Source organism: Serratia sp. 201 (assembly GCF_037027545.1).
Lineage (GTDB): Bacteria > Pseudomonadota > Gammaproteobacteria > Enterobacterales > Enterobacteriaceae > Serratia > Serratia bockelmannii.
On record NZ_JAXCHC010000001.1, the window covers coordinates 1 to 53989 of the forward strand.

Below are 53989 nucleotides of genomic sequence, written 5' to 3' on the forward strand. Positions count from 1 at the left end.
TAAGGCCCCTGAAGGAACGTTTAAGACTAAGACGTTGATAGGCTGGGTGTGTAAGTGCAGCGATGCATTGAGCTAACCAGTACTAATGATCCGTGAGGCTTAACCTTACAACACCGAAGGTGTTTTTAGAGAGATTTTCAGCGAAGTTCCGAGATTGGTTCTGATGGCTTCATGGAAGTGAGGCGGTTGGAATGAAACAGAATTTGCCTGGCGGCAATAGCGCGGTGGTCCCACCTGACCCCATGCCGAACTCAGAAGTGAAACGCCGTAGCGCCGATGGTAGTGTGGGGTCTCCCCATGCGAGAGTAGGACACTGCCAGGCATCAAATAAACGTTATCAGTGTGACGACTGATAATGCGCAAATCGCAAAGCGCGAATTTGCCGGCATCGAGAGATGCAACGTAAAAGAATCGGTGGAGCGGTAGTTCAGTTGGTTAGAATACCTGCCTGTCACGCAGGGGGTCGCGGGTTCGAGCCCCGTCCGTTCCGCCACTTAATTGATAAGCCCTGAGTCTCTGACTCAGGGCTTTTTCATATCTATATTTTGCGATTTTCAGGCCGGAATTGTCCTTCCTTACCGCCTTACTCCCCATATTGTTGCCTTTAGATCAAAAGTCTTATGCCGAACCAGGCGTTTTTGATCAATAAAAAAGTTGCCATAATCTTCCTCATACCACATCTACCCATTAATGAGAGAAAACATTATGAGCATCCCTGCATTTGGTTTAGGTACTTTCCGCCTTCAGGATCAGGTTGTTATCGATTCTGTCAGCACTGCACTTGAGCTGGGCTATCGCACTATTGATACTGCACAGATCTATGAAAACGAAGCGGCTGTTGGCCAGGCTATCGCTGCCAGCGGCGTGAAACGTGAAGACCTGTTCATCACCACCAAGATTTGGATCGCGAACCTGGCGAAAGGCGCGCTGATCCCAAGCCTGCAAGAAAGCCTGAAAAAACTGCAAACGTCCTACGTTGATCTGACGCTGATCCACTGGCCGTCACCCAACGACGAAGTGCCGGTTGCCGAATTTATGGCTGAGCTGCTGGAAGCGAAAAAGCTGGGGCTGACCCGCCAAATCGGCGTATCTAACTTCACCATCGACTTGATGCAGCAAGCGATTGACGCGATTGGCGCCGATGAAATCGCCACCAACCAAATCGAGCTGTCACCGTTCTTGCAGAACCGCAAAGTGGTAGAATTTGCGCAGCAGCACGGCATCGCCATCACCTCTTACATGACGTTGGCCTACGGCAAAGCGCTGCAGGACGAAACGATCAAAAGCATTGCTGCTCGTCACAATGCGACCCCAGCACAGGTTGTCCTGGCTTGGGCATTGAAGCTGGGTTATGCGGTTATTCCTTCTTCGACCAAGCGTGAAAACCTGGCGAGCAACCTGTTGGCGCAGCAACTGACGCTGACCGACGAAGATATGGCGCAGATTGCCGCACTGGAGTGCAACGGCCGTCTGGTTAGCCCAGAAGGTCTGGCGCCAAACTGGGATTAATCATTCCTCGCAGTAGTCAGCATAAGGCGTCCATCGGGGCGCCTTTTTTATCGTTTCAGGTATTCACTCACAAAATCAATAAAGCTGCGCAGACGGTTGCTGACGGCGCTGTCGCTGTAATAAACCGCGTTGATCGGCATGGCGACCGGCAGTGTCGCTTCCACCAGAATCGGGACCAAATCTCCACGTTTGATATCTTCGTCGCTCATAAAGTCCGACAGGCAGGCGATACCGTTGCCATGCAGACAGAGATGGCGCTGGGTTTCTCCGCTATTGGTCGTCAAGCCTGGGGTGATTTCCAACTGGCTGCCATCTGAGCAAGCCAGTGGCCAGCGGTTCAAGCTGGGAAGGTCGTTGAAGCCGATGCAGCAGTGATGTTCAAGATCTTCTACCGTTAGCGGCGTGCCGTGTTGAGCCAGATAGGCGGGAGAGGCGAGCACATGCCGGTAGCTGGTCATCAGTTTGCGCGCTTTCAGTGTGGAATCGGTCAGTTCGCCTACGCGGATTGCGATATCCACTTTTCGCTCGATCAAGTTGATAAAGTTTTCCGAAGACACCAACGATAACGACATTTCAGGATAACGTTCGCGGAACTCCGCCACTAAAGGCGTCAGCATGTGCAGCACCACCGGCGTTGCCGCGTCGACGCGCAGCAGACCTTGCGGACGCTGGCGGCTTTCCATCAGCGCATTTTCCGCCGCGGCCATGTCGTTCAGTACCTTCTGCACCTGGCGAAAGTAATTCTCTCCTTCCTGAGTCAGGCTGATTTGGCGCGTGGTGCGGTTAAGCAACGTCACGCCCAGTTTGCTTTCCAGTTTTTTTACCGTTCGGCTGACTACGGAGTTCGCTTGTTCCAGGCGTTCGGCCGCCCGGCTGAAACTGCCGCTTTCCACTACGGTGACAAAGGTGATCAGCTCGTCTGAGTTTGCTTTCATTTTTGCTCCGATAGCAAAGTTAATTTGAAATTTTGAGCATTTTTATCATTTAAGCATAGGCAGATAATAGCCGTCATCAACTTGAATGCTATTTCGGAGTAAAAAATGCCACTCGCATTACTTGCCTTAACCATCAGCGCTTTTGCTATCGGCACGACCGAGTTCGTGATTGTTGGGTTGATCCCGACTATCGCGGAGCAGATTGGGGTGACCGTACCGTCCGCTGGATTGCTGGTGACTATCTATGCCCTCGGCGTGGCCATTGGCGCGCCGGTGCTGACGGCCCTGACCAGCCGTATACCGCGCAAGCTGCTGCTGGTTGGCCTGATGGTGCTGTTCACTCTCGGTAACCTGCTGGCCTGGCAATCACCCAGCTATGAATCGCTGGTGATTGCCCGGTTGTTGACCGGCCTGGCGCACGGCGTGTTCTTCTCTATCGGCTCCACTATCGCGACGAGCCTGGTGGCGAAAGAGAAGGCGGCTTCCGCCATCGCCATCATGTTTGGCGGCCTGACGGTGGCGCTGGTGACCGGCGTACCGTTAGGGACGTTCATCGGCCAGCAGTTTGGCTGGCGTGAAACCTTCCTGGCCGTTTCTCTGATTGGCGCGGTCGCTACGGTGGCCAGCATTATTCTGGTGCCGAACAATATCAAGAACCAGGGCAGCGCCGGCGTGCGGGAACAGATGAAAGTACTGACCCATCCTCGTCTGCTGCTGATTTACGCAATTACCGCATTGGGATACGGCGGGGTCTTCACGACCTTTACCTTCCTTGCGCCAATGATGCAGGAACTGGCGGGCTTCTCTGCTCCGACCGTGAGCTGGATACTGTTGGCTTATGGTGTCGCGGTGGCGGTGGGTAACATCTGGGGGGGCAAGCTGGCCGATCGCCATGGGGCGGTGCGTGCGTTGAGCTTTATCTTTGCCGCGCTGGCTGTTTTGTTACTGGTGTTTCAGTTTACCGCCAGCCACAGTATTGCCGCTTTGCTGACGGTGATTGCGATGGGCGTGTTCGCTTTCGGTAACGTGCCGGGGCTGCAGGTCTATGTGGTGCAGAAAGCCGCGCAATACACGCCAAATGCGGTGGATGTGGCGTCCGGTCTCAATATCGCGGCGTTCAACATCGGTATTGCGCTCGGTTCGGTGATTGGCGGTCAGACCGTCGCCTCACTGGGGCTGGCGCAGACCCCCTGGATTGGCGCGCTGATCGTGGTAGTTGCACTGTTGCTGGTTAGCCTCAGCGGCCGCCTGGATAAAAAGTCTCAGCTGCAAACGGCTTGATGCACAAAATCATTGTTGTCTGGCCCGCATTTTGCGGGCCTTTTCGCATTTTTCACCTATTACTCCCTGTCTTTACACAGCTATACCGTCAGAAGATTGAAATCGCTGCAGGTGGCCCCTATAACTGAAAAGGTGATGCCCGCAAAAGCCATGCCCTCTATGCGGGGTAGGCGTATAATCAATTCATCGTTGGCGAGTGTTCATCGCCAGTTTTCATGTTAATGGGTAATAGGCGAATCGCGTGCCGAAACGAACTTATGCAATGAGGTATGTTGCAGGTCAGCCAGTTGAGCGAATCTTTCCTGGCGCCGTTAACCAGCCGTTGCCGCCAGGGGCGGCGCTGCCGACGACCGGCGCCTTGCGCGTTATGGTGTGGAATATTTTCAAACAGCAGCGAGCCGACTGGCTTTCGGTGCTGAAAAACCATGGCAAAGACGCGCAGCTGGTGTTGTTGCAAGAGGCGCAAACCACGCCGGAACTGGTGAGCTACGCTACTGCCAACTACCTGGCGGCCGATCAGGTACCGGCCTTTGTGCTGCCGCAGCATCCTTCCGGCGTGATGACGCTGGCGGCCGCTCATCCTGTTTACTGCTGCCCGCTGCGCGAGCGAGAGCCCCTGCTGCGGCTTTCTAAGTCGGCCCTGATCACCGTTTATCCGCTGTACAACGGTGAACTGTTGATGGTGGTGAACATCCATGCGGTGAACTTTAGCCTGGGCGTCGACGTCTACAGCAAGCAGTTGGGGCCGATAGGCGAACAGATCGCCAGTCACCGGGGGCCGGTGATTATGGCGGGGGATTTCAACGCCTGGAGCCGCAAGCGCATCAATGCGCTGTATGACTTCGCCGGCGAAATGGCGCTGCGCGAAGTGAGCTTCACCGACGATCACCGCCGCAAGGCTTTTGGCCGTCCGCTGGACTTCGTGTTTTACCGCAATCTTGGGGTCATAGAGGCGTCGGTGCTGGTGACCAGCGCGTCGGATCACAATCCGTTGTTGGTGGAGTTTCATCCGGAGAAAGACTCGCCGGTATGGTGAACCGCAGGTAATAAAAAAGCACCCCGAGGGGTAATGCTGGTCACTTAAGGGTGGCCAGCAACTTTTTTATCGGGGTATTTCCTGCTTCTGGCTCTGAGCTCTCTCGGATAACTTCGCTCTCTGCGACCGGGTAACACCAGCCATTTTGCCTGTTCATACAACGTTCTGAGTTCTCCAGGCATCTTGCCCGGAGAGCACCAGGGTAATGTGATTAACAGCCGCGTGATTTCGCTTAGCGCACCACTAAAGCTCAGTTGGTAAGGCAGGTAATCTCCTTTCAGATGGCTCGCCATGTTGACCATCTGATACCTCACCAGGTTGTATGTCAGTAGGATACCCCACAGTTCTTGTCTCACCAGTTCCGGTAACCGACTTCTCAGCGTCCAGCGACTGTCCAGCATCCCTTGTTTCACTTCCCGGTAACCCAACTCTATTTCCCATCGGTTTCTATATAACTCACTGATATCGTTGCCAGGGTAGAGGAAGGGATCCACCAGCGATGTCAACACCTGGCGCTCTCTCCCATCCACTCTCCGGGTCAGCAGCCTTGCAGTCAGCGTTGTCGGAAGTTCCGGCCACTGTTTTCGTGCCTGCGGACTGGTTTTCAGCATCACCAGCTCATCACCACGCCCCAGGCGATGGAGGACCTCATACTGGGTGTTCTTTTTCAGCGGCAGCAGCCAGTGCCGAGCCTTACCGGTCTGCTGCCAGTGGTGAAGCAGCCCCAGAGAGTAGAACCCTTTGTCGAACAGGGTGATACTGTTGTCCGGCGCTTTGTCTGCCAACCGGGCTGCCAGGACCATTTCATTGACCTGTTCACTGTCAAAGGCGCCGGCATTGATAAGATGGCTGCTCAGCTCCATCAGACACACCATTCGCACCTGCGGATAGTTCGCTTCGCCGTTTTGGTTACGGGTTCTGCTGAAAGCCGCATTGTTCTCCGGTGTATCTGCCGTTCGCCAGACCACGCCATCCACCGCGAAGAGGTTCAGCCCATGCCAGCGTGGGTGTGCAGCCTGCTGATTCCAGTGCCGCTGGGTAATATCAAACAGTTCACGCACGGCCTCTTCCCCAACGTTTTACGGCGCTGGATAACCGAACTGCGGGCAGTGAACGGGCATCCGTTTCGGTCCACGATATCCATCAAGCCAACGATCTCAGTTATTGGACGGTTGCAGAAAACCGCCATGCCAACAACGAGCCAAATCATCGATTCAAGAGGGAGTTTTCGCTTACGCAGAGTGACTGTGTCGGTAAGCGTCAGAGCTTGCTGGATAAATTCAGCGGGGATAAGGTCGGAAAGAGAGCGAGCACGCTCGGGTGTGGTGAAATTAATAATGCCAAGAGCCTGGGAAAGTTCCATTTTAAAGGGTCCATGACGATGCCATGGACCCTTTTTACAGCAACTGCCGGATCGGTCAATTGATCCTTAAACGATCGGCATTACCCCGAGGGGTGCTTTTTTTGTGCCGAACATTTAAGTATCCGGCGTCATCTTGTTGCCGACAAACAGGGTCAGCTTCAGACCTGGCTGTAGGTTGCCTTTGGCGAGCGTTGAATTCCAACGCATCACGTCGTTAATATCGACGCCGTGACGACGTGCGATACTGGCGAGCGAATCACCTTTACGAACCTGGTAGGTGATACTGCTGTTACTGCCAGTATTGCTGGCCACTTGCAGGGTTTGCCCAACTTTTATGGCGCTCTTGGCGCGTAAGTTGTTCCAACTCTGCAAATCGCTGGTCTTAACGTTCAGCCGCTTGGCAATGCCCGATAAGGTGTCGCCGGAGCGCACTTTATACGAACTGCCACCGGACAAACCGCTGTTCTTCGCCAACTGCGTCGTTGGTTGAGTCACGGCGATCTGGCCATCGGCCAGCGAGTCTTTCAGTTGATCGGCATGCCCTTTGGGAACCATGATGTAATGGGGCCCGTTGGGTGCCGTAACGCCTTTTTTGTAGCCTGGGTTATACGCTTTCATCTTGGTGACTGAAAGCCCTGCCATCTCAGCCGCCTGAGTTAGCTGGATCTGCTGCCCGACATCGATACGAGCCAGCGCACGGGTTTCATCCGTTTTCGGGAGTTTCACGCCGTATTTCTTGCTGTTCTTGATGATGTCGCTCAGTGCCAGCATTTTCGGGACATAGATTGACGTTTCACGCGGAAGCGACAATGCCCAGAAATTGGTTGGCTTACCCTGGCGTTTGTTTGCCTTCACCGCTTGCATCACGCGGCCTTCACCACTGTTATAGGCGGCTACGGTCAGTAACCAGTCGCCGTTAAACATGCGGTTCAAGCGCTGCATCATGTTAAGCGCAGCGGTTGTCGAGGCGACGACATCGCGTCGACCGTCATACCACTGATTGTTTTTCAAACCATAATTGCGACCCGTTTGCGGCACGATTTGCCATAGCCCTGCGGCGTTGGCACTTGACGTGGCGTGTGGGTCAAAAGCGCTCTCCACTATGGGTAGCAGTACCAGTTCCATCGGCATATTACGTTTCTTAATCTGCCCGACTATCCAGTACATGTACGGCTCTGCCCGTAATGTTACATCGTGGAGATAGCTCTTACTTTTTAAGTACTTTCTTTTCTGATCACGGATCCGGGAATTTTCCGGAACCTCCATCTTCAGCTCGTCGCTAATGAAGTTCCACAGGTCCTGTTGCGCGGCGGGACTGTTGTTATCCAACCACCGCGCCGAGCTCGCTCGGCCATTTGCTGTGTACTCTCCTGCTTCACCATCTTGACCAGCCGAAGACAAACTCTGTGCATGCTGTTCTGGCGCCGGTGCGTCCTGCCTGGACGACTGGCAACCCACTAGCAAGACTGAGGCGAGAAATATCGCTTTAGCCTTCATGTGTGTGTCAATGTAGTTGCTTAAAAGACGAGCAATAATACTTTGCTTCGCCAAATAACACAACTAAAAGCTTAGAAGTTATCTTTCCGCAGGCGTAATTCGGAAAAAACTGAATGAAGGCTTTCCGGTGGTGAATTAAAGCCTAATTTCTTTTGTAAATCAGCGTCATGGCAACGTAAAAACAGGTTAATTTTGCGCTCTAATTGCAACGTGGTCGGCACACTGGCTTGGCCTTTTGCCCTTAACGCTTCAACATGTTGTTGATATGTTTCAATCTCTCGATCTTCCGGCAAAATAGCCCGCGCAAACTTAAGATTAGAAAGAGTATATTCATGCGCGCAGCAAATTAAGGTGTTATCGGGAAGTTGCGCGAGTTGTTGAAATGAGTCGTACATTTGTTTGGCGGTGCCTTCAAACAGCCTGCCGCAGCCGGCGGAGAAAATGGTGTCGCCGCAGAACAGATAAGGGGCACTATAGAATGCCACATGGCCCAACGTATGGCCGGGAACGGCGATAGTCCTGTATTGGCGGCCATCGATGTCAAAGGTGTCGCCGTCGCGGACGATGTGGTTGGCGCCTTTGTCCGCGGTTTCTTGCGGCCCATAGACGACCAGCCCGGGATACTTCGCTACGATTTGCGCCACGCCGCCGACGTGATCGTGATGATGGTGGGTCAGCAGGATCGCCGCCGGCGCCAGCTGCAGGCGCTGCAACGCTTCGAGTACCGGCTGCGCTTCACCCGGATCGACGATAATGCAGCGCCCCTGTCGGTCATCCAATAACCAAATGTAATTGTCCTGGAAGGCGGGAATGCTGATAAGATTCATGGTGTACCTCTCGTTGGCAACGGCTTGAAAGAAGATAATAAATCATGAAACCAGCCCATACTCTACAAAAGCTCACCGGCCCGCAGTCCTGGGCTGAGCTGCCGTGGGGGGAGTACTATCGTGAAGCGCTCGAGCGGCAGTTGCAACCCTGGTGGCCCAAGCTGTTCGGTTTCCATCTGCTGAAGATGGGCATGCTCAGCGCCGAGCTGGCCACGGACAAATGTGCGATTTCCCATCAGGTCAACGTAGGGCTGGAGGGGGACGGGCTGCAGGTGATCGCCGATGCCTATCAACTGCCGTTCGCCGCCAAGTCGGTGGATGCCTGCCTGTTGGCGCATACGCTGTCCTATGCGGACGATCCGCACCGCATGCTGCGTGAGGTGGACAGGATATTGATCGACGACGGCTGGTTGGTTATCAGCAGCTTCAATCCGTTCAGCCTGCTGGGATTGGGCAAGCTGGTGCCCGGGTTGCGTCATCGCCAGCCCTATGTCAGCCGCATGTTTACCCAGATGCGGCTGTTGGATTGGCTCAGCCTGCTGAATTATGAGGTGCTGCATCAGTCGCGTTTTCACGTGCTGCCGTGGCACCGCAAGGGCGGCAAGTTTTTATGTACCCATTTGCCAGCGCTGGGCTGCATGAGCGTGATTGTGGCGCGCAAACGCACCTTGCCGCTAACGCCTACGCCGATGAAACTGGGGGCGAGAAAGCCGTCTCTTAGCCGCGCGGTGGGCGCGACCAAGAGCTATCGCAAGCTGCCTTAGGCTTCCGGTTGGTAACCGACGTCTTCCTGCGTCGGCTTACCGGCCGCTTCGCGCGCCAGCACGTCACAACGTTCGTTCTCCGGGTGGCCGGCGTGGCCTTTGACCCATTCCCATTTCACCTCGTGGCGCTGAATGGCCAGATCCAACCGCTGCCACAGATCGACATTCTTGACCGGCTTTTTGTCGGCGGTTTTCCAGCCGCGCTTCTTCCAGTTATGGATCCAACTGGTGATGCCCTGGCGCACATACTGGCTGTCGGTGCTGAGCGTCACGGCGCAGGGCACGGTCAGCGCTTCCAGCGCCACGATCGCCGCCATCATTTCCATGCGGTTATTGGTGGTCAGACGAAAACCCTCGCTGAAGGTTTTTTCCGTTTGCTTATAGCGTAATATCGCGCCGTAGCCACCGGGGCCGGGGTTGCCAAGGCAGGAGCCGTCGGTGAAAATTTCTACCTGTTTGAGCATCTCTGGTAGACTCTTCCTATCAGTTTTATAAAAGCCAAGTCTGACATAAACGAGCGCTGTGAGCACTGCAATATGATCTCTACAACCACCAGACAGATTGTCCTCGATACCGAAACCACCGGTATGAACAAGCTTGGGGTGCACTACGAAGGGCACCGCATCATTGAAATCGGTGCGGTGGAGGTGATTAACCGCCGCCTGACCGGGCGCAACTTCCACGTTTACATCAAGCCGGATCGGCTGGTGGATCCGGAAGCGTACGGCGTACACGGCATCAGCGACGACTTCCTGGCCGACAAGCCGACCTTCGATCAGGTTGCCGACGAATTCCTCGACTTTATCCGCGGCGGCGAGCTGGTGATCCATAACGCGGCGTTCGACATCGGCTTTATGGATCACGAATTCCGCATGTTGCAGCAGGGCATCCCGAAGACCGAGACCTTCTGCACCATCACCGACAGCCTGCTGATGGCGCGCCGCCTGTTCCCGGGCAAGCGCAACAACCTCGATGCCTTGTGCAGCCGTTATGAGATAGACAACAGCAAGCGTACGCTGCACGGCGCATTGCTCGATGCCGAGATCCTGGCGGAAGTCTATCTGGCGATGACCGGCGGTCAGACCTCGATAGCGTTCCAAATGGAAGGCGATACCCAGCAAAACGACGCCACGCAAGAAATTCAGCGCATCGTCCGCCCGGCGACGGCGATGAAAGTGGTCTACGCCAGCGACGAAGAAGTGAAGGCGCACGAGGCGCGTCTGGATCTGGTGGCGAAAAAGGGCGGCAGCTGCCTGTGGCGCGGTGCGCCGGCCGAGTAACGGCATTTTTGCACGAAAAAAACGCACCGGATGAACCTTCGTTGAAAAACTGTGCAAACGGTTCATTTGGTGAGAAAAAGGCGTTGACGGAACCGAGAGGCGTCCGTAATATGCGCCTCGTTCCCCCGCAAGAGGGAATGGCGCGGAGCGGTAGTTCAGTTGGTTAGAATACCTGCCTGTCACGCAGGGGGTCGCGGGTTCGAGCCCCGTCCGTTCCGCCACTATTCAGAAGCCCTGAGTTAGCGATAACTCAGGGCTTCGTCGTTTCTGCTCTCGGCAAAACGGTACGGCCCAATGAACGGGGCCGGCAGACCGGCCCCTGATTCCTCAGAACAACACCGAGTAGTTCAAACCGAAGGTGCGTCCGCGGCCCTTATAGCTGTACAGCTCAGGCGAGCCGTAGGTCGGGCTGTACAGGATCGGCGCGCGTTGGCCCCAAACGGTGGTGTATTCCTTGTCCAGCAGGTTTTCCACGCTGAAGCTGATTTTCCCTACCGGCAGGGTATAGCTGCCGAGAAAATCGAGGGTGTTGTAGCCATCGATTTTGCGGCCTTGGGTGGAGTTGGCCTTGGTGTAATCGCCGTCGTCCGACACATCGAAGGTTTGCTGCGACTGTAAGCGCAGATTCCAGTCGCCCGGCGCCCAGCCGACGTAAGCGGTGACTTTCGATGGGCTGGCGGTATCGACCACCAGCTTCTTCCATTCGCCGTTGACCTTGGTTTCGGAACGGATAACGTTGAAGTTGGTGCCGGCGCTCCAGTCGCTGTCTTCAAAGAAGTAGTCCACCGCGCCTTCCAGCCCATAGATGCGCCGCTTGTCCGCATTGACGTTAATGGTCATGTCGGTTTTGTTGATAGCGATGCTCTTGTCGGACAGCGAGTAGTAGGCGGCGATTTGCGTGCGCAGGTTATCGCCGGTATAGCGCCAGCCCAGCTCGTAGGCATTGACCTTGATGCCTTCCAGCTTGGAATCGCCGACGTTGACGCTCTTCAACAACTGGTAATGGCCGCCGTTCAACGCGTAGGTGCCGTTACCGTAATATTTGCCCGGATCCGGGATCTCGAAGCCCTGAGAGAAGTTGAACCAGGTTTGCTGGCGCTCGGTCAGATGTGCCAACAGGCCGGCGTTGAACAGCGCGTTGTTGTAGTCGGTTTTCCCGCCCGGTATAGCGTCGGCGGATGTCGCGGCGCCGGTGGCGATCGCCTGCTGCTGGTTATAACCGACGAAGTCGTCGATCTTGTTTTCGGTGTACTGGTAACGCACGCCGCCGCTCAGGGTGAAAATGGGATTAATGTCGTAACTGGCCTGCAGGAACGACGCCAGGTTGCTGGTGGTATAGCTCGGGTAGCGGCCGGTGCTGTAAGCGTTCTCCAGCATCATGCCGCCGGACTGCTGAGCCTTCGCCAGGTTAAAGAACTGCTGATTGGCGTTGAAGCTTTCATGCTCGGCGTCAATGCCGTAAGTCAGCGTCAGTGCGTCGACAGGTTTGCTGTTTAACGTCAGCTTGCCGCCGTAGAAATCGGTTTTTTGCTGTGAAGCACCAATGCTGTTGACGTAATAGTTCGGCGCTTTGCCCGCCAGCGTCGGGAACGGGTAGAAGGTCAACGTTTCGTCGCGGTAGTAGACCTGCGCCACCAAATCCTGGCCGAGGAAATCAGTGTTGGAATACTGCAGGTTGATCAGGTGGCGTTCGGTACCGGGGATGCGGTCGGAATTTAAGTTACCGCTGTTATATGCCTTGGCGTTGCCCGTCACCGCCGCAAAGTTCTCTCCCAGGAACAGGCCGTGATCGCCGTCGGATTGGCTTTTGTAGTATTGGGTGGTCAGCTGCAGCTGTTGATGATCGTCGATGTTGAGGGTGCCGGTGCCCATGACGTCGAGGCGATCGGAATACTGCAGGCCGGTTTGGGTATTGTCGATCAGTACCTCATTGCCTTTGCCGTCATACCAGCCGCCATAGCGCTGGTAAGAAACGGACAGGCGCCCAGAGGCGTTGTCGTTGCCGCCGCTGACCGCCGCCGCCACGTTCTCGTCGTGATCGTTATGGCCGCCAAAGCCGGTTTTACCGCCGACCTGCAACTCGACCTGCTGTTCCTGTTGCCCTTTTTTGGTGACGATATTGATCAGGCCGCCGGTGCTGCCGCCGCCGTACAGAGAGGTCGCGCCGGAAATCACCTCGATATGATCGATATTGAATGGATCGATCGAATCCAACTGGCGGCTGTCGCTGCGCGATGAATTCAGGCGTACGCCGTCAATCATCACCATCATCGAGCGGCCGCGCATATTCATGCCATAGTTGGTACGGCCCTGACCGCTGACGTCCATGCCGGGGATCAACTGCGCCAACATGTCCTTGATCTCTTTACCGCCCTGAACCTGCTGTTCGATCTCCTGGCTTTCAATAATCCAAGTGGTCTGTGCCATTTCCGCCGTGCTGCGGTGCGAACGGCTGGCGGAGACCACCATCTGCTCTTCGGTGCCGGCTTTCTGATCTTCAGCCCAAGCCGCCGGCGCAAGCATTGCCAGCAGACAAGGATTCAATACCCAAAGGTGTTTGCGTTTCATCGTTATTTCCTGGTGATATTGTTATTGTGTTTTTTTGAGAATGCTTCTTTTATCAATAACGTTTCTTGTTATCAATAAAATCGTGATATGATTTTTTGCGATACATTAACGTAATTAATTAGTTTTATTAACATTTTGCCCGCTGCGCGATCGAGCACCCCACGCCGTCAACACGGCAGCCGATCGGCCATACGCACAAGCGACAGCCGTTGCCGGAGAATCGAGAACATGTCCGCCAGCTACAGAATTTTTGATATCACCTTGAAAAGCAAAACGCTGATTTCATCTTCGCTGGTGCGCTGCGTGTTTGAAGGTGCGGATATTCATCGGATGAAGCTCGAAGCGCCGGACCAGCGCATCAAACTGTTGTTCCCGGCGGCGGACGGCAAGATCCCGCAGTTGGTCAACAGCTCTGACTGGTACGGCGATTACATGGCGATCCCCAAAGAACAGCGTCCGGTGATGCGCACCTATACGTTGCGTGCGCTGCGCCGCGAGCAGAATCAGATGGACGTCGAGTTCGTGTTGCATGGCGTGAACGGCCCGGCTTCCGCCTGGGCGACCCATGCCGAACCCGGAGACACGATTCAAACGGTCGCCCCCAACGCTGACTTCGACGGCGACAGCGGCGGTTACGAATGGGCGCCGCCGGCGCAGTTGCAACAGGCGTTGCTGATCGCCGATGAGACGGCGGTGCCGGCGGCGATGGCGATTCTGGAACAGCTGGCGCAGCAGGCCAATCCGCCGCGGGTGCAGGCGTTTTTTGAGGTGCCGGTGGCGGGGGATTGCCTGGATTTGGCGCATTTCCCGTTCGCCGAGGTCTACTGGCTGCCGCGTGACGTCGGCCGCCAGCTGGCACACGGTACGCTGCTGGTGGAAGCGGTGCGCCAGCGGGTGGATATCCCCGCATCGGCGTGCGCACAGGCGCAGTCACTGGCGGAAAGCAGCCTGAGCGATGAGGTGCTGTGGGAGCGGGCGGCCGGCAGCAACGCTTTTTATGCCTGGGTGGCGGCCGAATCTTCTGCGGTGAAAACGCTGCGGCGTTACCTGATTGGCGAACGCGATCTGGATCGCTCCACCGTCAACTTCATGGCCTATTGGTGCTGAACGAGCCGTCCTTTTCCGGCATCGGCGCGGAGTCTTTATCTCTCTGCCGAAGATCGACGCGCTAATCGCCGGCTGGGAGCGTGTTTAATCAGTCGAGACGCAGAAAGCTGTCGGCATCGCGCCAGGCCGGGAAGGCGCTGCGGTAGCTCTGCAGGGTTTCCAGCGACAGCTCGGCGTCCAGGCGCGTGGCCGCGCCGGGTTCCGCATCCGCCAGGATCTCGCCCTGAGGGCTGATGATTAAGCTGTCTCCGCTGTAGCTCAGTCCGTTAGGATCTTCGCCCACCCGGTTGCAGCCCGCCACATACACCTGATTCTCAATCGCCCGCGCCGTCAGCAGCGTTTGCCAATGGTGGCTGCGCGGCGCCGGCCAGTTGGCGACGTACAGCGCCAGATCGTAATCCTGCTGATAGCGCGCCCAGACCGGGAAACGCAGGTCGTAGCAGATCTGCGGCAGGATGCGCCAGCCGCGCCACTCGAAGATTTCACGCCGGTTGCCGGCCTGGTAATGCAGGTGTTCGCCGGCCATGCGGAACAGGTGGCGTTTATCATAGGCATGCACCTGGCCGCCCGGCTCTACCAGCAGGAAGCGGTTGACCGCGCCTTCGGGCGTTTTCAGCGCCACGCTGCCGCCGATTAACGCGTGGCTTTTCACCGCCCAACCGCGCAGCCAGTCGATCACCTGCTGTTCGGGCAGGGCGCTCTCGCCGGCATCCATGGCAAAACCGGTGGTGAACATTTCCGGCAAAACGATGAGATCGCGCCCGGCGATCGGCGCCAGCAACGCGTCGAAGGCGGCCAGGTTAGCGAGGCCGTCGCGCCAGACCAGAGGTTGCTGCAACAGGGTAATTTTTAAAGTCGACATAACCGCTCCGCAGCTGCATCCAGCGTGGCGTCCTGTTTAGCGAAGCACAGCCGGATCAATTTATGGGGGAAAGGATCGGCACAGAAGACCGACAGCGGAATGGCCGCCACGCCCACGTACTCGGTTAACCAATGGCAGAACGCCACATCGTCCAGATCGGAGATGGCGCTGTAGTCCGCCAGCAAGAAGTATGTACCCGCGCAGGATAAAATTTCCAGTCGGCTGCGCGCCAGCGCCTGCACAAAGCGATCGCGCTTGGCGCGATAGAACGCCGCCAACTGCCGCCAGTGCTCCGGCTCGGCACGCAGGCTATCCGCTAGCGCCAGCTGCGCCGGGGTGTTGACCGAAAAGGTCAGGTATTGATGCACCTTGCGCACCTCGGCGCTCAGCGCGGCGGGCGCCACGCAGTAACCCACTTTCCAGCCGGTCATGTGGAAGGTTTTACCGAAGGAGGACACCGCGATCGCCCGTTGGCGCAGCTGCGGGTGGGCCAACACGCTGGCGTGGCCGCCTTTGGCGAAGCAGATGTGTTCGTAGACTTCGTCGCTGAGCACGTAGATTTCGCGTTCTGCAATGGCGTGCCACAGCTGCTGCATATCTTCCGCCTGCCAGGCGGTGGCGGACGGGTTGTGCGGCGTGTTGACGATCACCAGGCGGGTGCGCGGCGACAGCGCGGCGGCGAACCGTTGCCAATCCACGGCAAACGCGGGCGGCTGCAGGGCGAGGCGTTTGAGTACGCCGCCGGCCAGCGTCACCGCCGGCGCATAGCTATCGTAGCTGGGATCGAAGCAGACCACCTCATCGCCGGGGCGCACCAGCGCGCTGATGGCGGCGAACAGCGCTTCGGTGGCGCCGGCGGTGACGGTCACTTCAGCAGCGGCGTCCGGCTGCCAGCCATACAGCTCGGCGGTTTTGTCGGCGATGGCTTCGCGCAGCGGCGCCACCCCGGTCATCGGCGCATATTGGTTGGCGCCCTGGGCGACGTGCCAGGCCAAGCGTTCTTTCAGGTAGTCCGGCCCGTCGAAATCAGGGAAGCCCTGAGACAGGTTGATCGCCTGATGCTGCTGCGCTAGCGCGCTCATTTGGGTAAAGATGGTGGTGCCCAGGGCAGGCAGTTTACTTTCGGGAATCAATGCGGAAGTGCTCATAGCAGGTGAATACTCCAGGCGCTTATATTGCCGTCAATATAACACGATGCTAGTATTTGGCAATCAAGACGCTTAGATGGCTAAATGCGAAAAAGTGCTTAGCCCGCCACGCGGCAGGCAAAGTTTCATCTGCCGGCCGCCTTACCGAACGGGAAATGATAATAATGACGGATAATCCGCAATTTACCGCATTGCTGGCGGCCTGCCACTGGATTGGCGACAAAGGCTGGTGCCCGGCGACCGGCGGCAACATGTCGCTGCGCCTCGACGAACGTCAGTGCCTGGTCACCGAGTCCGGCAAAGACAAGGGCAGCCTGAGCGCCGCCGATTTTCTGCGGGTGGATATCGCCGACAATCATGTGCCGAGCGGCCGCACGCCGTCGGCGGAGACCGGGCTGCATACGCTGCTCTACCGCCTGTCTGCGCACATCGGCGCGGTGCTGCATACCCATTCCGTCAACGCTACCGTACTGTCGCGGGTGGAACGCGGCGATGCGCTGGTGCTGCAGGGATACGAAATGCAGAAGTCGCTGGCCGGCCAGCGCAGCCACCTGGACAGTGTGGCGATCCCCATTTTTGATAACGATCAGGATATCCCCCGGTTGGCGGCGCGCGTGGCGGCCTATGCCGAGGCCACGCCGCTGCAATACGGCTTTCTGGTGCGCGGCCACGGTCTGTATTGCTGGGGAAGCCAGGTGGCGGAAGCCCGCCGCCATCTCGAAGGGCTGGAATTCCTATTCCAGTGTGAACTGCAACGCCGCTTACTGGAGGCGAAATGATCCGCGCCATCGTGACCGATATTGAAGGCACCACCAGCGATATTCGCTTTGTGCATCAGGTACTGTTTCCTTATGCCCGCGAACGGCTGGCGGATTTTGTGCGCCGCCATGCCGCTGAGAGCGAAGTCGCCGCGCCGCTGGCGGCGCTGCGCGCTGAAATTGACCAGCCGCAGGCAGATCTCGATGCGCTGATCGCCGCCCTGTACCGCTTTATGGATGAAGATCGCAAATCCACCGCGCTCAAGGCGTTGCAGGGCATCATCTGGCGCAGCGGTTACCGCGAAGGGGATTTTCGCGGGCATCTGTACCCGGAAGTCGCCGGGCAGTTGGCCGCCTGGCAGCGGCAGGGAGTGAAGCTTTACGTCTATTCCTCCGGTTCGGTGGAAGCGCAGAAGCTGCTGTTCGGCCACAGCGACGCCGGCGATCTGCAGCCGCTGTTCAGCGGCTATTTCGATACGCACGTCGGCGCCAAGCGTGAAACCGCGTCGTACCGCAACATCGCGCAGGCTATCGGCATCGCGCCCGACGAGCTGCTGTTCTTGTCCGACATCCACCAGGAGCTGGATGCGGCGCAGGCCGCCGGCTGGCATACCTGCCAGCTGATCCGCGATGAGGCGGACGAGCAGAGCCGGCATCCGCAGGTTAACCGTTTTGATCGTATCGATTTAGGGGAGTTCGTCTCATGAGTGGATTGACCATTTTCAGCGATAAAGCGCCGCAGCAGCCGCTGTGGCAGAGCCGCGACGCGCAGGAAATCCAGCGCCAACTGGCGCAAATCGGCGTGCGCTTTGAACGTTGGCAGGCGGATCGCGAGCTGGGCGATAATCCGCAGCCGGAGGCGGTGATCGCCGCCTACCAGCATGAGATAGACCGGCTGGTGGCGGAAAAGGGCTACCAGAGCTGGGACGTGATCAGCATGCGGCCGGACCACGAGCAGCGTCAGGCGCTGCGCGAAAAATTCCTGTCCGAACACACGCACGGCGAGGATGAAGTGCGCTTTTTCGTTGAAGGGGCGGGGCTGTTTTGCCTGCATCTGGACGGCAAGATCTTCCAGATCCTGTGCGAAAAGAACGATCTGATCTCGGTGCCGGCCAACACTCGCCACTGGTTCGATATGGGATCGGCGCCGCACTTTACCGCGATCCGGGTGTTCGACAACCCGGAAGGCTGGGTGGCGCACTTCACCGGCGACACGATCGCCGATGCCTATCCGCGTCTGGACTGATCGTCAATCGGCGGGCGTTACCCCAGCGCCCGCTGGAAAATCCCCGCTTCAACCTGCTGCGGCGTGATCACGCCGCTGTCGAACACCCACCCGCTGATAAGCTTCGCCGGCGTGACATCGAACGCCGGATTGTACACCGGTGCCTCGTTCGGCGCCCACTGGCAGGCGCCGAAGCTGCCTGAAACGCCGGTGACTTCGGCCGCCGCGCGTTGCTCGATCGGGATGGCGGCGCCGTCCGGACAGTGCGGATCGTGGGTGGTGTGCGGGGCGGCCACGTAGAACGGGATGCCGTGATAGTGCGCCAGCACCGCCAGGCTGTAGGTGCCAATCTTGTTGGCGACGTCGCCGTTGGCGGCGATGCGATCCGCGCCGACCCACACCGCATCGACCTGGCCCTGCGCCATCAGGCTGGCGGCCATCGAATCGCAGATCAGACGATAGGGAATGCCCAGCTCGCCCAGTTCCCAGGCGGTCAGACGACCGCCCTGCAGCAGCGGCCGGGTTTCATCGACCCACACCTGTTGCACTTTGCCCTGCTGGTGGGCGCGCAGCAGCACCCCGATGGCGGTGCCGACGCCGGCGGTGGCCAACCCGCCGGTATTGCAGTGGGTCAGCAGGCGGCTGCCGGGCTTGACCAGCCCAGCGCCGTGATCGGCGATGCGATCGCACAGCCGGCGATCTTCCTCCACCAGCCGCAGCGCTTCGTTCACCATTGCCGGCGCCCAGTCAGGCTCCGCCAGCGCCAGCTTCATGCGATCCAGATTGTTCATCAGGTTAACCGCCGTCGGGCGCGCGGCGCGCAGCGTGTGCAGCGCCTGTTCCAGCTCGGCGCGCGGCAGACCGCGTTCCGCCAGCAGCGCCAACAGCAGGCTGGCGGACAGCCCGATCAGCGGCGCGCCGCGCACCCGCAGGCTGTGAATGTGCCCGACCAACTCTTCCACGCTGTCGCAGGCCCGCCACCGCTTTTCCTGCGGCAGAGCTTGCTGATCGAGGATCCAAAGGCGGTTATCTCGCAGGGTCAAACTGGTGGTGTTAAGCGCTTGCATCGGCGGTTAATTCCTTGTTGCGTGGTTATTGCATCTGAAACGCTATTCTGCCAACATGACTTCCAGATGTATAGACGTCCAAATGCTTTTACGTCTAAATAATCAGAGTCGCTGGGTCAGTGAGAGAGAACAGAGGGGTTGGGGAATGTCGCTTTATCGTACGTTTACGGCTGCCGATGCCGTTGAATATGCCCGCCAATACGGGCAGGTGGCCGAACCGCAGGCGCTGGTGAGCGCCGACGAGATCGGTGACGGCAACCTGAACCTGGTGTTCAAGATCCGCGATCGCGAAGGCGTGAGTCGGGTGATCGTCAAACAGGCGCTGCCCTACGTGCGCTGCGTGGGCGAATCCTGGCCGCTGACGTTGGATCGGGCGCGCATCGAAGCGGAAACGCTGCTGGTCCACGGCAGTTTCTGCCCAAGGCATACGGTAAAAGTCTTGCATCACGATCCCGAATTGGCGGTGATGGTGCAGGAAGATCTCTCCGATCATCGCATCTGGCGCAGTGAACTGGTGCAGGGGAACTATCACCCGCTGGCGGCTGGGCAACTGGCGGAATACCTGGCGCAGACGCTGTTTCACACCTCCGATTTTTATCAGTCGGCGCAGCAGAAGAAGGCGGAAGTCAGCCGTTTCACCAACCCCGAGCTGTGCCAGATCACCGAAGATCTGTTCTTTACCGACCCCTATACCGACCATGAGCGCAATCAGTTCGAGGCGGCGCTGTTGCCGCAGGTGCAGGCGCTGCGTGAGGATGCGCCGCTGAAGCTGGCGGTCGCCGGCCTGAAACATCGTTTCCTCAGCAAAGCGGAGGCGCTACTGCACGGCGATATTCACAGTGGTTCAATTTTCGTGGCGGAAGGGCGGTTGAAAGCGATCGACGCTGAATTCGGTTTCTACGGCCCGATCGGTTTCGATGTCGGCACTGCGTTAGGCAACTTGCTGCTCAACTATTGTGGCCAGCCGGGGCTGTTCGGGCCGCGCGACGCCGCCGCCGGACGCGAGCAGCGCCTGCAGGATGTGCGCGAGCTGTGGCTGATTTTCGCCGATCGCTTCCTGGCGCTGTGCCATCAGCAAAGCCGCGATGCGGCGCTGGCGACGCCGGGTTACGCCGAGCAGTTCCTGCAGCAGGTCTGGGCTGACGCAGTAGGGTACTGTGGCACCGAACTGATCCGGCGCACCATCGGCCTGGCGCACGTCGCCGATCTGGACAGCATCGCCGACGCCGACATGCGCCTCGACTGTCAGCGTCACGCCCTGGGATTGGGGCGCACGCTGATCGTCAATGCGCCGCAGATCGAGCATATCGATGCGCTGTTGGCGCGTATTCGCCAGCAGGGCTGAAAAGGCGGGTGCTCGTGGATCCTGCCTGACATTATCAGCCAACGGGCGGGGCGAACCCCGCCGTTGGGTTGCCTTACCGTTCGGATTCGTAAGCCAAAGTGGCCGCAACCTCCGAGTCTCCCAACCTGATGCGCAGTTCGCACAGCGAACCGCGGGTTAGCCAGATGAACGCGATCAGCGTCATACAGACGATCACCAGTTTAAGTACGACCCGTTTTTGCTGCATTTTTGACCTCCCTATCCTTGCCTTGCGGCGGGTAAGAGGCTAACCTGATGTTGCTTGGCATCAGAGTGGCCTCGGGTTGATAATATCGACTCGGGGCCTTTCTCTTTCTCTCCTTTGCCAAGGCTCCGGACAGAAAGATCCAGAGCACCCGCTGCGCAGTCTACTCGAACTTCCTTCCCGTGAAATCTGCCGTTGCGCCAACCTGCGGCGCGGTGCGCAGTTTGTGGTGCAAGAAAAGAAAAAGGGGCGATGATGATCGCCCCTTGGATGCGTGGAGTGGGAATTGGCGTTAAGCCGCTTCGGTCTGCTGTTGGCGCTTAGACTGCGCCGCCGGCTTTTCCGGCTTAGCGGCCGCCAGCGCATCCGGTGCAAAGTCGTCCACGTTGATGGAGCGCAGACGGCTCTCTTCGGCTTTCACCAGGATCTTCGCTTCGTCGGCGCTGATCTTGCCTTCTTCCAGCGCGCGTTCCGCCAAACGATCCAGACGGGTGAACGGCAGGTTTTTGCCGGCTGCCTTGCACAGACGTTCGTGAATCGGCTCGGCGGCCATCACGTCGGCCAGCGCCGCTTCCAGCAGGCCGATTGGGTTATGTTCGCTCGGCGTCAGGTACTGACCGCGCCCCAGGCGGCTGCGGGTGGCGGAAGGCACCTGCAGGATCTTGGCCAACTGGTGATCCAGGCGATCGGACGGTGCGGTATGCACGCGGCCGAACGGGAAGACCACGAAGCGCATCGCGCCAGCGATAAAGCGGTTCGGGAAGTTGCGCAGCAGGTCATCCAGCGCCTGTTCGGCTTTATGCAGGCTGTCTTGCACGCCCCAATGCACCAGCGGCAGATCTTCTTTCTGACGGCCTTCGTCGTCAAAGCGTTTCAGCACGGCGGAAGCCAAATACATCTGGCTGAGGATATCCCCCAGGCGAGCGGAGATGCGCTCACGGCGCTTCAGGCTGCCGCCCAGCACGCCCATGGAAACGTCCGACAGCAGCGCCAGGTTGGCGCTCAGGCGGTTCAACTGCTGATAGTAACGACGGGTCGCATCCTTGGTCGGCGTGGCGCTGGTGCGGCCGTTGGTCAGGCCCAGCCAGAAGCTGCGTACCTTGTTGCTGCCGACGTGGCCCAGGTGGCCGAACAGCGATTTATCGAAGGCGTTCAGATCGTTGTTCTGTGCCGCTGCCATTTCATCCAGCACATAAGGATGGCAGCGGATTGCGCCCTGGCCGAAGATCATCATGGTGCGGGTCAGGATGTTCGCGCCTTCCACCGTGATGGCGATCGGTGCGCCCTGATAGGCTCGAGCCAGGAAGTTGGATTCGCCCAGCATGATGCCTTTACCGCCGGCGATGTCCATGGCGTCAACGATCGACTGCTGGCCGCGGTGTGTACAGTGGTATTTGACGATGGCCGACAGCACGGCCGGTTTCTCGCCCTGCACCAGCGCGTAGGTGATCAGCGAAGCGGCGGCGTCCATCACATAGGTGTTGCCGGCGATGCGTGCCAACGGCTCTTCGATCCCCTCCATCTTGCCGATGGAGATCTTGAACTGACGGCGAATGTGCGCGTAGGCGCCGGTCGCCAGGGCGATGGATTTCAGGCTGCCGGTAGAGTTGGACGGCAGGGTGATGCCGCGACCGACCGACAGGCATTCAACCAGCATGCGCCAGCCCTGGCCGGCCATTTTCGGGCCGCCGATGATGTAATCGATCGGCACGAACACGTCGGTGCCGCGGGTTGGGCCGTTCTGGAACGGCACGTTCAGCGGGAAGTGACGGTTGCCGATTTCCACGCCCGGCGTGCTGGTTGGGATCAGCGCACAGGTGATGCCCGGGGATTCGTTGTCGCTCAGCAGGCGATTCGGGTCATGCAGTTTGAACGCTAGGCCCAGTACGGTAGCGACCGGCGCCAGCGTGATGTAGCGCTTGTTCCAGGTCAGGCGCATGCCCAGTACCTGCTTGCCTTGCCATTCGCCCATGCACACGGTGCCGACGTCTGGAATGGCACCGGCATCGGAGCCCGCTTCCGGGCTGGTCAGCGCGAAGCAAGGAATTTCGTCGCCGCGCGCCAGGCCCGGCAGATAGTGGTTTTTCTGTTCTTCGGTACCGTAGTGCTGCAGCAGTTCGCCCGGGCCGAGGGAGTTTGGCACGCCGACGGTGATCGCCAGGATGCCGGAAACGCCGGCCAGTTTTTGCAGCACCATCGCCTGAGCGTAAGGTGAGAATTCCAGACCGCCGTACTCTTTCTTGATGATCATCGCGAAGAAACGGTGTTCTTTCAGGTACGCCCAGAGTTCAGGCGGCAGATCGGCCAGTTCGTGGGTGATCTGGAAGTCGTTGGCCATGCGGCAGGCTTCTTCCACCGGGCCGTCGATAAACGCCTGCTCTTCTTCCGTCAGGCGCGGTTTCGGGTAGCTGTGCAGCTTGTTCCAGTCCGGCGCGCCGCGGAACAGATCGCCTTCCCACCAGGTGGTACCGGCGTCGATCGCTTCCTTCTCGGTGGTGGACATCGGCGGCATCACCTTGCGGAAGGCGCGCAGCGCCGGCGCGGAGAGCAGGGAACGGCGTACAGAGGAAAGGTTCAGCGGCAGCAGCACGATCGCCAGCGGCAGCAACAGCCAGAAGCTCCACAGGCCGATAGCACCCATGGCGGCAGTGTACGCCACCAGGATCAGGCTGCTGAGGGTAAGGTTCACTCGGTGGTAGAACACCACGCCGAGGAGAGCCAGGAAAACGACGATACTAAGAACCATCATAAGAAGCTCCGAAGTAGTAAGAGGTCTGACCTGTTGTGTGTATGTAATAGGTTTTAGTACAAGGCAGAATTTTTATCAATGCGTTTACAGTTTAATTACAACTCAGGTCACAAACTGACAGCACCAATCATCAAAAACCTCTCCGCTTCCTTAACTGGCGCGCTGTTTGGCTGAGAATGCTTCTCGCTGTTTCCGCGATCCGGTACACTGCGAAGCGGAAGATTTGACGATAACAAGAGGTTCCTCATGTACCACGACCTTATTCGCAGTGAACTGAACGAAGCAGCTGATACCCTGGCGAAATTTATCAATGACGACGCCAACATCGACGCCATCCAACGTGCGGCGGTGCTGCTGGCGGATTCCTTCAAAGCCGGCGGTAAAGTGATTTCCTGCGGCAACGGCGGTTCCCATTGCGACGCGATGCACTTCGCCGAAGAGCTGACCGGCCGCTACCGTGAAAACCGCCCGGGCTACCCGGCAATTGCCATCTCGGACGTGAGCCACCTGTCCTGCGTCAGCAACGACTTCGGTTATGAGTATGTGTTCTCGCGCTATGTGGAAGCGGTGGGCCGCGAAGGCGACGTGCTGCTGGGCATTTCTACTTCCGGCAACTCCGGCAACATCATCAAGGCCATCGACGCGGCGCGTGCCAAGGGGATGAAAGTGATCACCCTGACCGGCAAGGACGGCGGCAAGATGGCGGGTTCCGCCGATGTGGAAATTCGCGTGCCGCACTTCGGCTACGCCGACCGCATTCAGGAAATCCACATCAAAGCGATTCACATCTTGATTCAGCTGATCGAAAAAGAGATGGTTAAGGCTTGATAGCCTTCGGGGAGCTGCGGCTCCCCATGAATAAGACGGCGGACGCCGCATGGTGCGTCCGCACAGCCTGTGTCAGTGTGGTTAAGGAGTGCTGGCGATGTGTGAACTGCTCGGGATGAGCGCAAACGTACCGACCGATATCTGCTTCAGCTTTACCGGCCTGGTACAGCGCGGCGGCCGCACCGGGCCGCATAAGGATGGCTGGGGCATTACCTTCTATGAAGGGAACGGCTGCCGCACATTCAAGGATCCGCAGCCGAGCTTCAACTCGCCGATCGCCCGCCTGGTGCAGGACTATCCGATCAAGTCCTGCGCGGTGGTGTCCCATATTCGCCAGGCCAACCGCGGCGAAGTGGCGCTGGAAAACACCCATCCGTTCACCCGTGAACTGTGGGGCCGCAACTGGACCTACGCGCACAACGGCCAATTAAAAGGCTATCGTCAGCTGGATACCGGCACGTTCCGCCCGGTCGGCCAGACCGACAGCGAATACGCGTTCTGCTGGCTGCTGCATCAGCTGGCGCTGAAATACCCGCGCACCCCGAGCCAATGGCCGGCGGTCTTCCGCTATATCGGCCTGTTGGCGAACCAGCTGCGCAAGAAAGGGGTGTTCAACATGCTGTTGTCGGACGGGCGCTTCGTGATGGCCTATTGCTCCACCAACCTGTATTGGATCACGCGCCGCGCGCCGTTCGGTAAGGCGACGTTACTGGATCAGGATGTGGAGATCGATTTTCAGCAGCAGACCACACCGAACGATGTGGTCACGGTGATCGCCACCCAACCGCTGACCGCCAACGAAACCTGGCACAAGATTGAGCCAGGCGAGTTCGCGTTATTTCACTTCGGTGAGCGACTTGTTCTGAGCGAAGGGATTGGTGTTGGGCGTCGGGCTGGCTGACGCGTACTGCGTCATCTGGCCGCTGCTCATCAACGGTTGACCCAGCACATACTGGCCGTTGTCTACGGTCATCATCGGCGGCTGGTGGTTCTTCGCGAAGTAATCGTAACCCGGCTTCAGCTGGCGCCAGAAGGCGATATAGCTGGATGACGCATGGCGCTTGAGGTTTTGCTCGGTCATGCGGAACGGATAGATGCTGATATCGACGCGGCTTTGGCCATAGGCAAAAGCCGCTTCGACGTAGCGATAGATCTCATCCATATAGGTGTTGGTCATCGCGTAACAGCCGATCGATTTACATTCGCCGTGGATCATCAGATAAGCGCCGGAATAGCCCTGCGATTTATCGTAATCGTTAGGGAAACCGATATTGATCGCCCGATAATACTTGCTGTCGGGTTTCAGATGGCGTGCGTCAACGCTATAAAAGCCTTCCGGACTTTTAAAGTCGCCTTCACGACGTTTAGGACCCAGCCCGCCGGAGAAATTACAGATCGGGAACGTGTTGACCAGGCGGAATTCATTGCCCATTTTGGCATACAATTCCAGCTTGCGTTCCTCTTTGAAGATCTGAATATAGACCGGCGAACCCAATAATTGCTGTTTAACTACCGGTGCTTCGGGTACCTGCTCGCTGGCGCTGCAGGCCGTGATCATCGGCATAGAAACAAGCATCGCAAACAACAGCGCGATTTTGCTCATTATTATTCCTGCTTATATTTATCTGTCGGCGCAATTGAGGTTGGCCAACATGCCACTGATTATTGTTTTTACTGCTGCAAAACATCGCCAGATTACCAGCGCGTTTATTTTTAGCAATACGTGATATGTATAAAAAAACGACAAAGCTCGATAAAAGTGAAATGACCGGCAGATTTTAACGATAAGTAGTGAAAAACAGGCGAAATTTAATTGCGTTTGCTTGACCCAAGTCACGACGTAACGCAGAACAATGTTGCGAACAATGTTAATATTCTCTCTTCAATTTAACGCGCTGTGGCGATTGAAGCGGCAAGAGTTATTGCATATAACCCGGCCGTTTTGATGGTTATTTGGCTACATGCCGTTAACACATCGACTGTCGCGCAAACAACGGAAAGGGGGATTCAAGGGAATGCGCGTTACCCCAGTTTTTCACTGCGAGAAAGTTCATGTTGGGCGTGCCGTTGTGCGCACTGCCCGGCAATCCTGGCATCGTCAGCACCCGCCTCTGGGGCCGGGCAGACGTGTAAACCCAACTACATCGTATAAATCCTATGATTAAGATCAGAAAAGGGTTAGATCTGCCGATAGCCGGAGCCCCGGTTCAGGCGATCCAAGATGGCCCGAACATTCAGCATGTCGCCCTGCTTGGGGAAGAGTATATCGGAATGCGCCCCTCCATGCTGGTGCAGGAAGGCGATACCGTTAAGAAAGGCCAGGCGTTGTTCGAAGACAAGAAAAACCCCGGGGTTTTCTTCACGGCTCCCGCCAGCGGCCGCATCGTCGCGATTAACCGCGGCGAGCGGCGCGTATTGCAATCGGTGGTGATTGCGCTGGAAAACGGCGGCGACGATCAGCTCGAGTTTGCGCACTACCCGCAGGGGGAATTGGCCCAGTTGCCACGCGAACAGGTCGAGAGCGAACTGATCGCCAGTGGCCTGTGGACCGCACTGCGCACCCGCCCGTTCAGTAAAACGCCAAGCCCCGGCAGCGAACCGCGCGCCATTTTCGTCACCGCGATGGATACCCAACCGTTGGCCGCCGATCCGCAGGTGATCATCGCCGAGCAGCAGGCGGCGTTCAACGCCGGGCTGGTGGTCTTGGCGCGTCTGACGGCGGGCAAGGTGCACGTATGCCACGCCGCCGGCGCCTCGGTTGGCCAGCAGAGCGGCCCGCAGATCGCCTACAGCGAATTTGCCGGCCCGCATCCTGCCGGGCTGGTGGGCACCCACATTCACTTCCTTGAACCGGTCAGCCTGAAGAAAATCGTTTGGCACATCGGCTACCAGGACGTCATCGCCATCGGCACGCTGTTCACCACCGGTAAGCTCGATACCCGCCGGGTCGTGGCGCTGGCCGGGCCGCAGGTGGCGCAGCCGGCGCTGCTGCGCACCCGCCTGGGGGCCAGCCTCGAGGAGCTGACCGCCGGCCGCCTGAAAGACGGCGAGAACCGGGTGATCTCCGGTTCGGTGCTGAACGGCATGCACGCCGCCGGGCCGAACGCCTGGCTCGGCCGTTTCCACTCGCAGGTGTCGGTGCTGGAAGAAGGGCGCGACAAAGAGCTGTTCGGCTGGATCGTGCCGTCGCCGAACAAGTTCTCCATTACCCGCACCACGCTGGGCCACTTCCTGAAGAACAAACTGTTCGCCTTCTCGACCACCACTAACGGCGGCGAACGCGCCATGGTGCCGATCGGCAACTACGAGCGGGTGATGCCGCTGGATATTTTGCCGACGCTGCTGCTGCGCGATTTGCTGGCGGGCGACAGCGACAGTGCGCAGGCGCTGGGCTGCCTGGAGCTGGACGAGGAAGATCTGGCGTTGTGCACCTTCGTTTGCCCCGGCAAGTATGAGTACGCGCCGGTGCTGCGCGAGGTGCTGACCAAGATTGAGCAGGAAGGATAACCGATGGGCCTGAAGAATTATTTTGAGAAGATAGAGCATCACTTCACGCCGGGCGGCAAACTGGAAAAGTGGTACCCGCTATATGAAGCGACCACCACGGTGTTTTATACCCCCGGCACGGTGACGCGCGGCGCTTCGCACGTGCGCGACGCCATCGATTTGAAACGCATGATGATCCTGGTGTGGCTGGCGGTGTTCCCGGCGATGTTCTGGGGCATGTACAACGTCGGCCAGCAGGCGATCCCGGCGCTGCACCATCTGTACAGCGGCGACGCGCTGCAACAGGTGCTGGCGGGCGACTGGCATTATCGTCTGGCGCAGTGGCTAGGCGCCTCGCTGGCGGCCGACGCCGGCTGGGTCAGCAAGATGGTGCTGGGCGCCTGTTACTTCCTGCCGATATACGCCGTGGTGTTTGTCGTCGGCGGCTTCTGGGAAGTGCTGTTCGCCATTATCCGCAAGCATGAGGTCAACGAAGGTTTCTTCGTCACTTCAATCCTGTTTGCGCTGATCGTGCCGCCGACCCTGCCGCTGTGGCAGGCCGCGCTGGGCATCACCTTCGGCGTGGTGGTGGCCAAAGAGATCTTCGGCGGCACCGGGCGCAACTTCCTCAACCCGGCGCTGGCCGGCCGCGCCTTCCTGTTCTTCGCCTATCCGGCGCAGATCTCCGGCGATTTGGTGTGGACCTCCGCGGACGGTTTCTCCGGCGCGACGCCGCTGGCGCAGTGGAGTGCAGGCGGGGCGCACAGCCTGAGCAACGTGGCCACCGGCCAGTCCATCAGCTGGCTGGACGCCTTCCTCGGCAACATTCCCGGCTCCATCGGTGAAGTCTCCACGCTGATGATCCTGATCGGCGGGGCGATTATCCTGTTCGGCCGCGTGGCCTCCTGGCGCATCGTCGCCGGCGTGATGCTCGGCATGGTGGCTTCCGCCCTGTTGTTCAACGCCATCGGTTCGGACACCAACCCGATGTTCGCCATGCCGTGGTACTGGCATCTGGTGCTGGGCGGCTTCGCCTTCGGCATGATCTTTATGGCGACCGACCCGGTTTCCGCCTCCTTCACCAATAAGGGGAAATGGTGGTACGGCATTCTGATCGGCGTGATGTGCGTGCTGATCCGGGTGGTCAACCCCGCCTATCCGGAAGGCATGATGCTGGCGATCCTGTTCGCCAACCTGTTCGCACCGCTGTTCGATTACCTGGTGGTGCAGGCCAACATCAAGCGGAGAAAAGCCCGTGGCGAATGAAGCGAAAAACGACGGCATCGGTAAAACGCTGCTGGTAGTGCTGCTGCTGTGTCTGGTGTGTTCAGTGGTGGTGGCGGGCTCCGCCGTCGGCCTGAAGTCCAAACAGCAGGAGCAAAAGCTGCTCGATAAGCAGCGCAATATTCTCGACGTAGCCGGCCTGTTGCAGCCGAAAATGGAGAGCGAGCAGGTCAAGCGTCTGTACAGCGAGCGCATCGAACCGCGCCTGGTGGATCTGAACAGCGGCGAGTTTGTCGCCGGCAAGGCGGCGGCGTTCGATCTGGGCGCCGCGCTGCGCGACGACGCCAAAAGCGTGGCGTTGCCCGCGGGCGACGATCCGGCCGGTATCAAACGCCGTAGCAACCAGGCGGAAATCTACCTGGTGCGCGACGAAAGCGGCCAGGTGAACAAGCTTGTGCTGCCGGTATACGGCACCGGCCTGTGGTCGATGATGTACGCCTTCGTGGCGCTGGATAACGACGGCAACACGGTCAAGGGCATCACCTACTACGACCAGGGGGAAACGCCGGGGCTGGGCGGTGAGGTCGAGAACCCGTCCTGGCGCCAGCAGTGGGTCGGCAAGCAGCTGTTCGACGACAACGGCCAGCCGGCGATCCGCGTGGTGAAAGGCGGTGCGCGTCAGGGGGATGTGCACGGGGTGGACGGCCTGTCCGGCGCCACGCTGACCTCCAACGGCGTGCAGCATACGTTTGATTTCTGGTTGGGCGAGCACGGCTTCGGCCCGTTCCTGAAAAAAGTTCGTGAAGGAGCGCTGAAAAATGGCTGATTCCAAAGAGATAAAGCGGGTCCTGTTGGGGCCGCTGTTCGACAATAATCCGATCGCCTTGCAGGTGTTGGGCGTCTGTTCTGCGTTGGCAGTGACCACCAAGCTGGAGACGGCGGTGGTGATGACCATTGCGGTGACGCTGGTCACGGCATTCTCCAGCTTCTTCATCTCGCTGATCCGTCACCATATTCCCAACAGCGTGCGCATCATCGTGCAGATGGCGATCATCGCCTCGCTGGTGATCGTGGTCGATCAGCTGCTGCGCGCCTATGCGTTCGAGATCTCCAAGCAGCTGTCGGTGTTCGTCGGCCTTATCATCACCAACTGTATCGTGATGGGGCGCGCCGAGGCTTATGCCATGAAGTCGCCGCCGATCGAGAGCTTTATGGACGGCATCGGCAACGGGCTGGGCTACGGGGTGATCCTGGTGCTGGTCGGTTTCCTGCGCGAGCTGATCGGCTCCGGCAAGCTGTTCGGCGTCCCGGTGCTGGAAACGGTGCAGAACGGCGGCTGGTACCAGCCGAACGGCCTGTTCCTGCTGGCGCCGAGCGCGTTCTTCATCATCGGCCTGCTGATCTGGGTGCTGCGCACCCTGAAGCCGGCGCAGATCGAAAAGGAGTAAAGGCCGATGGAACACTATATCAGCCTGTTTGTGCGCGCGGTGTTCGTCGAGAACATGGCGCTGGCGTTCTTCCTCGGGATGTGTACCTTCCTGGCGGTGTCGAAGAAGGTCTCGACCGCCTTTGGTCTGGGCATCGCGGTGACCATCGTGCTCGGCATTTCGGTGCCGGTGAACAACCTGGTCTACAACCTGATCCTGCGCGACGGCGCGCTGGTGGAAGGCGTCGATCTGAGCTTCCTCAACTTCATCACCTTCATCGGCGTGATCGCGGCGCTGGTACAGATTTTGGAGATGATCCTCGATCGCTTCTTCCCGTCGCTGTATAACGCGCTCGGCATCTTCCTGCCGCTCATCACCGTGAACTGCGCCATCTTTGGCGGCGTGTCCTTCATGGTGCAGCGCGACTATAACTTCGCCGAGTCGGTGGTGTACGGCTTTGGTTCCGGCACCGGCTGGATGCTGGCGATCGTCGCCATGGCGGGGATCCGCGAAAAACTCAAGTATGCCAACGTGCCGGCAGGGCTGCGCGGCCTGGGCATTACCTTTATCACCACCGGACTGATGGCGCTGGGCTTCATGTCCTTCTCCGGTGTTCAGTTGTAAAGGCGGGAAGAATTTATGGAAATTATTTTAGGCGTAGCAATGTTCACCACCATCGTGATGGTGCTGGTGTTGCTGATCCTGTTCGCCAAATCGAAGCTGGTGAACACCGGCGACATCGCGGTGGAAATCAACGGCGATCTGGATAAGAGCTTCCATGCGCCGGCGGGCGACAAGCTGCTCAACGTGCTCTCCAGCCAGGGGATCTTCGTCTCCTCGGCCTGCGGCGGCGGCGGTTCCTGCGGCCAGTGCCGGGTGGTGATCAAAGAGGGCGGCGGCGATATCCTGCCGACCGAGCTTTCGCACATCAACAAGCGCGAAGCGAAAGAAGGGTGCCGCCTGGCGTGCCAGGTGAACGTGAAGCAGAACCTGAAGATCGAGCTGCCGGAAGAGATCTTCGGCGTGAAGAAATGGGAGTGCGAGGTTATCTCCAACGATAACAAAGCCACCTTTATCAAAGAGCTGAAGCTGAAGATCCCCGATGGCGAGGACGTGCCGTTCCGCGCGGGCGGCTTTATCCAGATCGAAGCACCGGCGCACGACATCAGCTACGCCGACTTCGACGTGCCGCAGGAGTATCGCGGCGACTGGGACAAGTTCAACCTGTTCCGCTACCGCTCGACGGTGAACGACACCACGGTGCGCGCCTACTCGATGGCCAACTACCCGGAAGAGAAGGGCATCATCATGCTCAACGTGCGTATCGCCACGCCGCCGCCGAACAATCCGGACGTGCCGCCGGGCATCATGTCTTCCTATATCTGGTCGCTGAAAGCCGGTGATAAGGTGACCATCTCCGGGCCGTTCGGCGAGTTCTTCGCCAAGGACACCGACGCCGAAATGATCTTCATCGGCGGCGGCGCGGGCATGGCGCCGATGCGTTCGCACATCTTCGACCAGCTCAAGCGCCTGAACTCGAAGCGCAAGATCACCTTCTGGTACGGCGCGCGTTCGCTGCGCGAGATGTTCTATGAAGACGACTTCAACCAGCTGCAGGCGGAGAACGAAAACTTCACCTGGCACGTGGCGCTGTCGGATCCGCAGCCGGAAGATAACTGGACCGGCTACACCGGCTTTATCCATAATGTTCTGCTGGAGAACTACCTGAGGAACCACCCGGCGCCGGAGGACTGCGAGTTTTACATGTGCGGGCCGCCGATGATGAACGCCGCGGTGATCAAGATGCTCAAAGATCTGGGCGTCGAAGACGAAAACATCATGCTGGATGACTTTGGTGGCTAAATTGCGCGCATTGGCGATGAAGAACTGGCTGACGGGTGTGGCGCTGAGCGCCACCCTGCTGCTGACCGGCTGCGGGCCGGAACAGGTGGACCTGATGGGTAAAACCATGGGCACCTCGTATTCGATCCGTTACGTGACCGGCGAAGATACGCCGTCGGCGCGCGAGATGCAGGCGGAGATCGACAAACGGCTGGAGCAGGTGAACGATCAGATGTCCACCTACCGGCCGGATTCCGAGCTGAGCCGCTTCAACGCCAGCCGCGACATTGACCGGCCGTTCCCTGTTTCGCCGGCCACCGCCGAAGTGGTGCGCGAAGCGCTGCGCATCAACCGCGTCACCGACGGTGCGCTGGACGTGACCGTCGGGCCGCTGGTCAACCTGTGGGGCTTCGGCCCGGAAGGGCGGCCGGATAAAGTGCCGAGCGAGGCGGAACTGGCGCACCGCCGCGCCTGGACCGGCGCCGACAAACTGTCGGTGCAGGGCAGCGCGCTGGTGAAAAGCATCCCCGAGCTGTATGTCGATCTGTCGTCGATCGCCAAAGGGTATGGCGTGGACGTGGTGGCGGAATATCTGCAGTCCCGGCATGTGAAGAACTACATGGTGGATATCGGCGGCGAGGTGCGCACGCGCGGGCATAACGGCGAGCAAAAGCCGTGGCGCATCGCCATCGAGCGCCCGACCGCCGGTACGCAGCAGCAGGCGCAGCTGGTGATCCAGCCGGGGGAGATGTCGATCGCTACCTCGGGTGACTATCGCAACTACTTCGAGCAGGACGGGGTGCGCTATTCGCACACCATCGATCCGGTCACCGGCCGACCCATTCACCACCGTTTGGTGTCGATCACCGTGCTGAGCCCGACCTGCATGACCGCCGACGGCCTGTCCACCGGCCTGAACGTCATGGGGCCGGAGCGCGGCCTGGCGCTGGCCAACCTGCTCGGCATTCCGGTGTTCATGATCGTGAAAACCGCCGACGGGTTTGAGGAGCGTTACTCAGACGCGTTCAAGCCCTATCTGAAAAAGCGTTCGTGAGGTTGCTATGTTGACGGTATTCGCCGCTACTTTCGTGTTGTTCCTGCTGATCGTCGGCGGCATGTCGCTGGGCTATGTGTTCAAACGCAAAAGCCTGCAGGGCAGCTGCGGCGGCATCACCGCGCTGGGCATGGAGAAAGTCTGCGACTGCCCGGAGCCGTGCGATGCGCGCAAAAAGCGCGAAGCCAAAGCGGCGCAGCGGCGCGAGCAGTTGGAAAAGCACCGTATTCTGTAGCGAAAACCCGGCCTTGGCCGGGTTTTTTATTTCGCCTTGCGGAAGCTTTTCGCCTCGGCCGGCGAGTTGACCATCACGCCGTCAGCGCCCAGCGCCAGCGCCTGCTGATATTCCTGCGGCGAGTTGACGCCGAACAGGATAATGTGCGCCGGGCCCTGCGAGCGGAAACAGTCCATCGACTCTTTATCCCAGGTCAGAAACGCCTTCGAACGCCCTTCGCCGAGGGTATATTTCTCCACCACTTCCACCTCGCGCTTCAGCTCCAGCCCGTACCAGCGCGGCTGCCGGTTGTCCGGTTTGACGTCGCACTGGTGCGCCATGGTGACGTTGGCCAGCAGCGTGCGGGTTTCGTCGCGGCTTTCAAAGCGCGGGATGGCCGGCGGCAGCGCCTGCAGGTATTTGGCGTCGGTAGAGTAGACGCGGATGCGGTTCAGGCTGTCGGTGCTTTGCAACGTCGCCAGCAGCGTTTGGCCAAACTGCGCCGGATCGGCGTCCGGGGATTTGATGTCCAGATAAAAAGTGACGTGCGGAAACGCTTTAAGCACGTCGTCGAGCCGTGGAATGCCGATACCCTGGCCGCGGAACGGGTGTGCGTCACCCTTGGCGAAGGCCCAACCGGCGTCGGTCTCGGCCAGCTGCGCGGCGGTATAGGCAGAAACAGGACCCTGCCGGTTGGTCAGCGCTTTCAGGTCCGAGGGGCGATACAGCACGATGATGCCGTCTTTGGATGCTTGCAGGGTGATCCAGATGGCGTCGGCGCCGTTTTTCAGCGCGGTTTCGATGGCGATGCGAGTGTTTTCCGGCGCATCGGCGGTGCCGCCGCGATGGGCGACGATCGCCGGCGCATGACCGGCGGCGGCGCTGGCCGCCAGCGCGCTCAGCGACAGCGCGGAAGCCAGCAGCAAATGAGAAAATCTGATCATGTAGGGTACCTTGTCGTTATCGTTGTGGTGAGCCGCACGGGATGGCGGAAATCATACTATTGAAAAATTAAGCTTTTTTAACAACGCGGAAATATCTGTCAGAAACGCCGCTTTCCTCGAGCTCTGCGGCCTTGAGCTTTTGGTACCTGGCTGTATACTTATACAGTATTATTGGAGGGTGCGATGCGTAAAATCATTCATGTCGATATGGACTGCTTCTTCGCGGCAGTGGAGATGCGCGACGATCCCAGCCTGCGCGATATCCCGCTGGCGATTGGCGGTAGCGCCGATCGCCGCGGGGTGATCAGCACCGCCAACTACCCGGCGCGGCGCTACGGCGTGCACAGTGCCATGTCCACGGCGATGGCGCTCAAACTGTGCCCGCATCTCACCCTGCTGCCGGGGCGCATGGCGGCCTACAAAGAAGCTTCGCTGCACATCCGCGAAATCTTCGCCCGCTATACCTCGTTGATCGAGCCGCTTTCGCTCGACGAGGCCTACCTCGACGTGACCGACAGCCCGCAATGCAACGGTTCGGCGACGCTGATCGCCCAGGAAATCCGTCAGGCGATCGCCGACGAGCTGAACCTCACCGCGTCGGCCGGCATCGCGCCAATCAAGTTTCTCGCTAAAATCGCCTCCGAGATGAACAAGCCGAACGGGCAATACGTGATCACGCCGGCGCAGGTGCCGGCGTTTTTGCAGCAGCTGCCGCTCAGCAAGATCCCCGGCGTCGGCAAGGTGACCGCCAAGCGGCTGGAGGAAGTGGGGCTTATCACCTGCGCCGACGTGCAGCAATACGATTTGGCGCAGCTGCTCAAGCGCTTCGGCAAGTTCGGCCGGGTGCTGTGGGAGCGCTGTCAGGGCATCGATCGGCGCGAAATCTCTCCTGAGCGGCTGCGCAAATCGGTGGGGGTGGAGCGCACGCTGGCGGAGGATATTCACGACTGGGAAGACTGCGAAACGCTGATTATCGACAAACTCTATCCCGAGCTGGAGATGCGGCTGCGCAAGGTGAAGCCGGATCTGCACATCGCCCGGCAGGGCGTGAAGCTGAAGTTTCAGGATTTTCAGCAAACCACCCAGGAGCACGTGTTCCCGGTGCTGAACCGGCAGGATTTGCTGGAGGTGGCGCGGCAGGCGTGGCGCGAGCGGCGCGAAGGGCGCGGCGTGCGGCTGGTGGGGTTGCATGTGACGCTGCTCGATCCGCAGCTGGAGCGGCAGCTGGCGCTGTCGTGGGAATAAAAAAGCCGGCGGTCGCCGGCTTTTTGCGTTAAGCGTGCAGATTACGCGCGCTCAGGGATTGCTTTCAGCAACGAGGTCAGCAGCTTCCAGTACAGGCCGACGCTTTCGATATGCACCTGCTCATCCGGCGAATGCGGGCCGGTGATGGTTGGCCCGATCGATACCATGTCCATGTTTGGATATGGCTTTTTGAACAGACCGCATTCCAGACCGGCGTGGATCACCATGATGTTCGGCGTCTTGTCGAACAGATCCTGATACAGCTCGCGCACCAGGTGCATCACCGGCGAGTCGGCGTCCGGCTGCCAGCCCGGGTAGCCGCCCTTCGGCGCCACTTTAGCGCCGGCCAGCTGGCCCAACGCGGTCAGCATCTCGACCACGTAGTCTTTGCCACTGTCGATCAGGGAGCGGATCAGGCAGATGATTTCCGCTTCGTTTTCGCTGGTGGTGACCACGCCGACGTTCAGCGAGGTTTCCACCACGCCTTTCACCGCGTCGCTCATGCGGATCACGCCGTTCGGCGTGCCGTTCAGCAGCGCCAGGAAGCGCTGCTGGCTGTCGGCGCTCAGCGCCAGCGAAGCGCTGGTGGTCGGCTCCAACAGCACGGTGATGTTCTTCTCTTTGGCGGAGAGTTCGTTCTGCAGCACGGCCAGGAACTCCTGGCTCAGCGCTTTCAGTACGTCGGCCTTGTCCGCCGGCACCGCTACCACCGCGGAGGCTTCACGCGGGATGGCGTTGCGCAGGGTGCCGCCGTTCAGGTCCAGCACGCGCAGGTTCAGCGCCGCCGCATGGGCGAACAGGAAGCGCGCCAGCAGTTTGTTGGCGTTGCCCAGCCCGACGTGGATCTCGGCGCCGGAATGGCCGCCTTTCAGGCCCTTGAGGGTCAGCTTCAGGGTTTGGTAACCGGCCGGCACCGCTTCGCGCTGCAGCGGCAGGGTGGTGATGAAGTCGATACCGCCGGCGCAACCCATGTAGATTTCGCCTTCTTCTTCGGAATCGGTATTGATCAGGATATCCGCCTGCAGCCAGTTCGGCTGCAGCCCGAAGGCGCCGTCCATCCCCGCTTCTTCGGTCATGGTCAGCAGCACTTCCAGCGGGCCGTGCTCAACGCTGTCGTCGGCCAGCACCGCCAGGGCGGAGGCCATGCCGATGCCGTTGTCGGCGCCCAGCGTGGTGCCGCGCGCTTTCACCCACTCGCCGGCGATATAAGGCTGGATCGGATCCTTGGCGAAGTCGTGTACGGTGTCGTTATTCTTTTGCGGCACCATGTCCAGGTGTGCCTGCAGCGCGACTGGCTTGCGGTTTTCCATGCCTTTGGTGGCTGGTTTGCGCAGCAGGATATTGCCGACCCGATCACGCTCGGCGTGCAGGTTCTTTTCTTTGGCCCAGGTGAGGATGTGCTGCGCCAGCGCTTCTTCATGATAAGAAGGGTGCGGGATAGAACAGATCTTGGCGAAAATATCCCACAGCGGCTGTGGCGAAAGCTGAGACAATTCAGACACTATAAGTCTCCTGTGACGGCAGGCTCCGACAGGACGGGCATGCCGCGCGGTTAAGGTGAGCGGGTATCTGTGCGTCGTGGCACGATCGTCAGAGAATATCACTTTATTTCCGGCGGTGCGCCCCCCGTATTGTGCGGTTTAAGCGCTTGATCACATGGCTTCGCTGCGGGAACGCTCGCTTTTTCAGCATCAATCACCGAAAAGCCGCCCGGCGGAAATCGCGAGGTTTTCCTCGGTACAGCTGGAATTCAACGCGGCCAGTCTCTATAATCTCGCGCAACCTTTTTTCCCCTGAACTACAAATAAGCCGCTTCACCGCCGGCTGGGACACGATTCTATGAGCGAAAAATACGTTGTTACCTGGGATATGCTGCAAATGCACGCACGCAAGCTGGCGCACCGCCTGCTGCCTGCCGACAAATGGACGGGCATCATTGCCGTCAGCCGCGGCGGCCTGGTGCCGGCGGGCCTGCTGGCGCGCGAACTGGGCATCCGCTATGTGGATACCGTCTGCATTTCCAGCTATGACCATGACAACCAGCGCGAAATGAAAGTGCTCAAGCGCGCCGAAGGCGACGGTGAAGGCTTCATCGTGGTGGACGATCTGGTGGATACCGGCGGCACCGCGAAAGCGATCCGCGACATGTATCCGAAAGCGCATTTCGTCACCATCTTCGCCAAGCCGGCGGGCCGTCCGCTGGTGGACGACTACGAAGTCGACATCCCGCAGGATACCTGGATCGAACAGCCGTGGGACATGGGCGTCAGCTTCGTTCCCCCGATCGGCGGTCGCTAAGTCCAGCCAGTTCCAGCCCAACGCCCGGTTATGCCGGGCGTTTGCGTTATCTTGGTTTATCCCGCCAGAGTTAGGTACACTACCTCCAGTTAAGTAGGCCTTTTGCGGCCTATCGCCAGATTTACGGAGGCTGTTGTTACCATGGCACAGGCCAACCTTTCTGAAATTCTTTTCAAGCCCAAATTCAAACACCCTGAAACCTCGACGCTGGTGCTGCGCGCGCGCAACAAAGTGAGCGCCGCCATGCATTCCGCATTGGAAGGCGACACCACCGGCAGTTGGTATCGCATGCTGAATCCGTTGCTGTGGGCCTGGCGCGGCGTTAGCCCGATCGAAATCCACGAAGTGCTGGCGCGCATCGCCGCCTCGGACGCCGAGCGCAGCAATCCGCAGCGGCTGGATACCGTGGTGGGCTACCGCAACGGCAACTGGATCTACGAGTGGATCCATCAGGGCATGCAGTGGCAGCAGCGGGCGACGGAACAGCAGGATCCGCTGCTCGGCGGCGAGTACTGGCTGAAGGCCGCGAGCCTGTACAGCATCGCCGGTTACCCGCACCTGAAGGGCGACGAGCTGGCCGAACAGGCGGAGATGCTCGCCAACCGCGCTTACGAAGAGGCGGCGCTGTTGCTGCCGTATCAGCTGAAAGAGCTGGAGTTCCGCATCGAAGGCGGCGGCAGCGTCACCGGTTTCCTGCACATGCCGGAGAAGGGCGAGGCGCCGTTCCCGACGGTGCTGATGTGCGGCAGCCTCGATACGCTGCAGACCGACTATCATCGCCTGTTCCGCGACTACCTGGCGCCGCACGGTATCGCCATGCTGACGCTCGATATGCCGTCGATCGGTTCTTCGTGCAAGTGGAAGCTGACGCAGGACTCCAGCTACCTGCACCAACAGGTGCTGATCCAGCTGGCCTCGGTGCCGTGGGTGGATCATCAGCGGGTGAGCGCCTTCGGCTTCCGCTTCGGCGCCAACGTGGCGGTGCGGCTGGCCTATCTGGAGCCTCAGCGGCTGCGCGGCGTAGCCTGCCTGGGGCCGGTGGTGCATCGCCTGCTGTGCGACAGCAGCACCCAGTTGAACGTGCCGGACATGTATATGGACGTGCTGGCCAGCCGCATGGGCATGGCTAACGCCTCGGACAACGTGCTGAAGGTGGAGCTGAACAGCTACTCGCTGAAAATGCAGGGGCTGCTGGGGCGCCGCTGCCCGACGCCGATGATCTCCGGCTACTGGGAGCGCGATACGCTCAGCCCGAAAGAGGAGTCGCAGCTGATCGTCACCTCCTCGGTGAGCGGCAAGCTGGTCGCCATCCCGCGCACCCCGGTTTACGACAGCTTCCACCGGGCGTTGCTGCAGATGTCCGGTTGGCTGAGGGACAAAATGCGTTAATTAGTTGCTAAATTTTAACAGTTTGTTAAAAAGAGTGGTCTACATTGAGGAGGTTAGAGAATGACGTTACCGAGTGGTCACCCTAAAAGCCGACTAATGAAACGTTTTGCCAGCTTGGGGCCGTACCTGCGTGAAGGGCAATGTGAAAACGACCGTTTTTTCTTTGATTGTTTGGCCGTCTGCGTCAATGTAAAGCCCGCTCCGGAGAAGCGTGAGTTCTGGGGCTGGTGGATGGAGCTGCAGGCGGAAGAGGCGCGCTTCACCTATTCGTACCAATTCGGCCTGTTCGACAAGGAAGGCGACTGGACGGCGCAAAACATTAAGGATGATGAAGTAAACGCCAAGCTGGAAGACACCCTGCGCGACTTCCATCGCCGCCTGGGCGAGCTGCTGGCGACCATGGAACTGGGGCTGGAACCCGCCGACGATTTCAAAGAAAAACTGATCAAACTCTCCGCCTGACCCCGTTTGACCACGTATTGTGCTGATTTCGCGTTGTGCCTGTTGGCATAACGCGTCTCTCCTGTTACAAAGACCTTTGCACTCTTCTTCTCATCATTACACACGGCAGAAATACTATGAACGGCAGCCAGACATTGGTTGTGAAATTGGGCACCAGCGTGTTGACCGGCGGATCGCTGCGTCTGAACCGCGCCCACATTGTCGAATTGGTGCGCCAATGTGCGCAGCAACACGCCGCGGGCCACCGCATTGTCATCGTCACTTCCGGCGCCATCGCCGCCGGGCGCGAACACCTGGGCTACCCCGAGCTGCCCGCCACCATCGCCTCCAAGCAGCTGCTGGCAGCGGTAGGGCAGAGCCGGCTGATCCAGCTGTGGGAACAGCTGTTCTCCATTTACGGCATTCACGTCGGGCAGATGCTGCTGACGCGCGCCGATCTGGAAGACCGCGAGCGCTTCCTCAACGCGCGCGACACCATGACGGCGCTGCTGGATAACCGCATCGTGCCGGTAATCAATGAGAACGACGCCGTCGCCACCGCCGAAATCAAGGTGGGCGACAACGATAACCTGTCGGCACTGGCGGCCATTTTGGCCGGCGCCGACAAACTGCTGCTGCTGACCGATCAGCAGGGCCTCTACACCGCCGATCCGCGCAACAACCCGCAGGCCGAACTGATCCGTGAAGTGCACGGCATTGACGACGCGCTGCGCGCCATCGCCGGCGACAGCGTCTCCGGTCTGGGCACCGGCGGCATGGGCACCAAGCTGCAGGCGGCCGACGTGGCCTGCCGCGCCGGCATCGACGTAGTGATCGCCGCGGGCAGCAAGCCGGGCGTGGTGGCGGACGTGATCGAAGGCAAACCGGTGGGCACCCGTTTCCACGCGTTGGAAACCCCGCTGGAAAACCGCAAGCGCTGGATCTTCGGCGCGCCACCGGCCGGTGAGATCACCGTCGACGACGGCGCGGTGGAAGCGATGATGGCGCGCGGCAGCTCGCTGTTGCCGAAGGGCATCCGCGAAGTGAAGGGCGACTTCTCGCGCGGCGAAGTGATCCGCATCCGCAACCTGGCGGGGCGCGATCTGGCGCACGGCGTCAGCCGCTACAACAGCGACGCGATGCGCATGATCGCCGGGCACCACTCGCAGGAAATCAGCGAGATCCTCGGTTATGAATACGGTCCGGTGGCAGTGCACCGCGACGATATGATTGTCAGTTAAGGAGTGAGCATGCTGGAGCAGATGGGGAAGGCCGCCAAGCAGGCCTCCTGGCAGCTGGCGGTGCTGAGCACGGCGAAGAAAAATCAGGTGCTGTCGGTGATGGCCGACAGGCTGGAAGCCAACAGTGAAGCGATCCTGCTGGCGAATGAACAAGACATGGCGCAGGCGCGCGCCACCGGCATGAGCGAAGCGCTGCTCGACCGCCTGCTGTTGACCCCGGCGCGGCTGGCGGCGATCGCCAACGACGTGCGCCAGGTATGCCGCCTGAACGATCCGGTCGGCCACGTGCTGGACGGCAACCTGCTGGACAGCGGGCTGAAGCTGGAGCGCCGCCGGGTGCCGCTCGGCGTGATCGGCGTGATTTACGAGGCGCGGCCGAACGTCACCATCGACGTCGCCAGCCTGTGCCTGAAAACCGGCAACGCGGTGATCCTGCGCGGCGGGAAAGAGACGCACAACACCAACCAGGCGACGGTGAAAGTGATCCAGCAGGCGCTAGAACAGTGCGGCCTGCCGGCGGCGGCGGTGCAGGCGATCGACAGCCCGGATCGCGCGCTGGTGAACGAACTGCTGCGCCTGGATCGCTATGTCGACATGCTGATCCCACGTGGCGGCGCCGGCCTGCACAAGCTGTGCCGCGAGCAATCGACCATCCCGGTGATCACCGGCGGCATCGGCGTGTGCCATACCTACGTGGATGCCGATGTCGATTTCGACAAGGCGCTGACGGTGATTGAAAACGCCAAGATCCAGCGCCCGAGCGCCTGTAACTCGCTGGAGACGCTGCTGGTGAACCGCAGCATCGCCGCCGAGTTCCTGCCGGCGCTGAGCGCCAAAATGGCTGCGGCGGGCGTGACGCTGCACGCGGCGGAAAACGCACTGCCGCTGCTGCAGGGCGGCCCGGCGACGGTGGTGCCGGTGAATGCGGAGGATTACGACGACGAATGGCTGTCGCTGGATCTGAACGTGCTGCTGGTGGACGATATCGATCAGGCCATCGATCACATCCGCACCCACGGCACCAACCATTCCGACGCGATCCTCACCCGCTCGCTCAGCAGCGCCGAGCACTTCGTGCGCGCGGTGGACTCCTCGGCGGTGTACGTTAACGCCAGCACCCGCTTCACCGACGGCGGCCAGTTCGGCCTGGGCGCAGAAGTGGCGGTGAGCACCCAGAAACTGCACGCCCGCGGCCCGATGGGCCTGGATGCGCTGACCACCTACAAGTGGATCGGCTACGGCGACGATCTGGTGCGCAGCTAAGGCCGCATTGCGGTCATAAAGCGGTCAGGGCGTACCATGCTGCGCCCTGATTGTTTTTGGAAAAGAGGGTCTGCACGACAGTCTGGTTGCTTGCAAAACAACCAAACGCCCCGGCGGCTATTGACTCATTTCGCGCGCAGGTCTACCTTGTTCAACGCACTTCCGGCTTGCCCCGCAGGCCCGGCTCGATGCCGATATAGCTCAGTTGGTAGAGCAGCGCATTCGTAATGCGAAGGTCGTAGGTTCGACTCCTATTATCGGCACCAGTTAAATCAAGTAGTTATCACCTCCTTAAGTATTCAACGTTGTCAGGTTGTGCCGTATTTGTGCCATTGCGCTGCAAAATGGCATCCAATTTGTTGGCGTTGGACGCTAATTGGCTTGCTGCCAAGTGGGCATATCGTTGTACCATTTCCAAACTCTCCCAGCCGCCCATCTCTTTAAGGGCAAGCAGGGAAACCCCGGACTGAACAAGCCAACTCGCCCAGGTATGGCGCAGATCATGGAAGCGGAAGTTTTTTATACCAGCGCGGCGCAGAGCGCCCTGCCAGGCTTTGTTGCTGTCGCCGCGCATTTTCCTTACCGTTGCTGTTTTAGTTCCATCATTTCGGTATGCTGCCTTGGTGTGAACGAATACCCATCTGTCATGCTTCCCAATTTGTCCGCGCAAAATTCCGCATGCAGTTTCGTTTAGCGGAATTCCTATCGCCTTCCCTGCCTTGGCATCTTCTGGATGAACCCAGGCTATTCTTTGCTCCATGTTTATTTGTGACCACTCAAGGTTAATGACGTTTGAGCGTCTCAAACCAGTGTTCAAAGCCATCATGACAACAGGGAAAAAGTGAGGGGCTAGCTCTGCAAATAGCCGTTGTGACTCATCAGGTGTTAACCACCTTACCCGCGTATTTTTCGGCTTTGGTGAGGTTATCGACGGGGCTTTGTCTAACCACTTCCATTTATCGGCAGCCATCTTCAACAATGCTCGGATGAAGGCTAGGTGCGTTGCCTTTGTCCCTTGTGCTACTTGTTTGGGTTTGTATTCGGGGAACGGTCTACCAGCTCTTAATCTACTATCCCTCATCGCTTCCCAGTTCAGAAGGTGACGCCGATTGATCATATTGTCCACGGCGTCGTATATTTTCACTTCTGTAATTTCAGAAAGCCCGACCCCTCTGAAATGCTCAAGCCAAAACCCTATTCTTGATTTGTCATCGTCCAGGCTGCGCTTATGACTTTTTTCGCGCAGCCATCTTAAACATGCTTCATCGAAAGTTTTTCTTGGGCACTCTCCAAGTTTCGCCTGCCTCCATGCATCGGCTTTCAAACGATCGTGAAGTTCCTGCGCTTCCCTCTTGTCCGCTGTCCCAAGAGATTGTCTAACTCGGTTGCCGCCTGGCGTGACGAAGTCGCAATGCCAGATTCCACCGCGTTGTTTGATTGACATGCTTTTTCCTCCTGCACATCAACCGCATTCACAGCCAGATTGTTGATCGGACTTTTCAAGGCTGCAATACAATCTGATTTGCAAATGCGGTATGGGCTTTTGTTCTTCCCGGGTGTTATCTTTGCTGCCGCCAATCGACCAGTTCGGATCCACTGAGTAACCGTACCTTTATCGATTTTTAGGAATGCAGCGGCCTCCTCACGCGTGAAGATTTCTTCTTCATTCATATTGATTCTCTTTTTGAAAGACTGTGACGGGTTATAGGTGCTGCGGGCTTTTGCTAATCGATGCCAGGCACTGATCGAACATGGCTATTTTGGGGCTTTGCGAGAACCGGCGTTTTCCGCCGGAATACGCGTAAGTGCATGGTTGATTACCGTGGAGCTTTCGCTCGATGAGCTGGTGGTCAACCAACGTTGCCAGCGCGCGGCTAAGGGCATGTGACGAGATTGGCTTGTGCTCCATTTCGTACAGTTCCTTTATCTTTGCATAGCCGATGTTCTCGTTGTCTTTCACGATCTGCATAACATCATCACGGTTGTGTTTCATGATGCGTTCCTCACTGCTGCTGGTATGCTGAATCCGCCGGGGAGCAGTTCGACGTCATTCCGAGGGCATTCGTTACCCCAATGGTGCCAGCCTGGCGCGTCACCTCTGCTGAAAAGTTCAATTCGTGACACGTCACCGTACAGACGTTCAAGCCGGTGGCGAGCCTCCCATGGCTTAGCACTGTGCTGCGTGATAGGAGCGTAGATAACCTGCTTCACAGACGCATCTTGTCGTTCAAGGCCGGCGCCACGAACAGCAACGAGCATTGATTCCTGGTTGCCGCGGCTGTAATTTCCGGGGTTCATCCTTGTCACTCCGTTTAGCAGATCGAGAAAGTCGTAAAAGTCGACCAGGCCATCTTCGATTGCGGCGTTGACGGTGCGCTCTGCGAGTTCGTTGAACTTCACCCAGGTGAACAGGAACATTTGCCTGACGTCGAAACCCCAAGCGGTGGCCAGTTCCTTCGCCTGCTCCGCGTGGGTACCGGTGTACCACATGGCGAGGACACTGTTTTCGGCTGCGATTGACCACACAGGAAGCCGCTTCAAGTCCTGCAGCGTCATCGTGCTGTAGTGGTTGCCGGCGGCGCCGTTGCTGATCTTGTTGCCGTACTGCCATGGCGGATCTGCGTAGATAAGTTGATAGCTCATGCTCTATCCTCTTCGCGTGGCTCTCTCGATATCCTGATACATAGCCCATTGGTTGTTTTAGCGGTGATGCGGTCGCCTTGCTTCATTTTCTGCAATTCAAAGGCATCACACAGTGCGTTGATAGCTAATTGTTTAGGGCTGTTCCGGTTTAGAAACCGATCGAAACGATTGGCGATGTTGAGGATTACCCACTTCCACGCCTGCGCCAAAATGAATAGGTAGCTTATAGCCATCAGGCCGATAATCATCCAGTCGGTAAAGCTGAACTCTTTCATAGACCGTCCCCCTCGTTTTTTACTCTAGCAGCGTATTCGGCAGCTTTGGCTATACCTGTTCTTGTATTGTTGATATCGAGTACCGCGCAAGCAATGTGCCGCAAAGCTTGCTCAAGCGTTGCAATTCGCTGAGCCTGTTGCTGTCGTTCCACATCGTAATCATGTGCAAGTGCCGTCATTCTGTCGGCTCGCTCTTCCTCTGCTTCTGAGTGTTTTTGCAGTCTCTGGCAATAGTTAATCTGTGACTGCGCTTCATTCTTCCATTGAGTGGACTCTTTTGATTTATCTTCCAGCGCAACAACCATACTTGAATTAGCTTCTTGCCAAACTTGAAACAGAAAGTCTCTATTTTCACGGTCGTAGTAATCATCTTCCTTGTGATTTCTCTCGTAATTGGCATACCAGCTTTCAAATTCTTCTCTTAGCTTATCCACTGACCACCTCCGCCATTTTAACGATCAGCACAGTCAGGCCGATCGACAGAAACCAAAACACGAACAGGCCAGCAAGCATATAGGCCCACACATTACGCATCATGTGACGTTTGATATTCATGCTGCGCGCTCCTGTACTGGCCGTTGCTTGCGCTGGCGGACATCGGGGGAATAATCTGGTGTGCGGCCGGTGTTCTCGGCCTGTTGCTTATCGAGCCACGCTTCTACTTCGTCCAAGTTCCAGGCCACGGTTCGGTTGGTCAGTGCAAAACGCTGCGGGAACTCGCCCGCCTTTTCCAGTTTGGTGATCTGCGACTCCGACATGGGAACCATCGCCAGGAGTTGGGTTTTTCGAATTGCTGCTTTCATTGCTTCTCCTTTGGCGGGGCCGTAGCCCCGCGGCTGTTGGTTACATAGGGACTTCGTTCAACTCATCGCGACGGATGTTGTAGACGTCGGTAGCTGCCTGTAACTGTTCTTCATGTGGCGCCAGAACGTGGGCGCCGTATTTATAGGCTTTGTCCAGTTCTTCCACGCTTGCGGCTTTGTTTGCCGCTTCGGTAAATGCAGCCAGCAGATCGTCCGGCGACCGCTCATCTTGGTTCACGGCCTTGATCTCTTTTTCCGGCTTCTTACCGTTGATAAGGCTATTTACGCCGGCGGCGATGGTGGCGGGTGGGGTGACGTCGCGTTCAACGCGTGGTTGCGGAGCGTCGAATTCATCCGGCGTGTACACACCGAGAATCACTTCAGGGCAGTACAGGCGCGCCCAGTATTTAACTGCCAGATAGGCGATCTGCTGTTTTGGATTTGTCGCCCACAGAGGTGAGTTTCGAATTGCTACGCTTGAAAGATAAACCGGCTCACCCCAGGTTATTTCTTCTTCTCCCCGTAATACCGCGCCAACGCGGATGCTTAATCCAACTTCATCTTGATCACCCCACCCCCTAACACGTTCAACCTTGTCGTAAGTTCCGCCCCCTTTGGCGGGTTTTTTAACGGTGACCTCTTTAGAGGTGGTACATTTTGACCAGTCCCCGGTGTACTCGTAATGGAATCGTCCGCGAACAGCGTTTGAGCTGGTAACGACGGCATTAACAAGCTGAGCCTCATAACCAAGGGTGCCGTTTACAATGTGCGTTTTCTGGGCAACAGCGTATGGGTTCATACCCCATTGCATGGCTTGCATTACCACGGCCATACAGTCTGCGGGTTTGCCAACAAAGTGCGCGGGAACACTCACGACTGAATCAGCCATTAGATTGGCAAAGGATGTTAATTGCCCCAATGCCTGTGGATTGAAGACTGCGTTACTCGCGGTCATGGTTGAAGGCTGGTTGTTTACTTCAATCAGTTCGTTGCTCATGCGTATTGGTCCTGTTTGCGCGCCCATGCTGGACGTTGAATTTTTTCTACGCCGCCCCATTCATCGGTGATGCGGCATTGGTGATAGGAATTCAGATCCCGGCGGTAGAGTCGGTGACCCTCGTCTACGTCTGCTGCGTCGAGTTCAAAAACGCGTACCGGGTAGCGGCCACAGTCGATCGTCTCGCTGACAGCCAAGAAGAAAAATCCAGGAGTTTCGCCGGTGACCTGCTGGAATCCATCGCGGTACATGGCATCCTGGACGTGATACCGGAATTCTTCGATGTGGCGCGCAAAACGGTCCATATCTGCGACCTTCTTCACGTCCACAATCACCGGGTGATCACTCAAGTGCCTGTCTGGCCGGCACCGGCACAACTCACCGGTTTCCGGGTCAGTCCAATAGAACGATGATTCGCAATGGCCTTCTGCTTCCAGCAACCACCGCGCCGCCGGGTGGGCCATCGCGCTATCGCGCATCAGGTTAAGTTTCCGTCCTTGCTCAGCGTCCATGACCGTTTTACCGGTATGCTCGCAGTCTTTCAGGAATGCCGCTTCGGCTTCCTTTCCTGCCGTGGTGCGCCGGTTAAATTCTGGCGCGATGATGAACCGCTTGTTGAATTCGTCCGGCTCAAGCAACTTGCAATGCAGCGCCGTTCCCATGTCCAGCGCCTTTAGCTTTTCAGTGTCGACCGGTGCCGACTTGATCCACTGCAGCAGCGCCGGGTTCTTGGCGACCATATCCAGCTGAGACTTACTCACGCCGTCGCCGGCGTGGTAATCCTCGTTTGAAATGTCATGGTAGATTCCAGGTTTCATCACGCCACCTCGTCGAACTGGTGGCGCCGGCGGTAGATCTCCAATGCGCGCTGACGCTTGACCAGCTCCGTTATGCAATCCCAAATTGCCGCGCCTGCCAGCTCCTGATATTCGGTTGAGTCGGCGCCAAGGGCTAAAGCCTCTTGGTCAAAGTCCTGAGGTAGGTACTTGCTGATGAAAGCGGTGAAGCCGTGGATCGGCACCTTCTTATCCAGCGCCTCAACCTCTTCATAAACCGCCTCGCTGTCCTGCTCCGTGAAGCCGGCAACGATCTTTTCAATATCGATAGCCTGTTGTGCGTTCATAATTTCGCTCCGATTTTGTTGGCAGTATCTATTGCCAGCCGTTCCGTGAATGCCCAGCGGATACCGTCTTCAAAGCTGGTGAATGTCCAGCTCACAAGGCCGCTGACCGTGAAAATGTATTTACCTTCATGGTTCCTTTTGAAAACCATAATTACCTCTTTATTACCATTCTGGTAACTATTGGTGGCGTGCGAAACCAGCGCCCCGTAGGGCGCGGTGGGTGTTATCTATTTCGGGCTTTCAGCATGGCGTCGGCCATTTCGTAACTGTTTTCAGACCAACGATGAATCATGTCTTCCATTTCATCCGGCGGTATCTGTGATAACCATGCTTGCATCGCCTTTGCTGCGAAGTAGTCGCGCAGCGTCATACCGCATTCTTGATACTGCAGAACGTTGTTGTGTCCGTCGTATTCCCACTGCTGGCGCGGGAAGGCCTGACCACCTGTTTCTTTGCTCATCGTGTAACCCTCTGCTGTAGTGGTGTTAGCGGCCTCTCGTGTTCCCGCCGAGAATGCTGATTGCTGCGTTAAGAGCGGCGATTGCTATAAGTACCCTCTGGGTGTCCTCTACTTCGCAAAAGTGCTCTTCGAGAGTGCCTAGCACCGCAGAAGTGGCAGCCAATACATCGCGAGTAGTGGACGTTTTCTTTTTCTCAGTCATATCGCTGTTTCCTCAGTGGTTTTATACATGCCGCCCCAAACTGGCAGCGGCAGGGTAAAAAGCACTCCGTAACCGTTACATTTTCCCGCCCTCCAGTTGTCTGCCTGTTCTCATGCTGGGTCAGGCTCCCGTGCTTATGTCCCCTTGCACCCGTCATAGCCGAAGCTGATAAGAGCAAGCGGGATTAAAAGTCATTTCGTCACCCAGTCCTGTCCGCTGCATGCCGTTGGTGCCATACCCCCGTAAGGGCTGGGGACTGCCGGGGACTGAGTTGTGCAGATCTCTCTGCTCAGTGCTGGGTGACTAAACCTGATTGTTAAAGAGCGTCATTACCAGATTGGTAACTTCTTGAGGTAATAATCGACCGTAAAAGGATTGTTGTCAATAGTCAGTAATAGAAAAAATTACCCAAAAGGTAATCATTAGTGGCGTGAGAAACCGCCGCATGGCGGTAACTTGTTGTCATGAAATGGGATTGTCTTGTTAGATTCGCGCCTGCTGCATCACGAACTCAATGAACGATTCGATCTTGGCTTTATCTTCGGCCGGCAACTGCGCGTATTGTGATCGATCATAGTTAATCAGGGTAGGGTCTTTCGGCTTCAGCAGCAGCTCATAGCCGCGGCGCCCGAAAGCGCCGGCGATCGCTTCCAGGCTGTTGATGGTGATATTGCCTTCACGGCTCAGCACCCGGTTAACAGTAGACTGGCCAACGCCAGCGGCGGCGCCAACTTTAGCCTGACTGGAAAGCTCGCGGTTGTTGCTCATCCACAATTCCAGATTGCTCGCCACAATGGCTCCGACTTCGGTTTCCTCTTGCACTGCTTCGGCGCCGGCGGCCATTGCCATCATGTGATCGCGGTCCAACCAAAACTTAGGCTTATTCGCTGCAATCTCGAGCTTGCGCGCCACTGAGTCGCCGATCGTCTTGTGGTTTTTGTCTGTCGCCGGCTTCAGCCAACGGCTGATCACATTGGCATTAATCTCCAGCCGTTCCGCCAGGCGTACTTGTTTGCCGTCGAAATCACGGTTGATGATGTCGCGGAGGTTCTCGCGGCGGATGTCGTTAATGCTTTTCATAGTGGTTTCACAGTCCCTTGAATAGGTTGTTGCATGTATTTAAAACAAAATTACCTTTATGGTAAACGAACCGGATTGGTAATAAACTTGCGAATTGGCACCATTTAGGTAATTATCTGCACGATCAAACATTGAAAAGAGGCAGGATATGGAGCCGTTTAACTTCAAACAATTCTGGCTGGGGATGAGCAAAGATGAGCGTGATGCGTTTGCAGTCGAAGCCGGCACCACCGCGCTTTACATCATGACGCATACGCAAAGGAAGACGCGAATGCCAAAGAAAAAGTTCATTGATCAGCTGTTTAAGGCGTGCAAGAAAAGAAAGCCGGATTTGACTAAGCAGGAGCTGGTGCTGTTCTTCTACTGATTCACCACCACCACAACAAGGGTCGCTAACGCGGCCCTTTTTTATTGCCCACTGGCTGTTGGTAACAAAAATCTATTTATGGTTGATCTATTTTTGCTTTGCATGCATTCTTACATCACTGACGACAGTAAAAGAGGCCTATGAATGAAAATTGTTACCCGGGCCGAGGCCATAAATCTCGGTCAACTCCGGTTCTATACCGGCAAGCCTTGCCGTAATGGTCACTACTCTGAGCGCTTTACGAGTAACGGCGTTTGCGTGGAATGTTCCGCGCAACACTCATCCGCTTACCGCAAGCACATCAAGAAACTGATCCACGACGCCAGGGCAAAAGTAGCGGAGGTGAGCTGATGGCCGGCGACTGGATAAAAATGCGTTCTGACCTTCACACGCATCCGAAAATTGTCCGCATGGCGTCCGCATTGAAAGCGGACAGACTTCGGATTGTTGGCGGACTACATTCCGCATGGTGTCTTTTTGATGCCCATTCTGTTGACGGATTCCTTGACGGTTACAGTCCTGAAACGCTCGATGACATGATCGGATTTCCTGGATTTTCTCGCGCAATGATGGCTGTTGGCTGGCTGGAAGTTGACGGCGAAAACCTCGTAATGCCCAGATTTGACGAGCATAACGGGCAGTCTGCCAAGCGTCGCGCGCAGGATGCAGCGAGGAAAAGAAGCGTCCGCAAAATGTCCGCATCACAAGCGGACAAAATGACGACCAGAGAAGAGAAGAGAAGAGAAGATCTAAAAGATAAAGATCCCCCTCTTACTCCCCCAAAGGAAAAACAAGCTTATCCCTATCCGGAAGGATTGAACGTATCCGCCTGGGAAGAGTGGAAGCAGTATCGACGTGATTTGAAGATCAAGGCGTATGCACCAACGCCAAGAAGCGAAGGGGCGGCAATCACGAACCTGTTGAAGCTGTCAGGTGGAGATCTGCAGTTGCAGGCTGAAATCATCAAGCAAAGCATGGCCAATAGTTGGCATGGGTTATTTGAACTTAAGACCGGAGGCAACCATGAGACAGGCGGGCGATATGGTGCGGGACCTGATTACAAAGGCAACGCAGTCGAAGCAGTTCACGCAGCAACAGCCAGGATGCGAGAGCAATACGGACTCACAAGCCCTGGACAGAACAATCAGGATTTGGGATCGCATGGTGGAACTGTATTCGGACAAATGGACCAGGCGGAACGGACTGACCCCGCCATCACTCTGGATCAACGCGATTGGAAAGCTGTCTGACGCTCAGATCAAAGCTGGCATAGGTGAGTGCATGAGGCAGTGCCTGGTTGAAGGAAATAAGTTCGCACCGGACCTGTCCGACTTCTTGGCATACGTCAGCAGCAGCACAAAGCATGGCCTTGGAATCGACGTCGACGAGGTGATGCAGGAATTCAACGCTTACTGCAAGAACCGAAGCCGTTACAGCTGTGCGGAAACATATCCGTGGAAGCATCCGGTTTTCTACTGGATATGCTGTGACCTTCGTTCTGAGATGATCCAAAAAAACCTAACCAGCGGAGAGCTGGAGAAATTGGCAAAGAAAAAACTGAATGCTTGGGGCGCCAAAGTGCAGGCTGGAGAATCGATCCCTGATCCGGTTCCACTGCTCTCTGAAAAAGCATCCTCACGGAAACGTGGTGCACCTGGTGCCGGCCATTCAGCAGCAATGGAAATGCTGGCAAGATTGCGAAACGGAAAACCGAATACGAATTGAAATGCTGAAATTCCTGCGGCTACGGTGGGTAGATTGCGTTAAGTTCCTTTAAGGCGTGTAACGAGATGGGTTAAGCCATAAAATCGATTGTAAGCCCGTACAGAGAGTTTTAGCGCATGTGCGATTTGTGAGAACAATCGCTATTTTTTAGTTGCAAATAGTTACCTAATTGGTAATGATTACCTAAATGGTTATTTAAGGGGTGAGCAGTGAGCAAAGTAATCATCGGCATAGACCCAGGGTGCTCAGGCGCGATCGTCGCCATCAGTGATGCGGGTGAATACCTCGGGCACGTCAACACACCAACTCTGAAGGTTGGCAACAGCAACCGTGTTAACGGGGCATCAGTCATAGCATGGCTGCTGACGTGGAAATCATCAGGTATCAAGCACGCGTTTCTGGAGCAGGTTCATTCCATGCCAGGGCAGGGCACTGCAAGCACGTTTAATTTCGGCCACGCCGCCGGTGTCGTTGAAGGGATACTTCAGGGGTCATTCATTCCTTACACCCTGGTAACACCGCAAGCCTGGAAGAAAACCGCAGGCCTGATCGGTAGCGACAAAGACGCGGCACGCAGCCGGGCAATTCAGCTTTACCCGTCACTGCGGATCCTCGACCAGAAAGCGAAAGGCCAGGCCGTAGCCGATGCGCTGCTGATAGCCCGCCACGGTATTGGGGCATAACCATGGACAACATCGACCAGGCCAACGAACGCGCAGAGATGTACCTGAAAGCGCAACTCGATGCAGCGACCAAAAGAACAGTACTGCCAGCGGCGCATGAATGCGACGAGTGCGGCGAACCAATCCCAGAAGCACGACGCAGAACCGTGCCAGGTGTCCGCCTTTGTTTCGACTGCAAAGAGCTGGAAGAACTGAACCAACGTACACACAGGTAAGGATTTGATAATGAAAAATTTCGTTGAAAATCAAGGTATAAAAACTGATAAGCCGTTGCCTATGAGTTATGAGGCGCTGAAGGCTGAGCGCGATGCGCTGGAACGCCAGCTTTTAATTTCGGAAGCCAAATGCAAAGGGTACTTTTCCGAAGCAGCGACTGCGCTAGTCAAGTGCGATGCGCTGGCTGTGGAGAATGCGGCGCTGAAGCTATCGCGCGAGACTCTTGCAAAGAACGCTCTGGAAACCTGCAATGACGTGTTCTCGGCCGGATTTCACAGTCCTGCGCTGCATCGCGGGCTAATGGAATCCACAGGTAACCGCAACACGTACCCTAACCCGATATCAGCATTGGTAAATGAGGCCGTTCGTGAACTCGATACCCCAGCCACTGACGCAGCACTTGCAGCTATCCAGGCGCAGGGGGTGGAGAAGGCAGCATCAGCACTTGATGCCCTTTCCGCTCAATCAGCGTCAGCTACAACCCAGGCAAACTTTCGGGCGGCTGCGGTTTATCTGCGCACAACGGTTCTTCCAGCAATCGGGGAGGCCAAATGAAAGAGCGCCCAGTGATGCCAGCACTCGACGACAAAAGCATTCTGGATATGTGCTGCGGCCCGCGCATGTTCTGGTTCGACCGTACCGACCCGCGCGTAGTGTTTGGCGATATTCGCGATGAATCACATGTTCTCTGTGATGGACGCGAACTGCATATCAAACCTGATGTGCTGTTGGATTTCCGCGCGCTGCCTTTCAATGACGAACAATTCAGCCTAGTGGTGTTCGATCCGCCGCACCTTGAGTTTGCCGGTGAAACCAGTTGGCTCCGTGCTAAGTATGGAGCACTCAACCGGGAGACATGGCGCGACGATCTGGCCAAAGGATTTAGCGAAGCATTTCGGGTACTAAAGCCAATGGGCACGCTGATATTCAAGTGGAATGAAACGCAGATTAAAACCAGTGAAATCCTGGCACTGA

The 53989-nt window shown here is 57.8% G+C and carries 60 protein-coding genes, 3 tRNA genes, 2 rRNA genes and 1 pseudogene (1 of these 66 cut by a window edge); 39 read left to right on the forward strand and 27 right to left on the reverse strand.

What is annotated here, in order from left to right; all coding sequences use genetic code 11:
• The 4 genes from WA302_RS00005 to dkgB form a co-directional block, all read left to right on the forward strand.
• A 23S ribosomal RNA gene (locus tag WA302_RS00005) occupies positions 1–107 on the forward strand; the annotation flags it as partial.
• 99 nt (positions 108–206) lie between these two features.
• A 5S ribosomal RNA gene (rrf, locus tag WA302_RS00010) occupies positions 207–322 on the forward strand.
• Between the two features lie 94 nt (positions 323–416).
• Positions 417–493, forward strand: a tRNA-Asp gene (locus WA302_RS00015).
• Between the two features lie 212 nt (positions 494–705).
• A complete protein-coding gene (dkgB, locus tag WA302_RS00020; protein ID WP_016929009.1) occupies positions 706–1509 on the forward strand; it encodes a 2,5-didehydrogluconate reductase DkgB in 804 nt (267 codons plus the stop codon).
• Between the two features lie 47 nt (positions 1510–1556).
• Here dkgB and yafC read toward each other — a convergent pair whose 3' ends face one another.
• Entirely contained in the window at positions 1557–2444 is an 888-nt protein-coding gene (gene yafC, locus WA302_RS00025) for a DNA-binding transcriptional regulator YafC (RefSeq protein WP_025301648.1), read from the reverse strand.
• A 105-nt stretch (positions 2445–2549) separates the two neighbouring features.
• Here yafC and WA302_RS00030 point away from each other — a divergent pair, with 105 nt between their 5' ends.
• The gene (locus WA302_RS00030; protein WP_025301649.1) at positions 2550–3725 is read left to right on the forward strand and encodes an MFS transporter; all 1176 of its coding nucleotides are present in this window, start codon (positions 2550–2552) and stop codon (positions 3723–3725) included.
• Between the two features lie 241 nt (positions 3726–3966).
• Positions 3967–4761 carry an endonuclease/exonuclease/phosphatase family protein gene (locus WA302_RS00035; RefSeq protein ID WP_072070311.1) on the forward strand — a complete coding sequence of 265 codons (795 nt, stop codon included), beginning with the start codon at positions 3967–3969 and terminating at the stop codon, positions 4759–4761.
• 44 nt (positions 4762–4805) lie between these two features.
• Here the strand turns inward: WA302_RS00035 and WA302_RS00040 are convergent.
• The 3 genes and pseudogenes from WA302_RS00040 to gloB form a co-directional block, all read right to left on the reverse strand.
• Positions 4806–6124 (reverse strand): annotated as a pseudogene (locus WA302_RS00040) (IS4 family transposase).
• A 114-nt stretch (positions 6125–6238) separates the two neighbouring features.
• The gene (mltD, locus tag WA302_RS00045; protein WP_060447684.1) at positions 6239–7621 is read right to left on the reverse strand and encodes a murein transglycosylase D; all 1383 of its coding nucleotides are present in this window, start codon (positions 7619–7621) and stop codon (positions 6239–6241) included.
• A gap of 71 nt (positions 7622–7692) precedes the next feature.
• Positions 7693–8448, reverse strand: coding sequence for a hydroxyacylglutathione hydrolase (gloB, locus tag WA302_RS00050; RefSeq protein WP_043135494.1), 756 nt, complete (start codon positions 8446–8448; stop codon positions 7693–7695).
• A 44-nt stretch (positions 8449–8492) separates the two neighbouring features.
• On the opposite strand from gloB, the gene WA302_RS00055 reads away from it, so the two are divergent.
• Positions 8493–9212 carry a class I SAM-dependent methyltransferase gene (locus WA302_RS00055; RefSeq protein WP_025301652.1) on the forward strand — a complete coding sequence of 240 codons (720 nt, stop codon included), beginning with the start codon at positions 8493–8495 and terminating at the stop codon, positions 9210–9212.
• On the opposite strand, the gene rnhA is transcribed toward WA302_RS00055, so the two are convergent.
• Positions 9209–9676 carry a ribonuclease HI gene (gene rnhA, locus WA302_RS00060; protein ID WP_033649910.1) on the reverse strand — a complete coding sequence of 156 codons (468 nt, stop codon included), beginning with the start codon at positions 9674–9676 and terminating at the stop codon, positions 9209–9211. The two genes, WA302_RS00055 and rnhA, sit on opposite strands and share 4 nt — an antisense overlap.
• 72 nt (positions 9677–9748) lie before the next feature.
• Between rnhA and dnaQ the strand changes: the two genes are divergently transcribed.
• Positions 9749–10492 (forward strand): DNA polymerase III subunit epsilon, encoded by a 744-nt coding sequence (gene dnaQ, locus WA302_RS00065; RefSeq protein WP_025301654.1) that lies wholly within the window; start codon positions 9749–9751, stop codon positions 10490–10492.
• A gap of 144 nt (positions 10493–10636) precedes the next feature.
• Positions 10637–10713 (forward strand) — tRNA-Asp (locus tag WA302_RS00070).
• A gap of 106 nt (positions 10714–10819) precedes the next feature.
• Here WA302_RS00070 and WA302_RS00075 read toward each other — a convergent pair.
• Positions 10820–13060 carry a TonB-dependent siderophore receptor gene (locus WA302_RS00075; RefSeq protein ID WP_060447683.1) on the reverse strand — a complete coding sequence of 747 codons (2241 nt, stop codon included), beginning with the start codon at positions 13058–13060 and terminating at the stop codon, positions 10820–10822.
• A 228-nt stretch (positions 13061–13288) separates the two neighbouring features.
• Between WA302_RS00075 and WA302_RS00080 the strand changes: the two genes are divergently transcribed.
• Positions 13289–14167, forward strand: a complete 879-nt coding sequence (locus WA302_RS00080) for a siderophore-interacting protein (protein WP_336062152.1) — start codon at positions 13289–13291, stop codon at positions 14165–14167.
• Between the two features lie 88 nt (positions 14168–14255).
• On the opposite strand, the gene WA302_RS00085 is transcribed toward WA302_RS00080, so the two are convergent.
• Both WA302_RS00085 and WA302_RS00090 read right to left on the reverse strand, forming a co-directional pair.
• Positions 14256–15029, reverse strand: a complete 774-nt coding sequence (locus tag WA302_RS00085) for an amidohydrolase (protein ID WP_049295101.1) — start codon at positions 15027–15029, stop codon at positions 14256–14258.
• Positions 15017–16177 (reverse strand): pyridoxal phosphate-dependent aminotransferase, encoded by a 1161-nt coding sequence (locus tag WA302_RS00090; RefSeq protein ID WP_336062154.1) that lies wholly within the window; start codon positions 16175–16177, stop codon positions 15017–15019. The genes WA302_RS00085 and WA302_RS00090 overlap by 13 nt, the downstream gene beginning before the upstream one ends.
• A gap of 164 nt (positions 16178–16341) precedes the next feature.
• On the opposite strand from WA302_RS00090, the gene WA302_RS00095 reads away from it, so the two are divergent.
• Genes WA302_RS00095 through WA302_RS00105 form a run of 3 tightly spaced genes read left to right on the forward strand, consistent with a single transcriptional unit; the run spans position 16342 to position 18181 of the window.
• On the forward strand, positions 16342–16956 hold the full coding sequence (locus WA302_RS00095) for a methylthioribulose 1-phosphate dehydratase (RefSeq protein WP_025301659.1): 615 nt from the start codon (positions 16342–16344) through the stop codon (positions 16954–16956).
• On the forward strand, positions 16953–17642 hold the full coding sequence (gene mtnC / locus WA302_RS00100) for an acireductone synthase (RefSeq protein ID WP_043135516.1): 690 nt from the start codon (positions 16953–16955) through the stop codon (positions 17640–17642). Before WA302_RS00095 ends, mtnC begins: the two co-directional genes overlap by 4 nt.
• A complete protein-coding gene (locus tag WA302_RS00105) occupies positions 17639–18181 on the forward strand; it encodes a 1,2-dihydroxy-3-keto-5-methylthiopentene dioxygenase (protein ID WP_043135518.1) in 543 nt (180 codons plus the stop codon). Before mtnC ends, WA302_RS00105 begins: the two co-directional genes overlap by 4 nt.
• A 17-nt stretch (positions 18182–18198) precedes the next feature.
• Here the strand turns inward: WA302_RS00105 and mtnA are convergent, their stop codons facing one another.
• On the reverse strand, positions 18199–19227 hold the full coding sequence (gene mtnA / locus WA302_RS00110) for an S-methyl-5-thioribose-1-phosphate isomerase (RefSeq protein ID WP_025301662.1): 1029 nt from the start codon (positions 19225–19227) through the stop codon (positions 18199–18201).
• A 145-nt stretch (positions 19228–19372) separates the two neighbouring features.
• Between mtnA and mtnK the strand changes: the two genes are divergently transcribed.
• Positions 19373–20572: an S-methyl-5-thioribose kinase gene (gene mtnK, locus WA302_RS00115; protein WP_025301663.1), complete on the forward strand. Its 1200-nt coding sequence runs from the start codon at positions 19373–19375 to the stop codon at positions 20570–20572.
• Between the two features lie 73 nt (positions 20573–20645).
• Here mtnK and WA302_RS00120 read toward each other — a convergent pair whose 3' ends face one another.
• Complete coding sequence (locus WA302_RS00120; protein ID WP_004930217.1) at positions 20646–20798, reverse strand: Hok/Gef family protein; 153 nt, start codon at positions 20796–20798, stop codon at positions 20646–20648.
• 289 nt (positions 20799–21087) lie between these two features.
• Entirely contained in the window at positions 21088–23544 is a 2457-nt protein-coding gene (gene fadE, locus WA302_RS00125) for an acyl-CoA dehydrogenase FadE (protein WP_025301664.1), read from the reverse strand.
• A gap of 246 nt (positions 23545–23790) precedes the next feature.
• Here fadE and lpcA point away from each other — a divergent pair, with 246 nt between their 5' ends.
• Complete coding sequence (gene lpcA / locus WA302_RS00130) at positions 23791–24372, forward strand: D-sedoheptulose 7-phosphate isomerase (protein WP_004930220.1); 582 nt, start codon at positions 23791–23793, stop codon at positions 24370–24372.
• A 97-nt stretch (positions 24373–24469) separates the two neighbouring features.
• On the forward strand, positions 24470–25273 hold the full coding sequence (locus tag WA302_RS00135) for a class II glutamine amidotransferase (RefSeq protein WP_025301665.1): 804 nt from the start codon (positions 24470–24472) through the stop codon (positions 25271–25273).
• Here WA302_RS00135 and dpaA read toward each other — a convergent pair.
• On the reverse strand, positions 25208–25975 hold the full coding sequence (dpaA, locus tag WA302_RS00140) for a peptidoglycan meso-diaminopimelic acid protein amidase (protein WP_089180575.1): 768 nt from the start codon (positions 25973–25975) through the stop codon (positions 25208–25210). The genes WA302_RS00135 and dpaA overlap by 66 nt on opposite strands.
• A 554-nt stretch (positions 25976–26529) precedes the next feature.
• Here dpaA and WA302_RS00145 point away from each other — a divergent pair.
• The 8 genes from WA302_RS00145 to nqrM are packed head-to-tail and all read left to right on the forward strand — an operon-like array spanning position 26530 to position 33640.
• Entirely contained in the window at positions 26530–27879 is a 1350-nt protein-coding gene (locus WA302_RS00145; RefSeq protein WP_043135525.1) for a Na(+)-translocating NADH-quinone reductase subunit A, read from the forward strand.
• Positions 27880–27882: 3 nt separating this feature from the next.
• Positions 27883–29124 (forward strand): NADH:ubiquinone reductase (Na(+)-transporting) subunit B, encoded by a 1242-nt coding sequence (locus tag WA302_RS00150; RefSeq protein ID WP_016928991.1) that lies wholly within the window; start codon positions 27883–27885, stop codon positions 29122–29124.
• Entirely contained in the window at positions 29114–29908 is a 795-nt protein-coding gene (locus WA302_RS00155) for a Na(+)-translocating NADH-quinone reductase subunit C (protein ID WP_025301668.1), read from the forward strand. The genes WA302_RS00150 and WA302_RS00155 overlap by 11 nt, the downstream gene beginning before the upstream one ends.
• Positions 29901–30530 (forward strand): NADH:ubiquinone reductase (Na(+)-transporting) subunit D, encoded by a 630-nt coding sequence (locus tag WA302_RS00160; RefSeq protein WP_004930232.1) that lies wholly within the window; start codon positions 29901–29903, stop codon positions 30528–30530. The genes WA302_RS00155 and WA302_RS00160 overlap by 8 nt, the downstream gene beginning before the upstream one ends.
• Before the next feature lie 6 nt (positions 30531–30536).
• A complete protein-coding gene (gene nqrE / locus WA302_RS00165) occupies positions 30537–31133 on the forward strand; it encodes an NADH:ubiquinone reductase (Na(+)-transporting) subunit E (protein ID WP_004930235.1) in 597 nt (198 codons plus the stop codon).
• A gap of 15 nt (positions 31134–31148) precedes the next feature.
• Positions 31149–32372 (forward strand): NADH:ubiquinone reductase (Na(+)-transporting) subunit F, encoded by a 1224-nt coding sequence (nqrF, locus tag WA302_RS00170; RefSeq protein ID WP_043135532.1) that lies wholly within the window; start codon positions 31149–31151, stop codon positions 32370–32372.
• Positions 32356–33405 (forward strand): FAD:protein FMN transferase, encoded by a 1050-nt coding sequence (locus WA302_RS00175; RefSeq protein WP_193402564.1) that lies wholly within the window; start codon positions 32356–32358, stop codon positions 33403–33405. The genes nqrF and WA302_RS00175 overlap by 17 nt, the downstream gene beginning before the upstream one ends.
• Before the next feature lie 7 nt (positions 33406–33412).
• Positions 33413–33640, forward strand: coding sequence for a (Na+)-NQR maturation NqrM (nqrM, locus tag WA302_RS00180; protein WP_016928987.1), 228 nt, complete (start codon positions 33413–33415; stop codon positions 33638–33640).
• Positions 33641–33666: 26 nt separating this feature from the next.
• On the opposite strand, the gene WA302_RS00185 is transcribed toward nqrM, so the two are convergent.
• Complete coding sequence (locus WA302_RS00185; protein ID WP_049206249.1) at positions 33667–34563, reverse strand: glycerophosphodiester phosphodiesterase family protein; 897 nt, start codon at positions 34561–34563, stop codon at positions 33667–33669.
• Positions 34564–34746: 183 nt separating this feature from the next.
• On the opposite strand from WA302_RS00185, the gene dinB reads away from it, so the two are divergent.
• On the forward strand, positions 34747–35808 hold the full coding sequence (dinB, locus tag WA302_RS00190; RefSeq protein WP_049208688.1) for a DNA polymerase IV: 1062 nt from the start codon (positions 34747–34749) through the stop codon (positions 35806–35808).
• Positions 35809–35849: 41 nt separating this feature from the next.
• On the opposite strand, the gene pepD is transcribed toward dinB, so the two are convergent.
• The gene (gene pepD, locus WA302_RS00195) at positions 35850–37310 is read right to left on the reverse strand and encodes a beta-Ala-His dipeptidase (RefSeq protein ID WP_060447678.1); all 1461 of its coding nucleotides are present in this window, start codon (positions 37308–37310) and stop codon (positions 35850–35852) included.
• A 337-nt stretch (positions 37311–37647) separates the two neighbouring features.
• Here pepD and gpt point away from each other — a divergent pair, with 337 nt between their 5' ends.
• The 6 genes from gpt (at position 37648) to WA302_RS00225 (ending at position 42706) form a co-directional block, all read left to right on the forward strand.
• A complete protein-coding gene (gpt, locus tag WA302_RS00200; protein ID WP_025301674.1) occupies positions 37648–38106 on the forward strand; it encodes a xanthine phosphoribosyltransferase in 459 nt (152 codons plus the stop codon).
• 141 nt (positions 38107–38247) lie between these two features.
• Positions 38248–39495 carry an esterase FrsA gene (gene frsA / locus WA302_RS00205; protein WP_021504999.1) on the forward strand — a complete coding sequence of 416 codons (1248 nt, stop codon included), beginning with the start codon at positions 38248–38250 and terminating at the stop codon, positions 39493–39495.
• A gap of 60 nt (positions 39496–39555) precedes the next feature.
• Positions 39556–39957 carry a sigma factor-binding protein Crl gene (gene crl, locus WA302_RS00210; protein ID WP_004930258.1) on the forward strand — a complete coding sequence of 134 codons (402 nt, stop codon included), beginning with the start codon at positions 39556–39558 and terminating at the stop codon, positions 39955–39957.
• A gap of 116 nt (positions 39958–40073) precedes the next feature.
• Positions 40074–41177: a glutamate 5-kinase gene (gene proB, locus WA302_RS00215; protein WP_015376738.1), complete on the forward strand. Its 1104-nt coding sequence runs from the start codon at positions 40074–40076 to the stop codon at positions 41175–41177.
• A 9-nt stretch (positions 41178–41186) separates the two neighbouring features.
• Complete coding sequence (gene proA / locus WA302_RS00220) at positions 41187–42440, forward strand: glutamate-5-semialdehyde dehydrogenase (protein ID WP_015376739.1); 1254 nt, start codon at positions 41187–41189, stop codon at positions 42438–42440.
• A gap of 190 nt (positions 42441–42630) precedes the next feature.
• Positions 42631–42706 (forward strand) — tRNA-Thr (locus WA302_RS00225).
• 17 nt (positions 42707–42723) lie between these two features.
• Here the strand turns inward: WA302_RS00225 and WA302_RS00230 are convergent.
• The 13 genes from WA302_RS00230 to WA302_RS00290 all read right to left on the reverse strand — a co-directional run bounded on the left by WA302_RS00230 (position 42724) and on the right by WA302_RS00290 (position 50023).
• Entirely contained in the window at positions 42724–43878 is a 1155-nt protein-coding gene (locus WA302_RS00230; RefSeq protein ID WP_336063427.1) for a site-specific integrase, read from the reverse strand.
• Positions 43761–44111, reverse strand: a complete 351-nt coding sequence (locus WA302_RS00235; RefSeq protein ID WP_336062215.1) for a helix-turn-helix domain-containing protein — start codon at positions 44109–44111, stop codon at positions 43761–43763. The genes WA302_RS00230 and WA302_RS00235 overlap by 118 nt, the downstream gene beginning before the upstream one ends.
• Positions 44112–44142: 31 nt before the next feature.
• Positions 44143–44433, reverse strand: a complete 291-nt coding sequence (locus WA302_RS00240) for a hypothetical protein (protein ID WP_336062217.1) — start codon at positions 44431–44433, stop codon at positions 44143–44145.
• Positions 44430–45083: an MT-A70 family methyltransferase gene (locus WA302_RS00245; protein WP_336062218.1), complete on the reverse strand. Its 654-nt coding sequence runs from the start codon at positions 45081–45083 to the stop codon at positions 44430–44432. Before WA302_RS00245 ends, WA302_RS00240 begins: the two co-directional genes overlap by 4 nt.
• On the reverse strand, positions 45080–45358 hold the full coding sequence (locus WA302_RS00250; RefSeq protein ID WP_336062220.1) for a DUF4752 family protein: 279 nt from the start codon (positions 45356–45358) through the stop codon (positions 45080–45082). Before WA302_RS00250 ends, WA302_RS00245 begins: the two co-directional genes overlap by 4 nt.
• Positions 45355–45792: a hypothetical protein gene (locus WA302_RS00255; protein WP_336062222.1), complete on the reverse strand. Its 438-nt coding sequence runs from the start codon at positions 45790–45792 to the stop codon at positions 45355–45357. Before WA302_RS00255 ends, WA302_RS00250 begins: the two co-directional genes overlap by 4 nt.
• On the reverse strand, positions 45785–45913 hold the full coding sequence (locus WA302_RS00260) for a hypothetical protein (RefSeq protein ID WP_336062223.1): 129 nt from the start codon (positions 45911–45913) through the stop codon (positions 45785–45787). Before WA302_RS00260 ends, WA302_RS00255 begins: the two co-directional genes overlap by 8 nt.
• Positions 45910–46161, reverse strand: a complete 252-nt coding sequence (locus WA302_RS00265) for a helix-turn-helix transcriptional regulator (protein ID WP_033632334.1) — start codon at positions 46159–46161, stop codon at positions 45910–45912. The genes WA302_RS00260 and WA302_RS00265 overlap by 4 nt, the downstream gene beginning before the upstream one ends.
• Before the next feature lie 40 nt (positions 46162–46201).
• The gene (locus WA302_RS00270; RefSeq protein ID WP_336062225.1) at positions 46202–47158 is read right to left on the reverse strand and encodes a RecT family recombinase; all 957 of its coding nucleotides are present in this window, start codon (positions 47156–47158) and stop codon (positions 46202–46204) included.
• Positions 47155–47976, reverse strand: coding sequence for a PD-(D/E)XK nuclease-like domain-containing protein (locus WA302_RS00275; protein ID WP_336062226.1), 822 nt, complete (start codon positions 47974–47976; stop codon positions 47155–47157). The genes WA302_RS00270 and WA302_RS00275 overlap by 4 nt, the downstream gene beginning before the upstream one ends.
• Entirely contained in the window at positions 47976–48281 is a 306-nt protein-coding gene (locus tag WA302_RS00280; RefSeq protein ID WP_319870056.1) for a hypothetical protein, read from the reverse strand. The genes WA302_RS00275 and WA302_RS00280 overlap by 1 nt, the downstream gene beginning before the upstream one ends.
• A gap of 223 nt (positions 48282–48504) precedes the next feature.
• Entirely contained in the window at positions 48505–48741 is a 237-nt protein-coding gene (locus WA302_RS00285; protein WP_336062230.1) for a hypothetical protein, read from the reverse strand.
• 685 nt (positions 48742–49426) lie between these two features.
• The gene (locus WA302_RS00290) at positions 49427–50023 is read right to left on the reverse strand and encodes a helix-turn-helix transcriptional regulator (RefSeq protein ID WP_336062232.1); all 597 of its coding nucleotides are present in this window, start codon (positions 50021–50023) and stop codon (positions 49427–49429) included.
• A gap of 148 nt (positions 50024–50171) precedes the next feature.
• Between WA302_RS00290 and WA302_RS00295 the strand changes: the two genes are divergently transcribed.
• The 8 genes from WA302_RS00295 to WA302_RS00330 all read left to right on the forward strand — a co-directional run.
• Entirely contained in the window at positions 50172–50390 is a 219-nt protein-coding gene (locus WA302_RS00295) for a hypothetical protein (RefSeq protein WP_336062234.1), read from the forward strand.
• Positions 50391–50534: 144 nt separating this feature from the next.
• Positions 50535–50741: a hypothetical protein gene (locus WA302_RS00300; protein WP_033632341.1), complete on the forward strand. Its 207-nt coding sequence runs from the start codon at positions 50535–50537 to the stop codon at positions 50739–50741.
• Complete coding sequence (locus WA302_RS00305; protein WP_336062240.1) at positions 50741–51640, forward strand: DNA replication domain protein; 900 nt, start codon at positions 50741–50743, stop codon at positions 51638–51640. Before WA302_RS00300 ends, WA302_RS00305 begins: the two co-directional genes overlap by 1 nt.
• A gap of 31 nt (positions 51641–51671) precedes the next feature.
• Positions 51672–52115 carry a replication protein P gene (locus WA302_RS00310; protein WP_049234889.1) on the forward strand — a complete coding sequence of 148 codons (444 nt, stop codon included), beginning with the start codon at positions 51672–51674 and terminating at the stop codon, positions 52113–52115.
• 209 nt (positions 52116–52324) lie between these two features.
• The gene (locus WA302_RS00315; RefSeq protein ID WP_336062241.1) at positions 52325–52798 is read left to right on the forward strand and encodes a hypothetical protein; all 474 of its coding nucleotides are present in this window, start codon (positions 52325–52327) and stop codon (positions 52796–52798) included.
• 2 nt (positions 52799–52800) lie between these two features.
• Positions 52801–53013 (forward strand): TraR/DksA family transcriptional regulator, encoded by a 213-nt coding sequence (locus WA302_RS00320; RefSeq protein WP_336062243.1) that lies wholly within the window; start codon positions 52801–52803, stop codon positions 53011–53013.
• 10 nt (positions 53014–53023) lie between these two features.
• Complete coding sequence (locus tag WA302_RS00325) at positions 53024–53569, forward strand: hypothetical protein (protein ID WP_336062244.1); 546 nt, start codon at positions 53024–53026, stop codon at positions 53567–53569.
• Positions 53566–53989, forward strand: partial view of an SAM-dependent methyltransferase gene (locus tag WA302_RS00330; RefSeq protein ID WP_336062245.1) — the 5' portion only. 113 nt of this gene lie beyond the right edge of the window; 424 of the gene's 537 nt are visible here — the first part of the coding sequence; the start codon lies at positions 53566–53568; its stop codon lies beyond the right edge, outside the window. The genes WA302_RS00325 and WA302_RS00330 overlap by 4 nt, the downstream gene beginning before the upstream one ends.

Bases quoted from the DNA above. Each gene is read 5' to 3' on its own strand.
- dkgB (WP_016929009.1), top strand. From the start codon at position 706: ATGAGCATCCCTGCATTTGGTTTAGGTACTTTCCGCCTTCAGGATCAG.
- yafC (WP_025301648.1), bottom strand. From the start codon at position 2,444: ATGAAAGCAAACTCAGACGAGCTGATCACCTTTGTCACCGTAGTGGAA.
- WA302_RS00030 (WP_025301649.1), top strand. From the start codon at position 2,550: ATGCCACTCGCATTACTTGCCTTAACCATCAGCGCTTTTGCTATCGGC.
- mltD (WP_060447684.1), bottom strand. From the start codon at position 7,621: ATGAAGGCTAAAGCGATATTTCTCGCCTCAGTCTTGCTAGTGGGTTGC.
- gloB (WP_043135494.1), bottom strand. From the start codon at position 8,448: ATGAATCTTATCAGCATTCCCGCCTTCCAGGACAATTACATTTGGTTA.
- WA302_RS00055 (WP_025301652.1), top strand. From the start codon at position 8,493: ATGAAACCAGCCCATACTCTACAAAAGCTCACCGGCCCGCAGTCCTGG.
- rnhA (WP_033649910.1), bottom strand. From the start codon at position 9,676: ATGCTCAAACAGGTAGAAATTTTCACCGACGGCTCCTGCCTTGGCAAC.
- dnaQ (WP_025301654.1), top strand. From the start codon at position 9,749: ATGATCTCTACAACCACCAGACAGATTGTCCTCGATACCGAAACCACC.
- WA302_RS00075 (WP_060447683.1), bottom strand. From the start codon at position 13,060: ATGAAACGCAAACACCTTTGGGTATTGAATCCTTGTCTGCTGGCAATG.
- WA302_RS00080 (WP_336062152.1), top strand. From the start codon at position 13,289: ATGTCCGCCAGCTACAGAATTTTTGATATCACCTTGAAAAGCAAAACG.
- WA302_RS00085 (WP_049295101.1), bottom strand. From the start codon at position 15,029: ATGTCGACTTTAAAAATTACCCTGTTGCAGCAACCTCTGGTCTGGCGC.
- WA302_RS00090 (WP_336062154.1), bottom strand. From the start codon at position 16,177: ATGAGCACTTCCGCATTGATTCCCGAAAGTAAACTGCCTGCCCTGGGC.
- WA302_RS00095 (WP_025301659.1), top strand. From the start codon at position 16,342: ATGACGGATAATCCGCAATTTACCGCATTGCTGGCGGCCTGCCACTGG.
- mtnC (WP_043135516.1), top strand. From the start codon at position 16,953: ATGATCCGCGCCATCGTGACCGATATTGAAGGCACCACCAGCGATATT.
- WA302_RS00105 (WP_043135518.1), top strand. From the start codon at position 17,639: ATGAGTGGATTGACCATTTTCAGCGATAAAGCGCCGCAGCAGCCGCTG.
- mtnA (WP_025301662.1), bottom strand. From the start codon at position 19,227: ATGCAAGCGCTTAACACCACCAGTTTGACCCTGCGAGATAACCGCCTT.
- mtnK (WP_025301663.1), top strand. From the start codon at position 19,373: ATGTCGCTTTATCGTACGTTTACGGCTGCCGATGCCGTTGAATATGCC.
- WA302_RS00120 (WP_004930217.1), bottom strand. From the start codon at position 20,798: ATGCAGCAAAAACGGGTCGTACTTAAACTGGTGATCGTCTGTATGACG.
- fadE (WP_025301664.1), bottom strand. From the start codon at position 23,544: ATGATGGTTCTTAGTATCGTCGTTTTCCTGGCTCTCCTCGGCGTGGTG.
- lpcA (WP_004930220.1), top strand. From the start codon at position 23,791: ATGTACCACGACCTTATTCGCAGTGAACTGAACGAAGCAGCTGATACC.
- WA302_RS00135 (WP_025301665.1), top strand. From the start codon at position 24,470: ATGTGTGAACTGCTCGGGATGAGCGCAAACGTACCGACCGATATCTGC.
- dpaA (WP_089180575.1), bottom strand. From the start codon at position 25,975: ATGAGCAAAATCGCGCTGTTGTTTGCGATGCTTGTTTCTATGCCGATG.
- WA302_RS00145 (WP_043135525.1), top strand. From the start codon at position 26,530: ATGATTAAGATCAGAAAAGGGTTAGATCTGCCGATAGCCGGAGCCCCG.
- WA302_RS00150 (WP_016928991.1), top strand. From the start codon at position 27,883: ATGGGCCTGAAGAATTATTTTGAGAAGATAGAGCATCACTTCACGCCG.
- WA302_RS00160 (WP_004930232.1), top strand. From the start codon at position 29,901: ATGGCTGATTCCAAAGAGATAAAGCGGGTCCTGTTGGGGCCGCTGTTC.
- nqrE (WP_004930235.1), top strand. From the start codon at position 30,537: ATGGAACACTATATCAGCCTGTTTGTGCGCGCGGTGTTCGTCGAGAAC.
- nqrF (WP_043135532.1), top strand. From the start codon at position 31,149: ATGGAAATTATTTTAGGCGTAGCAATGTTCACCACCATCGTGATGGTG.
- WA302_RS00175 (WP_193402564.1), top strand. From the start codon at position 32,356: ATGACTTTGGTGGCTAAATTGCGCGCATTGGCGATGAAGAACTGGCTG.
- nqrM (WP_016928987.1), top strand. From the start codon at position 33,413: ATGTTGACGGTATTCGCCGCTACTTTCGTGTTGTTCCTGCTGATCGTC.
- WA302_RS00185 (WP_049206249.1), bottom strand. From the start codon at position 34,563: ATGATCAGATTTTCTCATTTGCTGCTGGCTTCCGCGCTGTCGCTGAGC.
- dinB (WP_049208688.1), top strand. From the start codon at position 34,747: ATGCGTAAAATCATTCATGTCGATATGGACTGCTTCTTCGCGGCAGTG.
- gpt (WP_025301674.1), top strand. From the start codon at position 37,648: ATGAGCGAAAAATACGTTGTTACCTGGGATATGCTGCAAATGCACGCA.
- frsA (WP_021504999.1), top strand. From the start codon at position 38,248: ATGGCACAGGCCAACCTTTCTGAAATTCTTTTCAAGCCCAAATTCAAA.
- crl (WP_004930258.1), top strand. From the start codon at position 39,556: ATGACGTTACCGAGTGGTCACCCTAAAAGCCGACTAATGAAACGTTTT.
- proB (WP_015376738.1), top strand. From the start codon at position 40,074: ATGAACGGCAGCCAGACATTGGTTGTGAAATTGGGCACCAGCGTGTTG.
- proA (WP_015376739.1), top strand. From the start codon at position 41,187: ATGCTGGAGCAGATGGGGAAGGCCGCCAAGCAGGCCTCCTGGCAGCTG.
- WA302_RS00235 (WP_336062215.1), bottom strand. From the start codon at position 44,111: ATGAATGAAGAAGAAATCTTCACGCGTGAGGAGGCCGCTGCATTCCTA.
- WA302_RS00240 (WP_336062217.1), bottom strand. From the start codon at position 44,433: ATGAAACACAACCGTGATGATGTTATGCAGATCGTGAAAGACAACGAG.
- WA302_RS00245 (WP_336062218.1), bottom strand. From the start codon at position 45,083: ATGAGCTATCAACTTATCTACGCAGATCCGCCATGGCAGTACGGCAAC.
- WA302_RS00250 (WP_336062220.1), bottom strand. From the start codon at position 45,358: ATGAAAGAGTTCAGCTTTACCGACTGGATGATTATCGGCCTGATGGCT.
- WA302_RS00260 (WP_336062223.1), bottom strand. From the start codon at position 45,913: ATGAATATCAAACGTCACATGATGCGTAATGTGTGGGCCTATATGCTT.
- WA302_RS00265 (WP_033632334.1), bottom strand. From the start codon at position 46,161: ATGAAAGCAGCAATTCGAAAAACCCAACTCCTGGCGATGGTTCCCATG.
- WA302_RS00270 (WP_336062225.1), bottom strand. From the start codon at position 47,158: ATGAGCAACGAACTGATTGAAGTAAACAACCAGCCTTCAACCATGACC.
- WA302_RS00275 (WP_336062226.1), bottom strand. From the start codon at position 47,976: ATGAAACCTGGAATCTACCATGACATTTCAAACGAGGATTACCACGCC.
- WA302_RS00280 (WP_319870056.1), bottom strand. From the start codon at position 48,281: ATGAACGCACAACAGGCTATCGATATTGAAAAGATCGTTGCCGGCTTC.
- WA302_RS00285 (WP_336062230.1), bottom strand. From the start codon at position 48,741: ATGAGCAAAGAAACAGGTGGTCAGGCCTTCCCGCGCCAGCAGTGGGAA.
- WA302_RS00290 (WP_336062232.1), bottom strand. From the start codon at position 50,023: ATGAAAAGCATTAACGACATCCGCCGCGAGAACCTCCGCGACATCATC.
- WA302_RS00295 (WP_336062234.1), top strand. From the start codon at position 50,172: ATGGAGCCGTTTAACTTCAAACAATTCTGGCTGGGGATGAGCAAAGAT.
- WA302_RS00300 (WP_033632341.1), top strand. From the start codon at position 50,535: ATGAAAATTGTTACCCGGGCCGAGGCCATAAATCTCGGTCAACTCCGG.
- WA302_RS00305 (WP_336062240.1), top strand. From the start codon at position 50,741: ATGGCCGGCGACTGGATAAAAATGCGTTCTGACCTTCACACGCATCCG.
- WA302_RS00310 (WP_049234889.1), top strand. From the start codon at position 51,672: ATGAGGCAGTGCCTGGTTGAAGGAAATAAGTTCGCACCGGACCTGTCC.
- WA302_RS00320 (WP_336062243.1), top strand. From the start codon at position 52,801: ATGGACAACATCGACCAGGCCAACGAACGCGCAGAGATGTACCTGAAA.
- WA302_RS00325 (WP_336062244.1), top strand. From the start codon at position 53,024: ATGAAAAATTTCGTTGAAAATCAAGGTATAAAAACTGATAAGCCGTTG.